Genomic DNA, 57,671 nt, shown 5'->3' on the forward strand with positions numbered 1-57,671 from the left:
GGAGTGGGCCGACCGTTTTGTGAAATGAGAACAGAGCAAAGACAAACAACACAATACATGAACACGACCAACTATCGTATTTTTGTCGAGAAACTGCCGCGCTTCCGGGTGGAGGCGGAGAGTCTTCGACGCGAGTTGAACACGAATCTCAACCTTTCGCTGCGCGAACTGCGGCTGCTGAACATCTACGATCTGTTCGGCTTCACGCCCGAGCTACTCGAAAAGAGCCGCTATCGCGTCTTCGGCGAGGTGGTGACCGATGAGGTGAGCGATGCATGCGACCTCTCGGGCCACAAGTACATCGCCGTGGAGTGCCTGCCGGGACAGTTCGACCAGCGGGCCGCATCGGCCGTCGACTGCGTGCGGCTGATCGACCCCGAGGCGCAGGTCAATATCCGTTCGGCCAAGCTGCTGCTCTTCGACCCGAGCGTCTCGGAGGAGGAGCTGGCCCGCATCCGCCACTACTACATCAATGCCGTGGAGTCGCGCGAGAAGGATCTCTCGGTGCTGAGCGACATGGAGCAGGCCGAGGTGAAACCCGTTCAGGTGCTGGAGGGTTTTCGGGAGATGAAGGATGACGAACTCGAACCCTATTGTCAGCGGATGGGTCTGGCGATGAATGCCGACGACCTCTACGAGGTGGTGAAGTACTTCCGCGCGGAGGGTCGCGACCCCTTCGAGACGGAGCTGCGCATCCTGGATACCTACTGGAGCGACCACTGCCGCCATACGACCTTCACGACCGAACTGGAGGGCATCACCGTTGAGGAGTCCTTCGTGAAGGACGAAATCGAGGATTCGCTGGCCCTCTACCTGCGCATCCGCCGTGAGTTGGGACGTGAGCACAAGAGCCTCTGCCTGATGGATATCGCCACGATCGGCGCCCGCTACCTGAAGAAGAAGGGGCTGTTGGACGATCTGGAGGTTTCGGAGGAGAACAACGCCTGCTCGATCTACGTCGATGTCGACGTCGACGGCAAGACCGAAAAGTGGCTGCTGCAGTTCAAGAACGAGACGCACAACCACCCGACGGAGATCGAACCCTTCGGCGGAGCGTCGACCTGTCTGGGCGGAGCGATCCGCGACCCGCTGTCGGGCCGCAGCTATGTCTACCAGGCGATGCGCGTGACGGGTGCCGGGAACATCTACCAGCCTGTATCGGAGACGCTGCCGGGCAAACTGCCGCAGAGCGTCATCTCGAAGAAGGCCGCCGCCGGCTACTCGAGCTACGGCAACCAGATCGGTCTGGCCACGACCCACGTGCGCGAGATCTACCACGACGACTACGTGGCCAAGCGCCTGGAGGTGGGTGCCGTGGTGGGTGCCGTGAAGGCCGAGAACGTACGCCGCGAACGCCCCGCGCCGGGCGACCGGATCATCATGTTCGGCGGACGCACGGGCCGCGACGGCATCGGCGGTGCGACGGGTTCGTCGAAGGAGCACAACGCCAAGTCGCTCGAGACGTGCGGCAGCGAGGTGCAGAAGGGTAACGCCCCCGAGGAGCGCAAGCTGGAGCGGCTGTTCCGCCGTCCGGAGGTGACGCGCCTGATCAAGAAATCGAACGACTTCGGTGCGGGCGGTGTCAGCGTGGCCATCGGCGAGCTGGCCGACGGTCTGGACATCTACCTCGACCGGGTGAAGACGAAATACAGCGGTCTGAACTCCACGGAACTGGCCATCAGCGAGTCGCAGGAGCGCATGTCGGTGGTCGTCGAGGCCAGGGACATGGAGGAGTTCATGCGCTACTGCCGCGAGGAGAACATCGAGGCGGTGCATGTGGCCGACGTGACCGACACGGCGCGGATGCGGATGTTCAAGGGCGACCGCATGGTGGTCGACCTGAGCCGGGCGTTCATCGACAGCGCCGGCGCGAAGCACTATGCCGAGGCGAAGGTCGGTGCCGTCGAGAACCGCAACCCCTTCGAACGGCGGGTTGAGGGCGCCGCGGTGGCTGAACGCTTCGAGAACAATCTGAAGGACAACAACGTTGTTTCGCAGCGGGGTCTGATCGAGATGTTCGACTCGACAATCGGCCGCTCGACGGTGCTGATGCCCTTCGGCGGACGCACGCAGCGCAGCGAGACGCAGGTCTCGGTGCAGAAGCTCCCGACCGACGGTTATACCGATACGGCCAGTGTGATGGCCTTCGGCTACAACCCCTTCATGGCCAAGTGGAGCCCCTACCACGGGGCGGCCTACGCCGTGGTGGAGGCTGCGGCGAAGGTAGTGGCTGCAGGCGGCCGCTACGAGCGGATGCGCTACTCTTATCAGGAGTATTTCGAGCGCATGACCAGGGATGCCGAGTCGTGGGGCAAACCCCTCAGTGCCCTGCTCGGTGCGCTGCGGATGCAGGTCGAACTGGGGCTTCCGTCGATCGGCGGCAAGGACTCGATGTCGGGAACGTTCCAGCACATCAACGTGCCGCCGATGCTGATGGCCTTCGGCATCACGACGGTCGATGCACGGACCATCATCTCGACCGACCTGAAGGGGGCCGGACACCGTCTCTACCTCGTGCGCCACACGCCGCGTGAGAACTGGATGCCCGATACGGAGCAGCTGAAGCGCAACTTCTCGTTCGTGAGCGATGAGATTGCCTCGGGCAAGATCCTCGCGGCCTGGTCGGTGGGCTTCGGCGGCGTGGCCGAGGGCCTGGCGAAGATGGCCTTCGGAAACGGCATCGGCGTCGAGGTTGAGATGGCGGAGTCGAAGCTCTACGACTACGCCTACGGCTCGATTCTGGTCGAGTGTGAGGGTACGCTGGAGTATCCGGCCGCCGAGCTGGTGGGCTTCACCGTGGCCGATGCGGCCGTGACGGTCGGCGGCGTGCGCATGCCCCTCGAGGAGCTCTACCGCGCCAATACCGAGAAGTTCGCAACGGTCTATCCTGACAAGGGACACAATACGGCCGAGGTGATGACCTCGGAGCCCGCCCCGCGGCACTTCACCTATCCGGGCGAGGCGGTCGAACATCCGCTGGTCTACATTCCGGTCTTCCCCGGCACGAACTGCGATTACGATACGGCCAAGGCTTTCCGCAAGGCCGGAGCCCGGGTGGAGATGAGCGTGCTGTGCAACATCGCCGGCGACGACATCCTGCGCTCGATTGCCGGGATGAAGGAGCATATCCGCCGGGCGCAGATCTTCGTGCTGAGCGGCGGCTTCTCGTCGGGTGACGAACCCGACGGCAGCGCCAAGTTCATCGTCAACGTGTTGAACAACAAGGATATCATGGAGGAGATCCACGCGCTGCTGGATCGCGGCGGTCTGATTCTGGGTATCTGCAACGGTTTCCAGGCGCTGGTGAAGTCGGGCCTGCTTCCCTACGGACGGCTGGGTCTGGTGACCAAGGATTCGCCGACGCTGTTCCGCAACGACATCAACCGCCACATCTCGCAGATCGTCACCACGCGCGTGGCTTCGACCAATTCGCCGTGGCTCTCGTCGTTCCGCGTCGGCGAGCTGCACTCGATCGCCGTCAGCCACGGTGAGGGCAAGTTCGTCGTCAGCGAGCAGCTGGCCCGCGAACTGTTCGACGCCGGGCAGGTGGCCTTCCAGTATGCCGACGCCGAGGGTCGTCCGACGGCCGAGGCGCCGTTCAACCCCAACGGTTCGTCGTATGCCATCGAGGGCCTCGTCTCGAAGGACGGGCAGATCCTCGGCAAGATGGGCCACACGGAGCGTTACGAGGAGAACCTCTACAAGAACATTGCAGGCAACAAGCGGCAGTCGCTCTTCGAAAATGCCGTAGCCTATTTCCGTAAAAAACAAGTATCAAGATAGATGAAACAACTCGAAATGCTCTACGAGGGCAAGGCGAAGCAGATCTTCCGCACGGACGATCCCGAGCGGATCATCATCCGCTACAAGGATGCCGCGACGGCCTTCAACAACATCAAGAAGGCGACGATCGAGAACAAGGGGGTGGTCAACAACGCCATCTCGTCGATCATCTTCCGCGAGCTGGAGCGGGCCGGCGTGAAGACCCACTTCCTCGAGAAACTCAATGACCGTGACCAGTTGTGCCGTCGGGTGACGATCATTCCGCTGGAGGTGGTCGTACGCAACGTCATTGCCGGCTCGATGGCCCAGCGGCTGGGCATCGAGGAGGGCGTGCAGCCTTCGAACACGATCTACGACCTCTGCTACAAGCGCGAGGAGCTGGGCGACCCGCTGATCAACGACCACCACGCCGTGGCGCTGGGGCTTGTGACCTACGAGGAGTTGAAGACCATTTATGCGATGACGGCGCGCATCAACGAGGTGCTCAAGGCGCTGTTCGCCCGGATCAACGTCAAACTGGTGGATTTCAAGATCGAGTTCGGGCGTACGTCGGACGGCGAGATCGTGCTGGCCGACGAGTTTTCGCCCGACACGTGCCGTCTGTGGGACATGACGACCCACGAACGGCTCGACAAGGACCGTTTCCGCCGCGATCTGGGTCGTGTGCGCGAGTCGTATGAGGAGATATTGTCACGCCTGAAGAAAATTACCGAATAAGATGAGGATGAATGAGATTTGCGACCGCGAGTTGCACGAGGAGTGCGGTGTGTTCGGCATCTACGGGGTGCCCGAAGCCGCATCACTGACCTATTACGGGCTGCACGCCCTGCAACACCGCGGGCAGGAGGGGGCCGGTATCGTTTCGGTCGACGACAAGGGACAGTTCCGCCGCATCAAGGGGTGCGGACTGGTGACCGAGGTCTTCAACGAGGAGAAACTCGCCTCGCTTCACGGTTCGATGGCTATCGGTCACGTACGCTATACGACGGCCGGAGGCGGTGGTCTGGAGAATGTCCAGCCCTTTCTTTTCCGCCACAATACGGGCGACTTCGCCCTGGCGCACAACGGCAACATCGTCAACTCGGATCTGCTGCACACCTACCTCGAGAACCGGGGCAGCCTCTTCCAGTCGACCTCCGACAGCGAGATCCTGGCCCACCTGATCAAGAAGGAGACGCGCTATCACGACCGTCCGAGAATCTACTCGATCATCGACGCGCTGAACATGTTGGAGGGAGCTTTTGCCTTCCTGATCATGACGGCCAACCGCATCTACGCCTGCCGCGACAAGTACGGACTGCGTCCGCTGTCGATCGGGCGTCTGGGTGAGGGCTGGGTCGTGGCCAGCGAGACGTGCGCGCTGGATGTGCTGGGTGCGGAGTTCGTGCGCGACGTGGAGCCGGGCGAGATCGTCACGATCGACCACCAGGGGCTGCGCAGCAGCGACTACTCGAAGTTCAAGCGTCACGAGATGTGCGCGATGGAGTACATCTACTTCGCCCGTCCGGACAGCGATATCGAGGGGTGCAACGTCCACGCCTACCGCAAGGAGTCGGGACGGCTGCTCTTCCGGGAGGCGCCGGCCGAGGCGGACATCGTGGTCGGCGTGCCGGATTCGAGCCTGAGCGCCGCGATGGGTTATTCGGAGGCGAGCGGCCTTCCCTACGAGATGGGTCTGATCAAGAACAAGTACATCGGCCGTACGTTCATCCAGCCGAGGCAGGAGCTGCGCGAGAAGGGCGTTCGGATGAAGCTGTCGGCCGTGCGGTCGATCGTGCGGGGCAAGCGCGTGGTGCTGGTCGATGACTCGATCGTGCGCGGCACCACCTCGCGGCGCATCGTGGCGATGCTCAAGGAGGCCGGGGCGCTCGAGGTGCACGTGCGCATCGCCAGCCCTCCGATGATCGGGCCGTGCTTCTACGGCGTCGATACGTCGACCTACGACGAGCTGATCTCGGCACGCAAGAACGTCGAGGAGGTCTGTCGTACGATCGGGGCCGATTCGCTGGCCTTCCTGTCGCCCGAATCGCTCTATAAGGCCGGCAACCGCCGGGAGCTGTGCATGGCCTGCTTCACGGGACACTATCCCACGGCCCTCTACCAGTCGATGGAGGATGCCAACAAGGGGAACAAATAAATAATTGCAGGACGAAAATTTTAAAACCACAATAGCTATGGCTCAAAGTTATGAAAAGGCCGGAGTGAACCTCGAAGCCGGTTACGAAGTGGTGCGGCGCATCAAGAAACATGTGGCCTCGACGGCCCGTATGGGTGTGATGGGCAACATCGGCGCCTTCGGCGGGATGTTCGACCTCTCGGCCCTGCAGGTCAAGGAACCGGTGCTGGTAAGCGGCACCGACGGCGTGGGCACGAAGCTCAAGCTGGCCTTCCAGATGGACAAACACGACACGATCGGCATCGATGCCGTGGCCATGTGCGTCAACGACGTGCTGGCCCAGGGCGCCGAGCCGCTGCTGTTCCTCGACTACGTGGCCGTGGGACACAACATCCCCCAGAAGATCGAGGCCATCGTGGCCGGTGTGGCCGAGGGGTGCCGTCAGGCGGGCTGCGCGCTCGTCGGGGGCGAGACGGCCGAGATGCCGGGCATGTATGCCGACGGCGAATACGACATCGCCGGATTTACGGTGGGCGTGGTTGAGAAGTCGAAGCTCATCGACGGCTCGAAGGTCCGTACGGGCGACGTGCTGGTCGGTGTAGCCTCGAGCGGTGTCCACTCGAACGGCTTCAGCCTGGTGCGCAAGATTCTGGCGGACAACTACCTGGATCTGCACAAGTGCTATCCCGAACTGTCGAACAAACTGCTGGGTGAGGTGCTGCTCACGCCGACTAAGATCTACGTCAAGCAGGTTCTGGAGGTGATCCGTCAGTGCGACGTCCACGGAATCAGCCACATCACGGGCGGCGGTTTCGACGAGAACATCCCGCGCATCCTTCACGAAGGCCAGGGTCTGGAGATCGAAGAGGGTACGTGGGAGATCCTGCCGGTCTTCCGCTTCCTGGAGAAGTACGGACAGGTGGCTCACCGCGAGATGTTCAACATCTTCAACATGGGTATCGGCATGGTCATCGCCCTGAATGCCTCCGAGGCGCAGAAGGCCATCGACATCCTCACGGCGCAAGGCGAACGCGCCTCGGTCATCGGCCGGGTTACCGATTCGGGAAAGGTTGTTATCCGGTAGGGGCATGCATCGTCTAGCAGTCTTTGCCAGCGGCAACGGAACGAATTTCGAGGCCATCGTGACGGCCTGCGAGCAGGGGAAGCTGCCTGCCGAGGTGGTGCTGATGGTCTGTGACAAGCCGGGTGCGACGGTCGTCGAACGGGCCGCGCGCCACGGTGTGGAGTCGTTTGTCTTTTCGCCGAAGCAGTACGCCTCGAAGTCCGACTACGAGCGTGAGATCGTCGCACGGCTGGATGCCGCCGGGGTCGAACTGGTCTGTCTGGCCGGTTACATGCGCATCGTGGGCGACGTGCTGCTGGGGGCCTATGGCGGGCGGATCATCAACATCCATCCGTCGCTGCTGCCGGCCTTCCGCGGGGCGCATGCCATCGAGCAGGCGCTGGAGTACGGTGTGAAGGTCTACGGCGTGACGATCCATTATGTCGACGGCGAACTGGACGGCGGACGGATCATCGCCCAGCGGGCCTTCCCCTACGAGGGCGACAATATCGAGGAGTTGGAACCGATGATTCATGCGGTGGAATACCCGCTTTATATCGAAACGATTGGAAAATTATTGAACGCAAAAAAAGAATAGGAATATGCGAGCATTGATCAGTGTAAGTGACAAAACCGGTGTCGTGGAGTTTGCCAAGGGGCTCCGTGCACTCGGTTGGGAGGTGATCGCCACGGGCGGCACGATGAAACTGCTGCGGGAGAGCGGCGTCGAGGTAATCAACATCAGCGACGTGACGGGCTTTCCGGAGATCTGCGACGGACGCGTGAAGACGCTCCACCCGAAGGTTCACGGCGGCCTGCTGGCGCGCCGCGACAACCCCGAGCACCTGAAGGCGCTGAAGGAGAACGGCATCGAGTTTATCGATCTGGTCTGCGTGAACCTCTATCCGTTCCGCCAGACGATCTCGAAACCCGACGTACGCATGGAGGACGCCATCGAGAATATCGACATCGGCGGTCCGTCGATGCTGCGTTCGGCGGCCAAGAACTGGGCCGACGTGACGGTGGTGTGCGATCCGGCGGACTATGAGCAGATCCTCGGGGAGATCCGCGCCACGGGCAACACGCAGCGCGATACGCGTCTGAAGCTCTCGGCCAAGGCCTATACCCACACGGCCGAGTACGACGCCATGATCGCCGCCTACATGCGCAAGCAGGCCGGTCTGAACGAGAAGCTCTTCCTGGAGTTCGATCTGGTACAGTCGCTGCGCTACGGCGAGAACCCGCACCAGAGCGCCAAGTTCTACCGCGAGGAGCACGAGGTGCCCTATTCGCTGGCCTTTGCCCGTCAGCTGCACGGCAAGGAGCTCTCGTATAACAACATTCAGGATGCCAACGCCGCCCTGTGCATCGTGCGGGAGTTCGACCGTCCGTTCTGCGTCGGTCTGAAGCACATGAACCCCTGCGGCGCAGCCGTGGGCAAGGATGTCGTCGAGGCCTGGACGAAGGCCTACGAGGCCGACAAGGTTTCGATCTTCGGCGGTATCGTCGCCACGAACTGCACCGTGACGCGCGAGGTGGCCGAGCTGATGAAGCCCATCTTCCTGGAGATCATCATGGCGCCGAAATTCGACGAGGGGGCCCTCGAGGTGCTCTGCACGAAGAAGAACCTCCGCCTGCTGGAGGTCAACATGGAGAAGGGCACCGTGGATCAGAAGCAGTACGTGAGCGTCAACGGCGGTCTGCTGGTGCAGGACCTCGACGTCGCGACGAAGAGCGTCACGGCCGACATGTGCGTGACGAAGGCCAAACCGGCTCCCGAGCAGATGGACGACCTGAACTTCGGCTGGCATATTGTCAAGCATGTGAAGTCGAACGCCATCGTGGCCGTGAAGAACGGTCGCACGCTGGGTGTCGGGGCCGGTCAGATGAACCGCATCGGCTCGGCCGAACTGGCGCTGAACCAGGCCCGTGCCGCCGGCGAGACGGAGGGCATCGTGCTGGCTTCGGACGGCTTCTTCCCCTTCGACGACTGCGTGACGCTGGCCGCCGAATACGGCGTGACGGCCATCGTGCAGCCGGGCGGATCGGTGCGCGACGGCGATTCGATCGCCAAGGCCGACGAGAAGGGTATCGCCATGCTCTTCACCGGCGAGCGTCACTTCAAACACTGATCCCTCAAAGACGACGACTATGAATGTGCTGGTGATCGGCGGCGGAGGCCGCGAACATGCCATCGTCGATGCGCTGTCGCGTTCGGCGAAGGTCGGCAAGATCTACTGCGCTCCGGGCAATGCGGGCATTGCCCGGCAGGCGGAGTGCGTCTCGATCCGCGAGACTGCGGTGGAGGAGTTGCGTGATTTTGCGCTGGAGAAGGGGATCGGTCTGACGGTCGTAGGTCCCGAAGTGGCTCTGGCGGCGGGGGTTGTCGACTGCTTCCGCAAGGCGGGGCTGCGGATCTTCGGCCCCACGAAGGCCGCCGCGCGGATCGAATCCTCGAAGGAGTTTGCCAAGGAGTTGATGGCCAAATACGGCATTCCGACGGCCGGTTTCCGGGCCTTCACGGAGTACGGTGCGGCGCGTGACTACGTGGCTGGCCGTTCGTTCCCGGCGGTGCTGAAGTACGACGGTCTGGCCGCCGGCAAGGGGGTGGTGATCGCCCGGACGATGGAGGAGGCCGACGCCGCGCTGAAGGATATGCTGCTCGATGACAAGTTCGGCGAGGGCAAGGTCGTCATTGAGGATTACCTCGAAGGTCCGGAGTTCTCGTTCATGTGCTTCGTTTCGGGCCGCCGCGTGTGGCCGATGGCGCTGGCGCAGGACCACAAGCGGGCCTACGACGGCGACAAGGGCCCCAATACGGGCGGCATGGGGGCCTACTCCCCGCTGCCGTTCATCACGCCGGAGGACGAGCGTTTCGCGCTGGAGCGGATCCTGCAGCCGGTGGCCGATGCGATGGTGGACGAAGGGTGCCCGTTCGAAGGGGTTCTGTACGGCGGTCTGATGAAGACGGCGCAGGGAATCAAGGTCATCGAGTTCAACGCCCGCTTCGGCGACCCCGAGACGGAGGTGGTGCTGCCGCGTCTGAAGAGCGACATCGTCGATATCTTCTGCGCCGTGGCCGAGGGGCTCGATACGCAGTTGGAGTGGCACGACTTCGCGACGCTGGGCATCGTCCTGGCCTCGAAGGGCTACCCCGGAAGCTATGAAAAGGGCCACGAGATCAAGGGGCTGGATCGCGTCGAGGGAACGGTCTACCACATGGGAACGAAGGCCGACGGCGGACGGATTCTGACCAACGGCGGACGGATTCTGACCAACGGCGGACGGGTGCTGTTCGTCGTCGGACGCGGGGCCACGCTGGCCGAGGCCCGCGTGGCGGCGCTGCGCGACGTGGCGCGCATCGAGTGCGACAACCTCTTCCACCGGACTGATATCGGCCATTGGGCATTTGACAAATAGAAACGGTAAAATAAAAGTATGATAATTAGCGGAAAGGAACTGTCGGCCAAACTGAAGGCCGAAATGGCCGAGCAGGTGAAGAGTTTCCCGGCCAAATACGGGCGCGTGCCCCATCTGGTGGTGATTCTCGTGGGGGATAACCCGGCGAGTGTGAGTTATGTGACGGGCAAGGCGAAGGCGTCGGAGGCGGTGGGAATCCGCAACACGACGATCCGCAAGCCCGAGTCGATTACGGAGGCCGAGTTGCTGGACATCATCTCGGCGCTGAACCTCGACGACGGGGTGGACGGCATTCTGGTGCAGCTGCCCCTGCCCAAGCACATCGACGAGAGCAAGGTGATCGAGGCGATCGACAAGTCGAAGGATGTGGATGGCTTCCATCCGCTGAATGTGGCGGCGCTGTGGCAGAAACAGCCTTGTACGCTGCCCTGCACGCCGAAGGGAATCATCAAGATGCTGAAGGTTGCCGGGGTGGAGATCGCCGGCAAACGGGCCGTCGTCATCGGCCGTAGCAACATCGTCGGACTGCCCGTCTCGAAGCTGCTGCTGGACGAGAACGCCACGGTAACCATTGCCCACAGCCGTACGCGCAATCTCGGCGAGGTGACGCGCGAGGCGGAGATTCTTGTAGTGGCCATCGGACGCCCGAAGTTCGTGACGGCCGATATGGTGGCCGACGGGGCGGTGGTGATCGACGTGGGTGTGAACCGCGACCCGGAGACGGGCAAGCTGTGCGGCGACGTCGACTTTGCCGCCATCGAGCCCAAGGCCTCGGTCATCACGCCGGTGCCGGGTGGTGTCGGTCCGATGACGATCTGCTGTCTGATGGAGAACACGATCGAGTGTTTCCTCAAGCGCCGCAAATAGCCCGGGGCGAATAAGGGGGGGGAGAGAACAAGTAACCCAGGGAGGTGAGAGAGTCCGGAGTGAAAGAGAACCTGGGGTGAGCGAGCCCGGAGAGGAGGTGAGCTCCGTTGGGAAAGAGCGGCCCCGTGTGCCTTGCTTCGTCCCGAAGAGGATCTCTTGTGAAGAGGAGAAAGAGAGGGCGAATGTGTCTTGCTCCGCCCCGGATCAGGCATGGAGAGGGTGCACTCCCCGAACCGTATATGGAAAAGTCCGGAACCGGTAAGGTTCCGGACTTTTTTGTGCCGGTGTGGCGCTCTGCTATTTGCGATAGGTGGCTGTGAGGGTCTCGGGCAGCGGAGCCGACGCATCGCGCCGCCAGATCATGGCCCGGTCGGTGGCCGCATCACCCGTTCCGAAGTCGAATCCGTCCTCCGAGACGAACGTCACGAGCGTCTCTTCGGCAAGTCCGAACCCTGCGTAGAAGTCGCGGAGCCACTCCTTGCCGGGGGTTGGGATCAGGAAGGCCGCCGCATTGCCGCGCTCCTCGATGAGCGCCATGGCCTGCCGCATGAGCTGCGAGGCCAGACCGCGGTGACGGTGGCTCCCGGCCGTGGCAACGCCATAGATGTAGGTCGTGGGCCCGAACTCCGTGTCGAAGGGGAGCAGATGGAGCATGGCCACCGTGCGCCCCTCCTCCTCGATGGTCAGGGTCCGGTGCCGCGAGTAGTAACGGATCAGGAACGAGTCGACGAAATCGTCGTCGTCGCCGAAGGCCTCCTGCCACAACTGCTTGCAGGCCAGTTCGTCGGGATGGAGGTGGATGGCCATGAACTTGTGCTGCAGGAAGGCCGGATGGTAGGAGAGTTTGGCGCGCCGGAGCCCTTCGAGACCGAGGTCCTCCTCGCGGTTGATGAGCGTGAATCGCTCGGGAAGGTGCTCGGCGAAAAGCTTGTTGATGATCGTGAAGGCGCCGTCGTACTCCGTGTCGGCCTTCTCCATGTGGGTGTCGAAGGTGTGGTCGTTGACCGCCGAACCGAAGGTGAAGGCCACCAGCCGGTCGCCGACATAGATACAGCCGCCGATAAGCCCCAGTTCGTCGAAGTGTTCGAATCCCCGTTGCATGGCCCGCTGTTCGGCACTCAGCTCCGAGGTGTGGCCCGTGTGCTCCTTCCGCCAGACGCGTTCGAGCGTCATGCACTCGGCCGACCGTTCGGGTGTCAGTACTTCGTAGCGGTAGTTGGGGTATTCGGCCATGAAGCGGTTGATGTGGTTGCGCTTGGGCTGGTAGCGGCGGCCCGGGAGGTCGCGCAGATCCGAGGCGTTGTAGACATAGTCTTCGAGGGCGCGATCCGACTCGAAGGCGAACTCGCCGGGGTGCATGCGGCGGATCATCTCACGCCCCTCGTCCGTCAGGCCGATAATGCGCAGCCGCTGCCCGTGGGCGTGGGCATCCTCGCGCAGCAGCGGGATGATCGGCCCGAAATCGCCCTCGCCGACCGGCTGCATGTAGCCGATGCGGGGTCCGCCGTCGATCTGGAAACGGATGACCAGAAAGCCCTCGATCTCGGCCCACGCGCTGTGATAGACCTCCTGCCAGCAGTACATGTTGGCAAAGGCCAGGTCGCAGTTGCAGATGCCCGACGGCATCGTGTGGCGCTCGATGACGCTGCGGTCCTCGAGACGCACGGGGTGGAATTCAATCATGAACCGTGTAATTCTTGTTTTCGATATGCTGGTAGTACTGCTGCAGCAGGGCCTGAAATCCCCGGCGCAGCGAATCGACCGTAGGCGCCGCCGCCGGATCGTTTGCCGCCGGATCGTTTGCCGCCGGATCGTTTGCCGCCGCCGGGACGGACGGGTTCTCCGCGTCCGCCGTGTCAGCCGGAGCGGTGACTGCCGTCGTGTCAGCACCTGCCGGGGCCAGCTCGACGGGTCGCACTCCGGCCGGGACTCCCGCATCGTTGAGCAGCAGGGCGCCGCGGTCGGTCAGGGCGCGGAACTCGCCGTCGTAGCTCACCGACCAGCGCGGACGCCGGGGTTCGTTGAGCACGTCTCGACCGAATGCGAAGTAGGGCTTGCGGTTGCCGATCAGCCCCAGCAGGGTCGGCATCAGGTCGAGCTGTTGGGTGATCTCCCCGACCTCGCCGCGCAGGACGCCGTCGGGCGTATGGATGAAGGCCAGGATGTGCATGTTGCCGGGGTAGGAGCGGGTCCGGTCGGCAAATTTCTCCGAAGAGACGTGGTCGGCCACGAAGACAAAGATCGTGCGGCGGAACCACTCCTCGTTCTGGAAGCGTTCGTAGAAGTGACGGAAGGCCAGATCGTCGTACGCCACGCCCGGGTGGATCTTCGTGTAACCCTGCGGCAGCATTGCGGCATACTGCTCTGGGACGACGAACGGATGGTGCGACGAGAGGGTGAAGAGCGTGGCGAAGAAGGGTTCGGGCATTGCCGCGAGCTCCTCGCCCATGAATTGCAGGAATGGCTCGTCCCAGATGCCCCAGTAGCCGTCGAAATCGCCGGTTCCGTGTCGCTCCTCGTAATCCTCGCGGCTGACGAGGCGCTCGACCCCGGCCGAACGGGCGTAGGCCCCGAATCCCATCGAGCCGCGCTCCGAACCGCAGAAGAAGGCGGTCGAGTAGCCCTCATCGGCCAGCATGGCCGGCAGCTGGCGGCTCTCGCCGAGCGATTGCGGCATCAGTACGAAGGGGGTGCGGAACGAGGGAATGCTTCCCAGCACGGAGGGCATGGCCTGAATCGAGCGCGTGCCGTTGGCATACATCCGGCGGAAGGTCAGCCCCTGACGCATCAGCGAGTCGAGGAACGGCGTGAAGCCCTTCTGCGGCAGATTGGCGTAGATTTCGGGGCAGAGGTGGGCCGAGTGTTCGGCCGACATGCTTTCGAGAATGAAGACGACGATGTTCCGGCGTCCCAGATCGACGGCCGTAGAGTCGGCCGGCTGGTGGACGGGGGTGAAGCGCTGTGGCAGCTCCTCGTCCGAGAAGTAGCGGGGAAACTGGACGCTGGATGAACTTCCGGCCGTGCGCAGGATGCAGAACGGATTGCTCAGAATGAGGTTGGCCTTGGCGCTCTCCGAGGTGTAGAGCGTGGCGTTCGAGAGGGTGATGGGCCGCGTCATGCGGGTCATGCCGCCGCGCATGCCGGCGATGCTCAACCCGGCGGCCACGGCCAGCAGCACCACTCCGCCGGTGTAGTAGGGCCAGCCGCGGCGCAGCAGACTCTCCTCGTGTACCCGGCGGCGGTAGCCCCAGGCCAGCAGGGCCGTGAGCGCGGCCCAAAGGAGGACGAGGTGCCAGTTTTCGGCCATGAACTTCCCGACGAGCTGCAGCGAGTTGTCGTTGTCGGCGAAGAAGATCTCGTCGGCCGTGAAGCGTTTCTGCGTATAGCGGAAGTAGACCGTATCGGCGAGGTTCGCGGCCACGACGAACAGCGAATTGACCGCGACGTAGTAGCCGAACATCACGCCCCGGTACCAGCGGCGTTCACGCACATGGAGGGGCAGCAGCGACAGCAGGATGAACAGTCCGTCGGCGTAGACCACCGACGAGGTGTCGAACTTCAGCGCTCCGGCCAGCAGCTGGCCGATCTCTCCGCCCGTCAGAGGGCCGATCAGCGCGGCGTTGTAGAGGTAGAAGACCGTGCGGCAGACGAACAGCACGATATAAAGCAGGAGAATCCGCCACACCAGCATACCCGGCGGTGTGCGGATCAGTCGGGGAACCCGTGTCGGACGGTCAGTCGTTCGCTCCATCGTATTCTGTTCTCAGTCCGGATGAGGGCGGGCCCTCTTTCCGGCAGTTCAATCGCTCGTTTCTCTCCTCTTCTTTTCCTTCTCTTCGCTCACTCGCAATCCTCTCCTCCTTCTCCTCGTTTCCTGCCCTCTCTTGTGCCTCTCTTGTGCTTCTCTTCTCCTCTTCCTCTCTCCTGTGTGCCTTTCCGTGGCGTCTCTCTTCAGCAGGCTTTTTTTTCTTTTCTTTTTTTTTCTCCCCCCCCCTCTCTTGGGGCCCCGGGCTATTCGCAGGCCTTGAGCGACATGTCGAGCGAGCGGATCTGGTGGGTCAGCGCTCCGACGGAGATGAAGTCCACGCCGCATTCGGCGTACTGGCGCAATGTCTCGAGGGTGATGCCGCCGCTGGATTCGGTTTCGCATCGTCCGGCGACCTTTTCGACAGCGCGGCGCGTCATCTCGGGCGTGAAGTTGTCGAACATGATGCGGTCGACGCCTCCCGCGGCGAAGACCTCGTCGATGTCCTCCAGCGTGCGGACCTCGCATTCGATCGGGAGATTCTTGTCGTGGGCCTTGAGGTACTCGCGGGCGCCGGTGATGGCCTTGCGGATACCGCCGGCGAAGTCGATGTGGTTGTCCTTCAGCAGGATCATGTCGAAGAGCCCCATGCGGTGGTTTTCGCCGCCTCCGAACTTGACGGCCATCTTGTCCAGCACGCGCATGCCGGGTGTCGTCTTGCGCGTGTCGAGGACTTTGGTGTGGAGCCCTTCGAGCCGCTTGACATAGACGGCCGTCTGGGTGGCCACGCCGCTCATGCGCTGCATGATGTTCAGAACGATGCGCTCGGCCTGCAGCAGCGAGCGCAGGCGTCCCGAGACGTAGAAGGCCACGTCGCCGGGCTTCACGCGGTCGCCGTCCTGCAGCACCTGTTCGAAGTGCATCTCGGGGTCGAGGCGGTGGAGGACGATCTGCGCGATCTCGATACCGGCGATCACCCCCTCCTGCTTGCACAAGAGGCGCATGCGTCCGTGTTCGTCGGCGGGGATGCAGCAGAGCGACGTGTGGTCGCCGTCGCCGATATCCTCCTTGATGCAGAGTTCGATCAGTTCGTCCACAAAGGGTCTGTATTCGGGTTTCATCTTTCGTGCTTGTTTAATGGTTTTGCCTGCAAAGTTAACACTTCGCAGGCAAACTCCATCCCCGTGAGGACTATTTTTTTACCAGCAGGAGCCCTTCGTACTCCATGCGGTAGCTTCCGAGCTTGGGCACGCTGCAGGTGAAGGCCATGCGGCAGACGATGTCGTTGACCGATCCCTCGACGCCGGTAAGCGTGTAGGCGGGCATGTCCTGGTAGCTGTAACCGCCGCCCACCTGATTCGGGAGCCGGACCTGCGGTATGAGGCTCTCCGACGAGAAGGAGAGCGAAGCTCCCTCGCCTCCGGTGTAGGGGATGCGGAAGATGCGCATATCCAGTTGAGGCATCTTTTCGGCAAAACGCGTCTGGTGCATGTAGATGACCAGCGTCTCGCCGCCGCCGGCGAATTCGAACCAGGCTTCCGGGTCTGTGAAGACGTTGCCCTCCGAATCGGTCACCTTGGCTGTTCCGTAGAAGTGCATGTTCCGTCCGGAGTAGATGCCATTCACAATCTCGGGGTTGCTCGAGGCGTACTGGATTCCTTCGTCGGCATCGTCGTTGCAGGCAGCCAGCGCAAGGGCCGCCAGGCTCATCATCAGCAGTTTTTTCAGCATGTCATTGAAAGTTTAGGGTGAATGTGACGCCGAAGGTCCGGGGTCGTCCGCGCTGGACGAACTCGTGCCCTATCGACTTGAAATAGAATACGTTGTAGGCTGATCCCGTGAGGTTGCGGCCCCACACGCCGATCGACCAGCGGCGGTGTTCGAGCCGTACGGAGGCATTCATCAGTGCGTAGAAGGGCTCCGTGAGCGAATTCTGCTCGTTCCACGCAATGGGGCCCGCCCCCTGGACGCCGGCCTCGACGACCACGTCGCCCAGCCACTCGACGCCCGTCGGACGGCTCCACGTGGCGCGGGCCGCGAAGGTGTGCTCCGGGGCATAGGGGACGCGCCGCCCGGCGTAGTCCTCCACACCGCTGCGGTAGCGCACGAAGCGGGCGTCGGTGTATCCGTAGTTGAGGTTCAGGTCGAAATCCTTGCAGGGCGAGACCTGCAGCGAGAGCTCGGCACCGCGGCTGCGCGAACGTCCGGCGTTGGCCATCATGCGGCCCGTGGCCTGCCCTTCGGGGAAGACGGTCAGCTGCTGGTCGCTCACCTCGATCCAGAAGAGGGCGAAGTCGCCCCGCACGGCGCCGTCCAGACACGAGAAGTGGCCGCCCAGTTCGAAGTTCCAGCTGTACTCCGGACGGTAGGACATCCGCTCCGGATCCACCTCGGGGATGCCCGAGACCATCGCCCCCTGGAGCTTCTCCTGCAGAATGTCGGAGAACATCTGCGTGTTGAAGCCTCCGGCCTTGTAGCCGCGTGCGATCGAGAGGTAGAGGTTGCGCATCGGGTCGAAGGCGTACAGCGCCGTCACCTTCGGAAGCACCTCGAGGTAGGAGTGGGCCAGCCGGTCGCGGTCGTCGATTGCGATCCGTTGCGGGGAGAGCTCCCCGCCGTTGATGCTAAGCCGGTAGTCCAGATCGGCGCGGCTGCGGTAGCTCATCCGCGTGCGTTCGAAGTCGGCCCGCACTCCGGCCGTCAGTAGCCACCGCCCCAGTTGGAGTCGCGATTCGTGATAGAGGGCCGCGCCCCACGTCGGCGTGCGGAACTCCGACGAGAGCAGCAGTTCGTCGGCGTCGATCGTGTAGTAGAGGACCTCGGGCGACGTGTTGGCATTGTCGAGGATCAGCCGCTCGATGCCCGTGCGCTTGAAGGTCACCGGGGCGTCCATCCGTTGGTTGCGGTAGAATCCGAAGGCGCCGAAGAGCCATCCGTAACGCTCCGTGCCGCGCGAACGGATGACGAGATCCTCCGTCAGGGCGTGTTCGCGGATGGCCTGCCGCAGCGTGAAGTAGGAGAGCGGCGTGAAGTCCTGATCGAGCGTCATGGCGTCGTCGAGGTACTGGTAGCTGGTGATCGACGAGAGGCTGTAGCGCGGGGCGTCGTAGCGCAGCGTCAGCCCGTCGCTCAGCGACGTGCGCAGGTAGCCGCTCGGGTCGTTGTAGGCGATCTGTCCCGGGCGAAGCAGCGTCTCTCCCCCCTCGACGATCGGTTCGCCGGCGTAGGCATAGGGGTAGCCGCCTTGTTCGAGCCGGGCCGCGGAGAAGGTGTTGTCCAGCCGCAGTCCGCGGCCGTTGTCCCACTGCACGCGCCAGCGTCCGCCGGTCTGCCACTCCCAGTCGCACTTGCGGCCGCTCCAGTCGTTGGTGAAGAAGCCGTCCGAACGCGTGTAGAAGCCCGTCACGGAGAATCCTACGTCCTGCCGCGGCCGCCAGTAGGCCGAGGCCCGCAGTCGTAGCGTGTTGCCGCTGCCGTACTCGGCCAGGGTGCGCACCCCTTCGTACGTCAGGGGCGAGAGGGTGTAGACGTTCACGACGCCGCCCATCGTGTTGCGACCGTAGAGGGTCGACTGCGGGCCGCGCAGCACCTCGATGCGTTCGATGTCGGCCAACTCCGCATCGAATCCGTTCTTGTTGAGTACCGGCACGTTGTCGACGTTCATGCCGATGACCGGCTGGTCGATCCGCGCGCCGAGTCCCCGCACATAGACCGACGAGGTCATGCGCGAGCCGTAGTCCGGGACGTAGAAGTTGGGGGCTAGCGAGGAGATCTCCTTCAGCGCGGAGATGCCGCGGCGTTCGACGACGCGGCTGCCGAGGATCGACGACGCTACGGCCGTCGAGCGCAGCACGGGACCCTGCTTGATGGCCGTCACTTGCACGCGGTCGACGACGATCGTCGTGTCGGCCATCTCCGCATCGGGGCCCTCCGCCGCCACGGCGCGGTGCCCCGCCCCGAGAAGGATCGGGAGGATCAGCAGCGGAATGAGGTGTCTGTGGATCGGCATCGGGCAGTCGGATACTTTTTCAGCGGTTTTGCGATGCAAAGTAACGCTTTTCCGGCGAAAGCTGCAATCCTAATTTATGAGGAGCGGGTTGTTTCAGGATGCGGTGGTGCGCTGCCGGTGCGCTGTCAGCTCTCTGCCTGTCGGCCAAGGGCCCGGTCGTGGGTTTTGTTGCAGCGGTCAGTCGTGAGGACGGTTGCGGCGGTCGGTTGTGGGGTTCCTGTCGTGACGGTCGGTTGCGTCGTCGGTTGTCGTCGGCCGCGGCCCCCCCCCTTGTCAGATCTCGTCGGCGTCGACCAGCCCGGAGGTCAGCGCATAGACGGCCAGCCCGGCCACCGAGCGGATGCCGAGTTTCTCCATGATGTTGCGGCGGTGGGAGATGACCGTCGTCAGCCCGATACCCAGCCGGTCGGCGATCTCCTTGTTGATCAGCCCGCGGGCGATGAGCGTCAGCACCTCGGTTTCGCGTTCGGAGAGGGGCTGTGCGGCGGGTTCGCGGTCGCTGAGCGTGTGCTCGGGGCGCCGCACGTGCTGCTGCATGCGGACCAGCGCGTGGACGAACTCCTCCTCGTCGGTGTCGACGTCGAGTGCGTGCATCCCCGGACACGGGCTCCCGTGGGTCAGCACGATCGTGCGGTGGCAGCGTTCGCGGAAGAAGGCACTGTGGGCCCGGAAGACCGGAGCCGCGACAAAACAGTGAACATAGCGGTCGGGTCCCGCCTCGAGGTAGGCCTCGAAGGTGCGCAGCAGCTCGACCGAGGCCTGCGGAACCATCTTTTCGAGCATCGAACGCAGCCCCGCACCCACGAGGATGTTGGAGGTCAGGACGGCTATTGCGGGGGTCGGCTGCATGGCGTTATTCGTGGTGATAGGGTTCGTTGTTGAGGATCGTGAAGGCGCGGTAGATCTGTTCGGCGAAGATCGCCCGCACGATCTGGTGCGAAAAGGTCATGCGCGAGAGCGACAGCTTTGCATCGGCCCTCTCGTAGACCTCGTCGGAGAAGCCGTAGGGGCCCCCGATGACCAGTACGAGACGTTTGACGCCGCTGTTCAGCCGCTTCTGCAGCCACAGCGCAAACTCCACCGAGCGGTATTCGGTGCCCCGTTCGTCGAGCAGCGTGACATAGTCCCCGTCCGAGAGCTGGCGCAGGATGGCTTCACCCTCGGCCGTGCGCTGCTGCTTGATGCTCAGACTCTTCGTGTTGCGCACGTCGGGCAGTGTCGTTACGGCGAAACGGCAGTAGTGGTTCACCCGCCGGGCGTAGAGCTCGACCAGCGCGGCGACCTCCTTCGAGTCGGTCTTGCCGATCAGGATCAGTTCGATGTTCATGAAGCGTCAGAGGTCGCTGTTCCACTCGCCGTCGGCGTCGGAGTAGATCACCGGCCGCGACTTCTCCACCGACTTGAGCCACTCGTAGGCCTTGTACATGTTGTAGCCGTTTCCCGAGGGGCAGCCCAGGTCGTAGGCCACCACGCAGGTGAAGTTGCGCGAGCGGTAGTACATCGACTTGACGCGTTCGATGTACTCGTCGACCAGACGCGGATCGTTCGACGGCGTGCCGCCCACGCGGCGGTCATCGCGCTTCTCGGGGGCGTCGATCGCCGCACGGTCGATGACGTAGAGCCCCAGCTGGTCGCACAGTTCGTAGAACCACACGGGCTGCGGATAGCTCGGGCAGATCGTATTGTTTCCCTTGGCCTTCAGTGCCTTGAGCTCCGAAAGGGTCGTCTTGCGGTCGGCGGCGGCGTTGTATTGGGCCTTGACCAGCCGCAGCTCCTTGCCCAGCCGCATGAGTCGTCCGTCGACGAGTTCCGTCTTGCCGAATCCGATCTTCAGGGGCATGTACTCCTTGTAGACGCCGTTGCGGCGCGTGAAGAGCATCACGCTGTAGAGGGGCGGATTCTTGCTTCCGGCCTCCCACCTGTGCTCATAGGTGTGGTAGATCAGCGGCGTGTAGCGCACCGTATCGGTCGAACGGCCCGGGATGGTGATCTCGGTCATGTTGAACTCCTGCAGTTTGCCGTCCGGCGAGTAGATGTCGTACCCCACGGTGACGGGTTCGTCGTAATTGTAGGCGTTGCAGGCGATGATCTTCAGATCGAGCATGCCGAATTCGCGCCCCAGCGTGTCGGGGACCAGGGCGATCTCGAAGTCGGCGATCGAACGCCGGTTCTGGTAATAGAGGTAGCTGTTTTCGAAGAGCGGACGCTGCACTCCCTGGCCGTCGATCGCCAGGCGCCGGGCGTGCATCAGCACGCGGAACGAGTTGACCCCCTGTCGGACGTAGGGCGTCAGGTCGAACTCCGCGGGGGTCAGCGGATCGTTGACCTCGGCCACGGGCCGGTCGTTGAGCCACAGCGAGTAGCCGGCGCCCGTATTTTCGAGGTGGAGGAAGACGCGACCGTCGGTCCATTCGAACGGGATGTCGATTTTCGCGCCGTAGAAGGCGCTGATCTCGCCCTCGGAGCGGGTGATCAGTTCGGGACGGAACTCCATCCAGTAGCCTCCGGCCTGGCGGTTGCGGGCATCGGCGTCGTGGCGGGCGTTGTAGGGGACCACCTCGGTGCGGAAGATGCGGCCACCCTCGGCCAGGGGGCGGGCTGCGGATTCCTCCTGGGCAGCAGCCGTCAGCGTGCAGGCTGCCAGCGCAGCCGTCCATAACGTTCGTTTCATCGTATGCTGAGATAGATAAGCACGACAAAGGTACTTTTTTTTTGTCAAATCGCAAATAATGGCTAACTTTGGCAATTCGGAAAAACGTGTGAACTGAATATCCTATCTATATCCTATGAAAACGCAGAGAATCGCAGAAATCCTCAAGTCGGGAGTCGTGGACAGCGACATCGTCGTCAAAGGTTGGGTGCGCACCAAGCGCGGCAACAAGAACGTGGCCTTTATCGCCATGAACGACGGGTCGTGCGTGAACAACATACAGGTGGTGGTCGATCTGTCGAAGATCAGCGAGGAGCAGCTCAAGCCCATTACGACGGGAGCCTGCATCCGTGTCGACGGCCGGCTGGTTGCCTCGCCCGGGGCCGGTCAGGGCGTCGAGGTGCAGGCCGAGCGGATCGAGATCTACGGTACGGCCGACCCCGATACCTATCCCCTGCAGAAGAAGGGCCACTCGCTGGAGTTCCTGCGTGACATCGCCTACCTGCGTCCGAGGACCAATACCTTCGGCGCCGTGCTGCGTATCCGCCACGCCATGGCCTACGCCATCCACGAGTATTTCAACAGGAACGGATTCTACTACTTCCATACGCCGATCATCACCGCTTCGGACTGCGAAGGGGCCGGCGCCATGTTCCAGGTCACGACGCTCGACCTGAACAATCTGCCCAAGACCGAGGAGGGAAAGGTCGACTATACGAAGGACTTCTTCGGCAAGTCGTGCAATCTGACCGTTTCGGGACAGCTCGAAGGTGAGCTGGGCGCCCTGTCGCTGGGCCGCATCTATACGTTCGGCCCGACGTTCCGCGCCGAAAACTCCAACACGCCGCGCCACGCCTCGGAGTTCTGGATGATCGAACCCGAAGCGGCGTTCTACGACCTGGAGGACGATATGGAGCTGGCCGAGGATTTCCTCAAGTACTTGATCCAGTATGCGCTGGACAACTGCAAGGAGGACCTCGAGTTCATGAACAAGATGTGGGACAAGGGGCTGATCGACCGGCTGAAGTTCGTGCTGCACAACGATTTCAAACGCCTCGACTACACCGAGGGTATCGAGATCCTGAAGGCTTCGGGCCGCAAGTTTGAATTCCCGTGCGACTGGGGCTGCGACCTGCAGTCGGAGCACGAGCGCTACCTGGTCGAGGAGCATTTCAAGCGTCCGGTGATCCTGATCAACTATCCGAAGGATATCAAGGCCTTCTACATGAAACAGAACGACGACGGAAAGACCGTGCGCGCCATGGATGTCCTCTTCCCGGGCATCGGCGAGATCATCGGCGGCTCGGAGCGTGAGGCCGACTACGAGAAGCTGAACCGCCGCGTCAAGGAGCTCGGCATGAACGAGCGCGAACTGTGGTGGTATCTTGATACGCGCCGCTGGGGATCGGCTCCCCACTCGGGCTTCGGTCTGGGCTTCGACCGTCTGCTGTTGTTCGTCACCGGTCTGACCAACATCCGCGACGTACAGCCCTTCCCGCGTACACCGATGCACGCCGATTTCTGATCGGTCGGCTGCCGTACTTGCGGCCGGTACGCCTTGGACGGCGACCGGCCGGCAACAAACCCTCCCCGGTCAGGGCCGGAGGCTGCGGTGACGCGGCTTCGGACACCGATCGCGGGAGACGGGCTGGCCCGGTATTGAGCGCCCCGAAGGGTGTGTGGGTATTGGCCTTTGTGAGTCTGGAGCAGGGACGGTCATCGGAACCCGGCAGTGGGAGAAGTTGGCCTTAGCGAGCCTGTAGCAGGGGCATCGGGACTTTGGGGCGAGGAAGTTTATCCCCCGGAGTCCGCTGCTCGAGCGGCGATCGACCACCCCTAAATGTGGAAAACCCGAACAAACCCGAAATGAAGAAACCAAATTGGAAGGAGATTCTTATTCTTAATTTGGATTCGATATGGCAATCAATCAGAAACAGGTACTTTCGCTTCAGCAGAAGCTCTCTCCGCAACAGATTCAGATGATCAAGCTGCTGGAGTTGCCTACCGTGCAGCTCGAACAGCGCATCAAGCAGGAGATCGAAGACAACATCGTCCTCGAGGAGGAGGAACGTCCCGCCGAGGACGAAGACCAGCAGCCGCAGGAGATCTCCGTTGACGAATACCTGCGCGAAGACGATACCCCCTCCTACAAGAGCCACATCAACAACTACTCGAAGGACGACAAGCAGCGTCCGGTCTACCTGACCGAAGGACGCTCGCTGCAGGAGTATCTCATCGAGCAGTTGAATTTCCGCAACCTCTCGGAGCGCGACATGCGTCTGGCGACCTATCTGGTCGGAAGTCTCGACGAGGACGGCTACCTGCGCCGCGACCTGGAGTCGGTGGCCGACGACATCGCCTTTACGGTGGGTATCGAGACCTCGGCCGAGGAGCTGGCGCGTATCCTGGGGATCATCCACGAACTGGAACCGGCCGGGATCGGGGCCCGCGACCTGCGCGAGTGCCTGCTGCTGCAGATCGACCAGCTGCCGCTCAATACGCGTCCGCGCCGGTTGGCCCGCCGGATTCTGGCCGACTACTTCGACGAGTTTGTCAAGAAGCACTACGAGAAGCTGATGGCGCGGCTGCAGGTCTCGGAGGATGAGTTCCGCGAGGCCATTGCCGAGATCAAGCACCTTTCGCCCAAACCCGGCAACCTCTATGCCGAGGGGGGAACGGATACGACACCCTACATCATTCCGGATTTCATCCTCGACTATCAGGACGGTCATTTCAACCTCTCGATGAATTCGTACAACGTCCCCGAGGTGCGGATCAACCGCCGCTACGTCGACATGATCCGCGACATGGTGGGTCCCGACGGCAAGGTCAAGGAGCAGGACCGGGAGGCGCTGCAGTTCGTCAAGAACAAGATCGACTCGGCCAAGTGGTTCATCTCGGCCATCAAGCAGCGCCACGACACGCTGATGCGCACGATGCAGACCATTCTCGACTACCAGCAGGAGTACTTCAAGGACGGCGACCGTTCGAAACTCCGCCCGATGATCCTCAAGGACATTGCCGACCGCACGGGGCTCGATGTCTCGACCATCTCGCGCGTGGTCAACAGCAAGTACGTGCAGACGCAGTTCGGGATCATCCTGCTCAAGTCGCTCTTCTCGGAGGCGATGCAGACCGAATCGGGTGAGGAGGTCTCGAGCTATGAGATCAAACACATCCTCCAGCAGTGTATCGACGGCGAGGACAAGCGCCACCCGCTGACCGACGAGACGCTGATGGACATCCTCAATTCGAAGGGATACCGCATTGCGCGGCGTACGGTGGCCAAGTACCGCGAGATGCTGGGCATCCCGGTGGCGCGGCTGCGCAAGCAGATCTGACCCCGGCGGAGGGGGGGGGACTAAAGAACGGGGCTGAGTGATGCTCGGTCGCGTCGGGGCGGCCTTAAAAAGCATGAATGCAATGAATTATCGGAAAATAGCCAATACGCTCTCGTGGGTGCTGCACCCCTTTCTGCTGCCGGTCTACCTGATGGCGGTGCTGCTCACGATGACCACCTTCGCCCACTACTCCACGCAGGTGAAGTTCTACCTCATGTGGGTGGTGGCGCTCTATGCGATCGTCATTCCGTTCCTGGTGCTCGGCGTGCTGCATTCGTTGGGGCGGATCTCCAGTTTCAAGGTGGACAACCGTCGCGAACGGTGGCTGCCCCTGGCGGTCGGAATCGTCTGCTACGTCCTTTGTGCCATCACCTTTGCGAAGATCCCCTCGGCCATCTTTCTGCGCAAGTTCATGGTGGCGGCCGCCTGTTGTGAGGCGATGTGTCTCGTGGTGTCGTTGTGGTGGAAGATCAGTCTGCACCTGACCGGCATGGGGGCCGTGGTGGCTCTGCTCGTGGTGATGAACATCGTCGGAGTGGGCAATATGCTCATCCCGCTCATGGTCGCCATCCTTGCCGCCGGAGCACTGGCCTCGGCACGTCTCTACCTCGGCTGTCACAACGGCGCGCAGGTGCTGGCCGGATTCTGCGGCGGTTTCGTGGTGGCCATGCTGGCCGTACTCTTCCTGTAAATCCGGAACCCGATCTATTTCAGCTTCGGCAGTCTGCGGTCGGCCGGAGCGGCCTCCCGCAGCGAGATGGCAAATCCTCCGCCGCGGGCCATCCACACCGACAACCGGCTGCGGGCTGTGACCCGTCCGCTGCGGATGCGGTAAGCCTCCGGATTCTCGGCATAGTCGGCATCCGGCGCATCGGCCGTAGAGCGTTGCCACGTACTCCGGCCTGGTTTCAGAAAATCGAATCCGATCTCCATCGTCCGGGCCTCTTCGTTGTTTTTTTTTTTTTCCCCCCCCCACGAACCATTCGTTGCGGCCTTTGGTCTTGCGGGCCGCCACGATATAGGCCCCGGGTTCGGCCGCCATCTGCAGCGGTGAATACATCGTGACGCAGAGGGCCAGCTGGTTGCAGGTCGTAGCGTTGGCTTTCGAGGTGTTGCCCGGGGCAAAGGTCGAGAGGTCCATGCCGAAGATTCCCGGCGTGTAGTCCATCGGTCCGCTCTTCGCGGAGGATTGTGTGAGCCTCTTTTGTTCGGGGAATTCGTAGCGGAATCCGAGTCCGTCGTCATAGGAGCGGAAGCAGACGATCATGATGCGGTCCTGCTGTTCGAGGGTGACGGCCAGTTCGTTGTAGTGGTTTCGGATGGTGGCCGTTTCGTCCCAGACGGGTTCCCTGGTCTCGTCGAAGCTGCTGCGCCCGGCCGACTGCAGGGTGAAGTCATCCAGCAGCGCGGGGCGTTCTTGAGTTCGAAGCCGAGCCGGCCGGGGAGCACCGCGGCCCGACCCTTGTAGCTGAGCGTGTAACGTGGTATGCCGTCCGCGACGTCGAACGTGAGGGTCAGTACGTTTCCGGGCGAGGTGAGTTTTTCCCGGGCGGCGAGCGGTTGCAGCAGGAGCAGGGTGGTGAGCAGGAGGAGCAGTCTCTTTATGGATCGTTTTTTTGCGGGTGATTCTTTCAGACAATGATAGCGAAAAACCGCTCCTGAGGAGGATAAAAAAGCCGGTTTTTGGATAAAACCGGCTTTCGGGAGAGAAACTGATGATGGGTTGGAGGGAAGGTTCGTGGGTTATACGCATCCCTGGGCCAGCATGGCGTTGGCCACCTTCATGAAGCCGCCGATGTTGGCTCCGACGACATAGTTGATGTAGCCGTCGGGTTCGGTGCCGTACTGGACGCAGACCGAGTGGATGTTTTTCATGATGGCCTTGAGGCGTGCGTCGACCTCCTCGGGGGTCCAGGTCAGGCGCATTGAGTTCTGAACCATCTCGAGGCCCGAGGTGGCTACACCTCCCGCATTGGCCGCCTTGCCCGGGGCATAGAGCAGCTTGTGGAGCTGGAAGACGCGGATGGCTTCGGGTGTCGAGGGCATGTTGGCCCCTTCGGCCACGCAGATGCAGCCGTTGTCGACGAGCATCTGGGCCTCATCGCCGTTGAGTTCGTTCTGCGTGGCGCACGGCATGGCGATGTCGCACTTCACGCCCCACGGACGCTCGCCCGGATAGTACGTCGCCGAGGGATAGCGCTCGGCATACTCCTTGATGCGGCCGCGGAAGATGTTCTTGAGCTCCATGACGTAGTCGAGCTTTTCGGGGCTGATACCTTCGGGGTCGTAGATGTAACCCGACGAATCGGAGAGCGTCACGACCTTGGCTCCCAGCTCCGTAGCCTTCATGCAGGCATACTGGGCCACGTTGCCCGAACCGGAGATGCAGACGGTTTTGCCCTGGAACGAGTCGCCGCGCGTGGCGAGCATCTCCTGGGCGAAGTAGCAGGTGCCGTATCCCGTAGCCTCGGGGCGCAGCGGGCTGCCGCCCCAGTCGCGGCCCTTACCGGTGAGCGTCCCGGTGAACTCGTCGCGCAAACGCTTGTACTGGCCGAACATGTATCCGATTTCGCGGCCTCCGACGCCGATATCGCCGGCTGGCACGTCGGTATCCTGACCGATATGGCGTTGCAGTTCGGTCATGAACGACTGGCAGAACTTCATTACTTCGTTGTCCGACTTGCCTTTGGGGTTGAAGTCCGAACCACCCTTGGCGCCGCCCATCGGGAGGGTCGTGAGGCTGTTCTTGAAGGTCTGCTCGAAGGCCAGGAACTTCAGGATCGAGAGGTTCACCGACGGGTGGAAGCGGATACCGCCCTTGTAGGGGCCGATGGCGCTGTTCATCTGGATGCGGTAACCGCGGTTGATTTCGATTTCGCCCTTGTCGTTGAGCCACGCCACACGGAACATGATGACCCGTTCGGGTTCGGCGATGCGTTCGAGAATCTTCATCTTCTGCAGGATCGGGCTGGCGACGATGTGCGGAGCCAGCGACTCGGCCACCTCACGGACGGCCTGATGGAACTCCGGCTCTCCCGGATTGCGGGCGATGAGCCGGGCCATGAAATCTTCGACGTATTGTCGGGCTTGTTCGTTCATAGCGTTTCGGATTTACGGGGTTTTCAGGTTTGATTGTGGCTATAAAATTAACAAATTCGCCGCTATTTTGCAAGTTCTTTAAGAATTTCGTAAAATATTTTAGATAAGCCCCCCGCTCATTTGCTTACGGTCCGGGGCCGATGAACGGGCCAGGCTGAGGATCCGTAATAAAAAAAGACGGATTCGCCGTGAATCCGTCAGGGAAAAAATTTCAAAAATTTTGCACTCCCGGGGTTGGAAGTTGCCGTTTAGCGGGAGAAGGCGAATCCGAGGTAGACGTCTTCGTACTTCTTGAGCAGGGTGACGAGGGTCGAAAGCGAAGAGACCTTGCTGCCGAGCGACGTGACCAGATTCACCAGTTTCGTCACCGGGAAGACCAGCTGCAGATCGGAGCCGCTGACGTAGGCATGTCCCTCGACGGTTCCCAGATTGAGTTTGCCTTTGGCAAAGTACAGGGCCACGGTGTGCTTTTCGGCGTCGTAGGAATAGGTTCCCGAGAGCTGGTGCTTGCCCAGTACGGCGGTGAAGGTGCTGTCGGCGCGTTCGAAGGTGAACGAACTGGTTCCGGCCTTGATGCCGACCAGGGAGTAGGCCTTCTCGAGTTTCTCGACGACGGTTGATTCGAGGGCTGCGGCTCCGAGGTCCGAGAGCATGTCTTCGCCTTCGAACTTGACGCCCGGGCCCGTGTAGTTCCACGTTCCGTCAAGGGCATACTGGGTGAGTTTTCCGTCGGTGACTTCGTCGACCGCCGTGGTGGCGATCTTCTTCAGGGCATCTTTCCAGTCCTGAGCTGCGGCCGAGGCTGCCGCGAGCAGGACGACCGTCGTAAAAAGAATCTTTTTCATGCGTTATGTCGTATTTGTCCGACGCCGCTCTCCTCGGGAACAGGTGATTGGTCCCGTGGGGGCGTCGGTGGAGTTCCGGTTATTCGGCGCGGGGCGTTGCCGCACCTTCGCGTACGGGATGATTACAGCCGGTCGAGCTCGCGGAGCCAGACGTCGGCCGAGGCATCCGACGGCATGCGCCAGTCGCCGCGCGGCGAGAGGGTCACCGAACCGACCTTCGGGCCGTCGGGCATGGCCGAGCGCTTGAACTGCTGCGCGAAGAAGCGGCGGAAGAAGATCCGCAGCCACTTGAGGATCGTTTCGCTGTCGTAGCTCCCTTCGAAGGCCACCTCGGCCAGCCGAAGGATCTTCTCCGGGCCGAAGCCCAGCCGCAGGAAGTTGTAGAGGAAGAAGTCGTGGAGTTCGTAGGGGCCCACCAGATCTTCGGTTTTCTGGGCGATGTGTCCGTCGGCATCGGCCGGCAGCAGTTCGGGGCTCACGGGGGTGTCGATGATGTCGAGCAGCGTGGCGCGCGTCGAGGGATCGCGCTCCGTGTCGGCGACCCACTTGACCAGGTGGCGCACCAGCGTCTTGGGTACCGAGGCATTGACGCCGTACATCGACATCTGGTCGCCGTTGTAGGTGGCCCATCCGAGTGCCAGCTCCGAGAGGTCGCCCGTTCCGATGACCAGACCGCCCTCCATGTTGGCCACATCCATCAGGATCTGGGTCCGTTCGCGGGCCTGGGCATTCTCGTAGGCGGCCGAGCGGTCCGCCGGATCGAGACCGATGTCGCGCATGTGCTGCAGACAGGCGTCGCGGATCGGAATCTCGCGTACGGTGACCCCCAGTTCGCGCATCAGCTCCAGGGCGTTGTGATAGGTGCGGTCGGTGGTTCCGAAGCCGGGCATCGTGATGCCGATGATTCCCGTGCGGTCGAGCTTCAGCAGGTCGAACGTGCGGACCGTCACCAGCAGGGCCAGCGTCGAATCCAGTCCGCCCGAGATGCCGACCACGGCCCGTTCGCAGCGCGTGTGGCGCAGCCGCTGGGCCAGTCCGTGCGACTGGATGCGGAAGATCTCCTCGCAGCGTTCGCTGCGGTGCTCCTCGTCCTTCGGCACGAAGGGCATCGGGTCGACGTCACGCTCCGGAACGGCGGCACGCAGCCCTTCGGGGATCTCCATCTCGATGACGGTATTCTCCGAGGCGGCCTCCCTCTGGCGGAACGAGGTGTTGCGGCGGCGTTCGAACTCGAGCCGCTGCAGGTCGACATCGGCCACGACCAGCTGCTCGTCGATCGAGAAGCGCTCGGCCTCGCGCAGCAGCGTGCCGTTTTCGGCGATCAGACCGTTTCCGGCGAAGACCAGGTCGGTCGACGACTCGCCGAATCCGGCCGAGACGTAGACGTAGGCTGCCAGACAACGGGCCGACTGCTGGGCCACCAGCGTGCGCAGGTAGAGGTGCTTGCCGGCCAGTTCGGGCGAAGCCGAGAGGTTGAAGATCACCTTGGCGCCGTTCAGCGCCAGCTGCGACGAGGGCGGAATCGGAGCCCAGAGGTCCTCGCAGATCTCCACGCCGAACTCCGCGCCGTTGACCTCAAAGGTCAGATCGGCCCCGAAGTCGGCCGTTTGTCCGCCGACGGCGATCTGTTCGTCGGTGATTCCGGCCCCGGAGGCGAACCAGCGATCCTCGTAGAACTCCGCATAGTTGGGGATGTAGCTCTTCGGGACGACGCCGAGCAGCTTGCCCTGGGTCATCACTACGGCGCAGTTGTAGAGCGCGGAACCGTGGCGCAGCGGCGCCCCGACGATCACGACCAGCGGCAGTTTGCGCGTGGTCTTCGCCAGCCGCACGAGGGCCTCCTCGGCGGCATCGAGCAGCGTGGGCTGCAGCAGCAGGTCGGCACACGTGTAGGCGGTGATTCCCAGTTCGGGGAATGCCGCGATCTCCACGCCGCGGCGCGCAGCCTCTTCGGCCAGCGCTGCCGTGCGCTCCATGTTGTAGGTACAGTCGCCGACCCGCAGGGAGGGGATCGCCGCCGCCACCTTCAGAAATCCGAAATTGTCCATTTTGTTTCCAGTTTCCGCCTTCGGGGGCTCCGTGCCGGAATCCGTCCGGCGCCATGCCCCGTCCGCCATGCAACTCCTATTCGGCCCAGAGCTGTGCCAGGTTCAGAATCACCTGCTGGGCCTTGCGCATCGTGGTGAGCGAGCAGTATTCGAACTTGCCGTGGAAGTTCATGCCTCCGGTGAAGAGGTTCGGGCAGGGCAGCCCCATGAACGAGAGACGAGCGCCGTCCGTACCGCCGCGGATGGGCCGTACCAGCGGCTTCACGCCGGCCATCTCCATGGCCTTCAGCGCCCGCTCGATCAGCTGCGGATGGGGCTCGACCATCTTGCGCATGTTGAAATACTGGTCCTTCATCGTGAGGGTGAGCACCTCGTCGCCGTATTTTTTCTTCAGCAGGTCGACGCACGCCCACAGGAAGACCTTCTTCTGCTCGAAGCGGTCGGCATCGTGGTCGCGGATGATGTAGCTCAGCGAGGCCTTCTCGACCGTGCCGTTCACGCCGACGCAGTGGTAGAAGCCCTCGTAGCCCTCGGTGAACTGCGGACGCTCGGCCGCCGGGAGCAGCGTCTGCAGCTCGCAGGCCACGTCGATGGCGTTGATCATCTTCGCCTTGGCGTAGCCCGGGTGGACGTTGCGGCCCTGAATTTCGATCTTGGCGCTCGCGGCGTTGAAGTTTTCATACTCGAGTTCGCCCTCCATGCCGCCGTCGACCGTGTAGGCGAAGTCGGCGCCGAAGGCCCGTACGTCGAAGAAGTCGACGCCGCGTCCCACCTCCTCGTCGGGGGTGAAGCCGATGCGGATCTTTCCGTGCCGGACTTCGGGGTGGGTCATCAGATACTCGGCGGCGGTCATGATCTCGGCCACGCCGGCCTTGTCGTCGGCCCCCAGCAGGGTTGTGCCGTCGGTGTGGATCAGCGTGTGGCCCTTGAAGAAGGACAGCTCGGGGAAATCCTCGACGCGCATCGTCAGGTGGCCGTTCAGCACCAGGTCACCGCCGTCGTAATCCTCCACCACGCGCGGTTTGACATCCTTGCCGCTCATGTCGGGCGACGTGTCGACGTGGGCGATGAAGCCGATGACGGGGGCATTCTCACACCCTGCCGAGGCGGGGACGGTGCCCATCACGTAGCCGTACTGGTCCATCGTGACATCGGTCATGCCGAGCGTCAGCATCTCGTCGCGCAGGGCTTCGAGCAGCACCTTCTGCTTCTCGGTCGAGGGGAAGGTTGTGCTCTCCTCCGACGACTGGGTGTCGTAGGAGACATATTTCAGAAATCGTTCCTTGAGATCCATAAATATTCGGTTTTGTTGTTAGTTCGTTTTCCGTTTCCGGAGGTCTGAATCCCGGTTTCAGGGTGTTGCGCCGAGTTTCCGGGCCCTCTCCCGACCTGTGTTACTCCTCTTTTTTGGCGCGCAGCGTGTGCCACGTGAAGTAGCCGATCAGCACCAGATACATCACCAGACCGGTCCACTCGGCTGCATTCGACGAAGCCCATCCCGCGAGGAACCAGTCGACGTTGGCGAACTTCAGGATGGCGCTTACCACGCCCATCAGCGCACCGCCGGCGATGAATCCCGAGGCAATCAGCGTGCCGCGGTCCATGCGGGCCCTGTTCAGCGCCGTATCCTTCGAGCGGTTCGAGACGAACCAGGCGATCAGACCGCCCACCACCAGCGGGGCGTTCAGATCCATCGGGATGAACATACCCAGCGCGAAGGCCAGGGCCGGCACGCCGATGGCCGTCAGCACCAGGGCCAGCGCCGCACCGCAGAAGTAGAGCATCCAGGGGGTCTGGCCGCCGGTCATCAGCGGCTGGATCACCGCGGCCATGGCGTTGGCCTGCGGAGCGACCAGGGCCCCTTCACCCACGAAGCCGTAGGATTTGTTCAGTACGATCATCACGCCGGCCACCGTCGCTGCCGAGACGAACGTGCCGAGGAATTTCCACGCCTCCTGCTTGCGGGGAGTCGTGCCGAGCCAGTAGCCGATCTTGAGGTCGGTGATGAATCCGCCGGCCATCGAGAGGGCCGTGCAGACCACGCCGCCGATGATCAGCGCGGCGGTCATGCCCGTCGTGCCACTCAGACCCACCGAGACGAGCACCAGCGACGAGAGGATCAGCGTCATGAGCGTCATGCCCGAGACGGGGTTCGAACCCACGATGGCGATGGCGTTGGCGGCTACGGTCGTGAAGAGGAACGCGATGATGAAGACGATCAGAATCGCGGTGACCGACTGCACCCAGTTGTCGAGCAGTCCGAAGTGGAAGAAGACGAAGACGCAGACGAGCGTGGCGATCAGGATCGAGAGGATGCGCTTCATCGGGATGTCGCGCTGTGTGCGCTCCGTCGAGGCTGCGGCCGTCTTGCCGCCGCCGAACTCCGAGACGGCCAGACCCACGGCCTGACGGATGATCTTCGACTGGCGCACGATGCCGATGATGCCGGCCATGGCGATACCGCCGATGCCGATCGGCTTGCCGATGAAGGTGTAGAGGTTCTCGGCCGAGAGCAGCGCCGAGGGGTCGGCCAGCAGCTTCTCGTTCGTCACGCCCAGCAGCGAGGCCAGTGCTGCGGGATCCAGCGCTTCGGCCAGCGAGCCGACCACCGGCACGATGACGAACCACACAAGGCACGAACCGGCGGTGATGATCAGCGCATATTTCAGACCGATGATGTATCCCAGCCCCAGCAAGGCGGCCGAGGTGTTCAGTCCGAAGACGACCTTGAACTTGTCGGCGGCGACCTGTCCCCAGGCGCAGATGCGCGTCGAGACGGCGTCGGTCCACAGCCCGAACGTGCCGACCACGAAGTCGTAGAGACCGCCGATCAGACCCGCCACGGCGAGCAGTTTGGCCTGATTGCCGCCCTTTTCGCCCGAGACGAGCACCTCGGTGGTGGCCGTAGCCTCGGGGAAGGGATACTTGCCGTGCATCTCCTTGACGAAGTATTTGCGGAAGGGGATCAGCAGCACGATGCCCAGCAGACCGCCGAAGAGCGACGAGAGGAAGACTTGCCAGAAGGCGGCATCCAGCCCGAGGATGTAGAGGGCCGGGAGGGTGAAGATCGCACCGGCGACGATGACGCCCGACGAGGCGCCGATCGACTGGATGATGACATTCTCTCCGAGCATGTTCTTCTTGCCCAGGACGGTGCCCATGCCGACGGCGATGATGGCGATCGGGATGGCGGCCTCGAAGACCTGGCCGACGCGCAGACCCAGATAGGCTGCGGCGGCCGAGAAGATGATGGCCATCACGATGCCCATTCCTACGGAGTAGGGGGTGACCTCGCGGGGCGAGGAGGAGGCCGGCATGACCGGTGTATAGTTTTCCTCGGGTTTGAGTTCGCGGTAGGCGTTTTCGGGGAGCGACGTGCGGGGTGTTTCTTCCTGTTTCATGAGTCGGGCGCTTTGTGTGGGTGAACGTTTCACGGGGGCGGTTATCGGTTGTCGCCGCTGCCCGAGATGCGGTGGCGCTCCATGCGCGAGCGGAGCTTCTCGACATTCATGCGGGCCACTTCGTCGAGGTCGTAGCCCAGGTCGTGCGACAACGTGGCGCAGTACCACAGCACGTCGCCGATCTCCTTGACGATTTCGAGGCGCTTCTCGGGGGAGAACTCCCGGTTCGAGTCGCGGATTACCTTCTTGACCTTGTCGGCCACTTCGCCGGCTTCGCCCGTCAGCCCGAGCGTGGGGTAGACGATACGGCTCTCTTCGGGGTAGATGGCCGTTTCGAGGGCATGTTGCTGGTATTCGTTCAGTGTCATTAGGAAAATGTTGTTACGTTTGGTCTTTTTATTATTGATGGCAAAAATAGCAAAATAATCGGAAAAACCCACGAAAAAGCCCCGGCACTTGCGGTGCGGGGTCTCTCTTTCCGGGTCGGATGGCCGGATTCCGGTCAATGGATTTCGTACGGGCCGTTTTCGCGGTTTGAGGCGTTCGGCTGCTATAGAAGATCGAGGATCTTCTCCAGACCGATGCCGTGCGAGCCCTTGACGAGCACCAGCGCATCGTCGACGGGCGCCGTCTGCAGCAGGTGGCGCAACTCTTCGCACGAAGGGCAGAGCGTCACGCGGGCCGGTTTTTCCGGCAGAGCCGCATAGGCCCGGGCAAACTCCCCGCCGACGAGGATCAGTTCGGCCTCGGAGTCCCGGGCCGCCTGCCGGATGATGGTGCCGTGTTCGGAGAGCGACCATTCGCCCAGCTCGAGCATGTCGCCCAGAATCAACACGCGGTGTTTGCGTTCGCCGAGCTCCTCCGCAAGGAGATTCTCGATGCCGGCGCGCATGCTGCCCGGGTTGGCGTTGTAGCAGTCGGCGATGACCGTATTGCGACGGGTTTCGATGCGTTGCGAGCGGTGGTTGTCCGGCACGTAGTCGGCCACGGCGCGGTGGATCTTCTGATCGGAGACCCCGAACCAGCGTCCCACGGCCACGGCTGCTGCCACGTTGAAGCGGTTGTAGTTACCCTCCAGACGGGTCTCGAAGCCGTCGGCCAGCGATGCCGGATAGTACTCCACGGCCAACGATTCGCGTTCGGCGGCCATCGAGTTGAGCGTTTCGTCGTCCGAGAGGACGAAGGCGCGGCCGCCGTGTGCGGCCAGATAGTCGAACAGTTCGCCCTTGCCGCGCCGCACCCCTTCCGGGCCGCCGAAACCGCCGAGATGGGCCCGTCCGATGTTGGTCAGCAGGCCGTAGTCCGGTTCGGCGATCGAAGCCAGCTGTGCGATTTCACCTTGGGCGCTGGCCCCCATCTCGACGATGCCGAATTCCGTTTCGGGGGGCATTGCGAGCAGCGTCAGCGGCACGCCGATGTGGTTGTTCAGATTGCCCTGCGTGGCGTAGACCCTGTAACGGGCGGCCAGCACGCGGGCAATGAGCTCCTTGGTGGTGGTTTTGCCGCTGCTGCCCGAGATGGCCAGAATCGGAATGCCGAGCGTGCGGCGGTGCTGTCGGGCCAGCTCCTGAAGGGCCGTCAGTGTGTTGTCGACCAGCCTCATGCGCGGGTCGGCGAGCGCCGCCGGATCGTCGATGACGGCTGCTGCGGCCCCCTTTTCGAGCGCCTCGGCGGCAAAGCGGTTGCCGTCGAAGTTGGCCCCCCTGAGGGCGAAGAAGATCGAATCGGGCTCGATGCGCCGCGTGTCGGTCGAGACGTGCGGATGCGAACGGAAGAGTTCGTAGAGATCAGATATGCTTGTCACCATTGTGGAACTTCACTTCGTCGATGAATTTCTTGATATTCTGCTCCTCGGAGCGGGGGCAGATCATCAGTACGTCGTCCGTGTCGACGACGATGTACTCCTTCAGGCCGCTGATGACGGCGATCTTCCCCTTGGGCAGCGAGACGATCGACGAGCGCGTGTCGTAGAGGTAGCACCCCTCCTCGGGGACGGCATTGGCATAGCGGTCCTTGCGCGAGTGCTGGTAGACGGAGCCCCAGGTGCCGACGTCGCTCCAGCCGAACTCGCCGCAGCGTACGTAGACGTTGTCGGCCTTCTCCATGATGCCGTAGTCGATCGAGATGGCGCGGCACTCCGAGAAGGCGATCTCCACGACGCGGCGTTCGTCGGGCGTGCCGACGGCCTGCGTCACGCTGCTGAAGAGGGCGTGGTGTTCGGGGAGGTACTTCTCGAAGGCTTCGATGATCGAGCGCACTTTCCAGATGAAGATGCCCGAGTTCCAGAAGAACTCGCCGCACTGGACGAAGGTCTGGGCCAGTTCGAGGTTGGGTTTTTCGGTGAAGCACTTCACCTTGCTGATGGGCTTCGAGTCCGAGACCTGAATGTACCCGTAGCCCGTATCGGGGCGGGTGGGCTTGATGCCGACGGTCATCAGGGCGTCGTGCTCCGAGGCGAAGGTGATACACTCCTGAATGATGGCGCGGAAGTCGTCCTCGTTGAAGATCAGGTGGTCCGACGGGGTGACGATCATCTCGGCCTCGGGGTTGAGCTTCATGAGCGTATAGGCGGCATAGGCGATGCAGGGGGCCGTATTGCGCCCGACGGGTTCGCAGAGCACCTGCCGCTCGTCGATCTCGGGGATGTGCTCCAGCACGAGGTGTTTGTATTTGTCGTTGGTCACCACGAGGAAGTTCTCCGGCGGGACGATTTTTGCAAAGCGTTCGTAGGTGTGGCGGATGAAGGACTTGCCCGTTCCGAGGATGTCGAGGAACTGTTTGGGCATCGACTGGCGGCTTTTGGGCCAGAAACGGGTTCCGATACCTCCCGCCATGATGACACAATATTTATTGCTTGCCATAAGTTATTATATGGAGTTAACATCGACAAAGATAAAAATATTTTAGTAACTTTGCCGCCTATTGGAGTGATTAATTTCTGTCCGGAAATGAAGATCAGACTGTTCACGATACCCAATCTGCTCACGCTGGCCAACCTGCTCTGCGGTGCTGTGGCGACCGTTTCGGCCCTGGCATGGGGCTCTCTGACGCTGGCCTTTGCACTCATCGTGCTGGCCGCCGTATTCGACTTTTTCGATGGCTTCGTCGCACGACTGCTGCATCAGGATTCGCCCATCGGGCTGCAGCTCGATTCCCTGGCCGACGACATCTCCTTCGGACTGGCTCCCGCGGCGGTGATGTACGCCCTCTATGGCGCAATGCCCGGATACTGGCTGCCCGACGGTGCCGTGGCGCTGGTGGTCTTCCTCTACGCCGCCTTCGGGGCGCTGCGCCTGGCACGCTTCAATATCGACGACACGCAGCGTTCGGAGTTCCTCGGACTGCCGATCCCGGCCGCCGCGATGCTCTGCGCTTCGCTTGGGTTGCTGGTCGAGCGCTACGGCATGGTCTTTTCGCGCGAGAGCCTCGTGCTGGTGGCACTCGGGGCCGCCTGGCTGATGGTCTCCAACCTGCGGATGTTCGCCCTGAAGTTCCACGGCTTCGGCTGGGCCGGGAACGAACTGCGTTATACGTTCCTGGCCGTGAGCGCCGTACTGCTCGTCGCGCTGGGCGGGCGGGCCATTCCGCTCATCGTCGTGATCTACATCCTGATCTCGGCCGTGAAACACTTCGCGAGCCCCGCAACGGACTGTAGGAAAGAGAAATAGTTGCGAAATTAAAAATTTTTAATTATCTTTGCCGCGGTTTTCCGCTCTTTGGTAGTGATGTCGGGACTTACGAAGCGCATATTGCCCTTGCTGCTGCTCGGTCTGCTGATGGCCGTCCCCGCGGCGCTGCACGCCCAGGGCTTCGATGCCAGCACCCTGCGGCGGGCCATGCAGAACGGACAGAGCGGTGCGCTCTACGGCTCGAACCCCTACGAACAGACCGAGGGCGACGAAGAGGGCCGGCAACAGCAGGACACCACCAAAAAGGAACGGAAAATCCGCAAGCCGTTGGAGTCCTATTTCTTCAACGACTCGATCCGCGCGCTGAACAACTTCATGTGGCACGTGAAGCGCGATTTCAACCGCGTGGAGATCGGCCCGTTGGATACCACCCTGACCGATTACCGGATCGACTATCCGTTCTATCGCGAGGATGTGGGCGACATCGCCCAGGGCGCGCTGGGACAAACGTCACTGCCGCTCAACTACTTCCGACGGCCGCAGTTCTTTGACTTCAGTTTTGCGAGTCCCTACTACGCGTACACCTACGACATGGAGAACGTCCCCTTCTACAACACGAAGCGGCCGATGATCCGGATGAGTTACGCGGAGTCGGGCCAGAAGCGTTACCGCGAGGAGAATTTCGGCATCATGGTGGCCCAGAACATCTCGCCGACGACGGGCTTCAACGTCGACTACAAGTCGCGCGGCACCCGCGGACTCTACCTCTGGTCGCGGACCAAGAACCACAACCTCTCGCTGGCCTTCAGCCATACGGGACGCCGTTATTCGGTTCATGCGGCTTACTACAACAACCACATCGAACAGCAGGAAAACGGCGGCGTGGTGGGCAAATGGGCCATCGCCGACACGACGTTCAGCATGCCCTCGGGCGTACCGATGCGTCTGGCCGATGCCGAGGCGAAGAATGTCTACCGCAACAACGGCTTCTTCCTGACGCAGTCCTACGGTATTCCGCTGCAGCGTCTGACCGAGAGCGACTTTTCGATGGCCGGTCTGTCGGCCGTCTACATCGGCCACTCGTTCGAGTACAGTTCGTGGAGCAAGATCTATACGGATCTGAACAAGCCCTACACCAACGAGCGCGACCATCGCGACGAGAACGGACAGTTCGTCTCCGCGGAACACAACTACTACGACCACTGGTACATCAATCCGGTGGAGACGCGCGACTCGATCTACGAACGGGTCATCTCCAACCGGGTCTTCGTCCAGGCGCAGCCCTGGGACCGGAACGGCGTGGTCGGAACGATTGACGCGGGTGTGGGCCTCGACCTGCACACCTACTCGCAATTCAAACTGGACGATTACCTGACGGGGCGTTATACGACCGAACGCAAGACCAGCTGGTTTGCCTACGGCTCCGTCAGCGGCAAGATAAAGAAGTATGTCGACTGGGACGGGAACCTGAAGTTCTACCCGTCGGGATACAGAGGCGGAGACCTGAGCGTGGGAGCGCACCTCGCTCTGACGGGTTATCTCCGCGGACACCCCCTGATTCTCGAAGGCCGCTTCACGATGGAGCGCCGCTCGCCAACCTACTGGCAGGAGAATCTATTCTCGAACCATTATATATGGGACACTCCTTTGAACAAGGAGAATGAGACTCGGTTGGAGGTCAAGTTTTCGGTTCCCGACTACGCATTCGAAGTCGGAGCCTGGCAGGGCGTCGTGACGAACAAGATCTACTACGGATCGGACAGCAACGTCGCCCAGGACAATGGAAGCATAAGCCTCACGAGCGTGTATGCCCGCAAGGATTTCCGCCTCGGCGGACTTCATTTGGACCACAGGGTATTGTTGCAGTGGAGCACGAATCAAGAGGTTGTGCCCGTGCCGCTTCTGAGCGCCTTCCTGTCGTATTACTACGAATTCTGGGTGGTGCGCGACGTACTGCGCCTGCAGATCGGACTCGACGGACGCTATAACACGCGTTACTATGCGCCCGGCTACAATCCGGCACTGTCGGTGTACTACAACCAGCGCGAAGAGGAGGTGGGAAACTATCCCTACCTGGACGCCTTCGTGATGGCGAAGTGGAAGAGAATGCGGATCTTCCTGAAATATCAGCATGTGAACAAGGGACTGTTCGGAAACGGAGAGTATTTCTCGGCAGCCCGTTACCCGCTCAATCCGGGTATGTTCAAGATCGGCATCTCCTGGGGATTCTATGATTAGCGTGCTGTTCTGCGCGGTATAAGCTGCCCGCAAAACAACATTTTATGCTGAAAAAGACGGTTTTAACGTTTGCGTTCTTAACCATTTTTACGACATTTTACGGCTTTAATGCCCACTTCAGCGCTCCCGTGACGGATCAGTCGCTGAACGATGAGGCCGAAATCGGCTATGTACCCCTTGCCGAGGGCAAGTATGTGATTTCGGCCTATGACAACCTGATTCGCCGTATCAGCGAGGAGGAGGGTCATGACTGGCGTTTGATGAGCGCCATTGCCTACCACGAATCGCGCTTCATGCCCGACCTTACGTCGCGCAGCGGGGCGTGCGGACTGATGCAGATCATGCCCTCGGTGGCCCGCCATTTCGAGATCCCGACCGAACGGATCGCCGATCCCGCAACCAATATCTGGCTGGCCAACAAACTGATGACGGAGATTCAGTCGACCCTCCGACTCCCGGAGGGGACCCCTGAGAAGGACCGTATGAGCATCGTGCTGGCCTCCTACAACGGAGGAATCGGCCATGTGAGCGATGCGCGGCGCCTGGCCCGCGTGCACGGCGAGGACCCCAACTCGTGGGAGGTGGTGGCTCGCTATCTGACGCTGAAGGCCGAGCCCGAATACTATGAGAACGAGGTGGTCAAGTGCGGCCGGTTTACCGGCAGCCGTCAGACCCTGGCTTATGTGGATGATGTGTTAGGACGCTACGACAAGTACTGTCGCATTGCCGGGAGGTAATCCCCGACAGATAATCGAAAAGGCAGCGCTTCGGATTTCCGAAGCGCTGCCTTTTTTTGTACTCGGCCGGGTGTCGTCGGGGACATCCCGGTCGCCGGGCCTCGGGACGGTTTACTCGAGGCTCTCGACGGGGGTGTAGATCAGTTCGATGTCGTCGACCCAGAGGGTGCTTTCGCTGCTGCCGGTGAAGTAATCGCCCCAGCGCGAAGCCGAGCAGACGACCATGATGTGCGTCGGGACCTCGTTGGTCGACCGATAGTCGATCGGGATGGTGATCTGTGTCCAGTCGGCGACACTCTCGGAGAAGAATCGTGCCCCGTAGCCGATCACATCCTCGCCCTGCGGGTTGAAGAAGGTCTTCACGTCGCGGGTGTCGATGCTCACCGGGCAGGCGTCCGTTCCGAAGGGTTTGCCGCCGTTCTTATCGTCGCCGGCCCCGTTCTTGCCCATGCCGTATTTCTCCTTGGTCCAGGTTCCGAGGGCGATGTAGATGGCGGCATTGTCGGGATCGCCCGTCTGGATCGTCTCGCCGGCAGGCATGTTCGACCCCACGAAATCGATCTTTCCACTGTTGTATTTCATCCATACGCGCAGGGCCGTGGGGCGCAGCGTGAAGGGCCGGCCGAAGTTGACAATGCCGTCCGTACCTCTGGTGGCGGCATATTCTCCTGTGAAGAGGTTGCCGGCGGCCAGTTTGATGAGGACCTTTCTGCTGGAAAGTTTGGCCGATTTCGTGCCCGTGGATCCGGGCCGTACGGTGCTCTCGTCGGGGGTGGTGACGTTGTCCTTTTCGCTCAGGGCGGTCGAGCCGTTGTTGCCCGTGTCCCAGAAGGGTGAGATCGGTTTGCCGGTCTGGTCGGAGAGGAACGGCAGCCACGGTTTGGCGGGCTGAGACCACTCCTCCAGACCGCTGTTGGGGAGTTGTTCGGCCCGTTCGGTGGTGACGGTCGTGGGGTCGCTCTCGTCGTCGCCGCAGTAGGACTTGAACTGATAGGTCGTCAGCGGTTCGGCGGCGAAGGCGGCCGAGAAGGTTCCGCCCTCGATCTTCACGCCGGGGACTTCGGCCCATTCGCCCTCCTCACCGACGCGGTAGCGGAAGCCCATCGGCTGTCCCGAGACGCCCGAACCGCGCAGCCATACGACACCCGACCAGGCATCGACGGCTTCGGTCTGCACCGTCTTGTCGGTCGGCAGTACGTAGAGCACCCAGCGTTCCGTGCGGCCGTGGCAGGTGACGTCGACGAAGTGGGGTGTCCCGGCCGTCGGATCGTCGGCCTCGGGCGAGCTGTAGTCCAGCGTGGAGAGCTCCTCCAGGGTGGGGGAGTAGGTCGTGGTGACGGCGTCGGTCGAGGCGGGTCCGAGCTTGAGTTCGGTGATGGTCACGCGGCTGCGGTCGGCATCCTTGGCGACGTAGGCCGTGGCGATGCGGTTCTGAAGGTCGAACTCCGAGGCTCCGACCTGCCCCTCGACGCGGAAGCTCCGCGTGATCTCCTGCTGGGCGACGATCTGCCACTCATAGTCCTGATAGAGGTGCAGGGTGACGTAGATCGGCATGCGCAGATCGAACGTCCCCGTGAGCGGGCGCGACGGGCGGATGTTGTCCATGAAGAACTGACGGTCGATGTTGGTGTTGTGGGGGGTGACGGCGTAGGTCACCTCGTCGATGCGGACCTGCTGGATGTCGGTGGCCTCCTCGAGCGAGAGGGTCACCGTGCGGGTTGCCAGATCGATGCTCGCGACCGTAAAACCTTCCCCCGAGAGGCTGTTGATGGCCACCTCGACCGTCGGATAGGGAATATCGTTGGAGATGCACGACGTACCGGCGAACATCGCTCCGGCGAGCAGATAACTGATGAGTCGTTTCATGCGTTATTTCTTTTTCTTGTCCCACATGTGGAAGGTCATACCGATGTTGATGGCCAGGATGTTGAGTTTGAACTTCATCTTCGAGGCCTCGCGGGTTCCGATCTTGTTGCCCAGTTCGTCGTGCTGGTTGACGGTGGTGTACTGGATGCCGCCGAGTCCGAACGAGAGCGTGGCGCAGACATTCGGGAAGATGTAGACCGCGGCTCCGGGGTTGAAGGCCAATTTGAGCTGCGTGTTGTCGCTGTAGGTCTGTTTGACCTTGCCTTCGGATTCGTAGGAGAAGCGCGACGTACCGGTCGAGACCGAGAGTTCGAGTTCGGCGAAGAGGCCGAAGCGCCCCTTCGGGTCGAGCCCCGCATAGGAGCGGTGGAAGATGCCGAACGAGTAGTTGCTGCTCTTGAAATCCAGATAGGGGATGTTGAGCGAGACGTTGTTGTTCTCCCCCAGGTCGAAGAGTCCGCCCTGGTCGAGTGTACCGCTCATGAAGTTGTATCCGAATCGGGCGCCCAGACAGCGGTTGTCGCGGTAGAAGTATCCGACGAAGGGCTTGATGGTGGTCACCGATCCGTCGGCATTGATGTTGTCCAGAATGAGCAGAACATCGGTGTCGTCGCTCGACAGCGTGCCGTAGGAGGCTGTCAGACCCATGATCACCTCGCCCTTGTAGGCGAACTTGATCTTGTTGATTTCACGGTCGATGCGCCGGCGTGTGGGCAGGAAGTGCTGTTTCTGCGTGATGACCGACGCGTCGGTGAGGGTTTCGCCCGACAGCGGGTTGGCCGTCGGGGTTTCGGCTGCGGTGAAGGAGTCTTCGGCGCGGCTCTGGCCCAGGGCTGGGAGTGCGATGCAGAGAGCGGCAAGTATGTGGAAGATACGTTTCATGGCATTCCGGATTTAGAGGTAGAAGGCCACACCGAGGCCGATCGAGAAGATGTTGATCTTGAAGTTCATCTGGCTGATGTTGCGTTCGCCGACGGTGACCTGGTTGTGGACCTGTTCGGTGTGGTCGTAGGTGATACCCATCACGCCGACGTTCACCTCGACGGCCATGTTGTTGGTGGCGAAGGCGATGATGCCGGGTGAGATACCCAGCGAGAAGGAGTATCCCTTTTGATAGGTGCCCTTCACGGGGGAGTCGTTGGCGAAGCGGGCTTGGCTGCCGCCGCCGGCCAGCGACATTTCGTTGTAGAGGGCGAAACGCTTGTTGCTGCCCAGGGGAATGTACTGCCGCCAGATGGCCGCTATCTGGTAGTTGTGCTGCAGGGCATAGTAGTCGCGGACGTTGAGTTCGACGCCCGAACCTTCGTCGCCGAAGTTGATCGAGGCCTTGTCCAGCTTGAGCAGCGTGCGCGAATAGATGAATCGTCCGCCGAGGGCCATGTTGTTGCGGAAGGCGTAGGCGATCATCGGGCTGACCTTGAAGGTATAGCCCGTCGAGTTGATTCCCTCGATGACCAGAAACTGGTAGCTCTGATTGGTATGGGTCGAGTAGGAGGCCGTACCGCCGAAGATCCACTGACCTTTGGGGATGAAGAGGTTGTGGGTGTCGGTCAGGCCGCGCTGGCTGCGCATTTCGTTGACCGTGAGGGTACGGTGCGGCTGTTCCGACGTCCGGGTATGGGCGAGCGGGTCCGTTGCGGGAGTTTCCCGGAAGCGGATCGTCTGGCCCGACGCCTGCAGACCCACGGCCGCAAGAAACAGAATGCTGAGTATATGGCGCATCGTGAAGCGTTTAATCGTTAGTAAACCCATTGGAAGTCATCGACGTAGAGGACATTCGACGTGCAGCCGTTCATGAAGTCGCCGTAGGCGCTCGTGGCACACGAGATGACCAGCGTGTAGCTGCCCGACGGTTTGGCCGAGGTGTCGTAGAAGTGGAACGGCAGGTCGATCGTGATCATCTTGCCGCCCGACGACTGCTCGGTGATCAGCAGCGAGGCGTAGCCGATGATCCGTCCGGAGGCTTCGGTGGTGTTGTCACCTCCGTAGATGCCCTTGGCGGGATCCCAAACCCCCTTCGGGGAGCTTGATCCCGAGGTGACGCTGTGTTGAGCGTTCCAGTCGACGATGGCGGCGAAGATGCGGGCCTGGTCCTGCGATCCGATGGCCAGCGGACCGCTGTGCTGGTTCTGGTTGACCGTGCCGAGCGTTTCGGCGTAGTAGCGCAGGCGCATCATACGCGGGCGGGCCTGCCAGTCGTAGGGTTGTCCGAAGGAGACTGTACCGCTGGTCCCCGACTGGTTGAAACTGCCCGTGAAGAGGTTGCCGGCCGCCAGATTGACCAGCAGAATCGGTTTGTTGGCCTGCAGACGGGCACAGTGGTTGCCCTCCATGCCGTTGCAGGTGCTCGGCACGCAGAGCGGGCTGCTCATCGAATTGTTGCCGCTGTCCCAGAACGAGCCGTGGTTGTTGTTGAAGCAGCTCATCGAGCCGTCCTCCATGTCGCCGCCCGGAATGGTCTGCCCGGCGGTTGTGGTCAGCGAGGCGAGGCTTTCGCTGCCGTCGATCACGGCACGGCATTCGTATTCGCTGCCGGCCCAGATGCCCGTGCCGGCTTTCGGGGTATAGATCGTCTGTCCGTTTTCGTTGACCGATTCCTCCCATTCGGCGCCGAACGTGGCGCTCCAGGTTCCGTCGCCGGTGTTCGAACCGGCCGTCTCCTGCCACTGGCCCCCTTTCGAGCGCAAGCCGAACGTGACGGACGATACGGCCGGATCGAATACCAGGGCCCGCAGCGTGACGGTATTGTTCCACAGATTGCAATCCGCGGCGGAAGGAGTCAGAACGCCCTGCAGCGTGAAGATGCACTCCGCATCACCCTGTCCGCCGCCGTTGTCGGTCACCTCCAGACGCAGCGGATGGTCGCCGCCCGGACATCCGGCGAAGAAGGCCTCCGAAAGGGTCACCGTAAGGGCGTTTTCGGCGTTCTTCACCACGGACAGCCCGGCCGTTGCGAGCGTCGAAGCCTCGGAGAGCAGGTCGTACTGCTTGCCGTTGAAGTTCATCCGGGCCGAGGTCGTCGGCTTGACGGTTGTGATCTGGAATCGTTTTTCGCCTCCCGTGTACTGTTGTTTCTCCGAGAGTTCGAACCCGTCGCCCTTGATCGTGGGATCGGGGCTCCAGATGATCGTATCGTCGAAATCGTCGGTCGTATCGTCGACGCGGATGGCCACCGCATCGATGAATCCCGGCAGATCGGGCGAGTACCGGAACGTCAGCGTATAGCGGCCCGGGGCCTTCACGTCGGTGATTGTGCCGCTCTTTTCGATCGTGCCGCGCGAGGGGTGCTCGCCGCGGAACCGCCACGAGAGGCTGCTGACCCCCTCGCCGAGGGTGAAGTAACCGGTCGCATCGCCCGTGTAGCGGAGCGTCGAGGCGGCGTCGATGCGGTCGGCGTCAAAGGTGTCGCCCGCCATCACCCGCACCTCGAACTCCGAGCCGAAGTTCTCGGTGACACTCTCCTCGAAGAGCGTGGCCACGGCCGTATTCTGCAGAGTGCACTTCACCTCGACGGGCGTATTCTCGCCGGCCGTCACGGTGAAGGGCTCCTCGCCTTTGTAGAGGCGCTGCGTGAACGAGGCCTCGACCGCCTCACCGGCCTCGACCGCCACGCGGTACTGCCCGGCGATAAGCTCGAGCCGCTCCGGGAGATCCTCCTTCGACGTGTATTTGCGGATCAGTTCGCCGTTGCCGTTGTAGATCCGCACGACGAGGTGCGCCATCGGGTCATACGAACCGTCGCCGGCGGCCTCCGCACGGGTGGAGATCCGCATCGTGAGGGTTCCGGCCGAAGTCTCCGGGGCGAGTTCGTCGCCCTGCTTCGAGCAGGCGCCCAACATCAGCGCCATGGCCGGAATCAGGTATGTCAATAATCGTTTCATGCTACACTATTTGGCAGGTTGAACGAGCGTCAGCGTGGCCTCGGTCGAGGCACCCGCGTTGTCCGTTACGCGCAGATGGAACTTGTAGGTGTTCGGCTCGCCCTCGACATCCGACGGAATTTCGTTCCCGGCGAGGATCCCGACGAACGTGGCGCCCACCTTGAAGAGGATCGAGTTCTGGTTGAGCACCTCGTCGCCGACGGGGAATCCGACGACCGAACCCAGTACCTCTTCGGCCGTCTTGTCGGGGTGGCAGAGGTCGACGCCTGGTGAGATGAGCGACGAGAGCCCGATCTGCTCGAGCAGCGTGCCCAGCGCCTGCGACTCGGCCGTGACGAGCAGTTCGCGGATGCCGCCGTTCGGGGCCGCGATCGTGATCTCGATATCCTTGATTTCGTTCATCACGTAGGGCTCGGCCAGATTGTGGCTGTCGGTCAACATGACGATCGAGGGGGCATTGCCTGCACCGCCCTCTTCGTGGGCCTTGTCGACCAGCAGGGTCAGCGTGGCCGAGGCCTTCTGTCCCTCCTCGTCGGTCACCGTGAAGGCGAAGGTGTGGGTTCCCTCGAAGGCGTAGAGCATCGAGGGCAGCTGTCCGCCGATGTTGAGGGTCTTGGAGGTCAGCCCCTTGATCTGGTCGCCGACCGGAAATCCAAATCCCTGAAGCATGGTGGCCTCCATTCCGCTGATCGAGCAGAGGTCAAACTGCTCGATCTTCAGTTCGCGGAGCGAGGCCATGAACTGCTCGTTGGTCGACGAGATGGCAATATCGAAGCGGGCCACCTTGCCGGGGACCGTGGCGACGATCTCGAAGGGTTCCGAGCAGAGCCCCTCCTCGTCGAACATCGAGGCCTTCAGTTGGAACGTCTCCCCGAAGTCGTGGCCTGTCCACACCATCGAGGGGGCTTCGACAAGCGGTTTCTCGACGTAGAGCGGCTCCCAGAGCCCTTCGGTGCCGTTGATGGTGATCGTCTGGTCGAGGACGAAACTGTCGACCTGAATGTCGAACTTCACGTTGCCCTGATCGGCATAGGCGATTACCAGTTCGATCTTGCGCCACTGACCGGCCTTGACGCCCGGGATCGTGCGGGTGAAACCGGCCTCCCCGCCGTCGGTGAAGGTTCCGGTGAGGACGAAGTCGAGCGTATTCTCTTCGCCGGAGGGCAGGAAGAAGGCGGCCTGGCTGCCGTCCCAGTGTGCTTTGTCGAACTCCAGCGCGGCATCGCCCAGCGAGATGACGACTTTCGTGTCATCGGCCAGCTGCTCGGCCAGATCCGCCGAGCAGAGCAGCGTCACCTTGATGTTCTGCAGCGTGCAGACGATCTCTTCGAGAGAGGTCGTGGCATCCTTCGTGATCGTGAAGGAGCGGGAGGTGCCGTATACCGGCATGTTCCAGGCTGCGGCCTGGAGCTCTTCGTCGCGGTGCGAACGGACCGTCAGATCGTAGCTTCCGATCGGCAGCTCCATGGGGCCTTCGGCGAGTCGGCTCTTCAACTCGGCATAGGTGCCGTCGAAGGCCGGGCTTTGGTCGCCCGAGTTGACGATCGTCACGTGGTAGTTGTCCGTCGCGACATCGGCCCGGGTGGCGGCGTTTGCCTGCGGCGGAGTCTGGGTTGCATCCTCCGTGTCATCGGGGCGGACGTCGGTCTGGCTGTCGGCAATGACGCGCAGCGAGAGCGTCTCGCCGCTCAGATAACCCGTTGTTCCGGCCTCCGCGGAGCCGTTGTCCGTGCTTTTGTAGGGCGGTTCTTCGTTGACGCAGCCCGTCAGCAGAAGGGCGCTCAGGGCCAGGGCCGAGCATAATCCGGTAAAGAATTTCATATTTCGAGTCGTTTTCATGCGTTGGAATCTTTTTGGGAATCGTCGTTCAGTTCGACCTCGAAGGTGCGTTCGTCGAGGTATTCGTCGTAGAGGTTGATCGTCACCGTGGCACTGCCGTTGTCGCGGGCGTCGAAACAGAAGGTGTGACGCGTGCGGGCGACGGTCTGCTCGAGGGTCTGCTCGGGAAAGGTGTACGGACGGTCGAAGGCCGTGCCGGTCTGGCTCTGGAGCATGGCCTCACCGGTGAGGGTGAGCCGTGTGCCGGCCGCCACGAAGACCGCCTCGTCCTGTGTCCCGGCCCCCGGCTTGAAGGTGAAGCGGTTGCCGGCCGACGTGGTGACGGTGAAGACGGCGTCGTGGAAGTAGGTGCGGAACGCCTCGGTCGAGGTGACCGTCACCTGTGAATTGACGATGCGGGCCTCGATCTGTTCCGAGATGCTTTTGCGCGGGAGAATCTGGAAGGTTTTTGTTCCGTGGTAGCAGGGTTTGCCGGCCCCTTCGGCCGCAGGGTCGCCGAAGGAGACCTCGGCGGTGTATTCGCCGGTCGGCAGAAGCGGCTGCGCCTCGTTGAACTCCGTAACGCTCGTCCACGAGTGGTCGTAGTCCGTTCCGGTGATGCGCAGGGCGAACGCTCCGGCCTCGGGTACGGGCGAGGTGGCGATTTCGGCGCGGGTCGTGATGGCGGCATCGGGCGTGCAGAGGATCCGGAGGGTTCCGTATCCGTCGGCCGATGCCGGAGATTCGTTTTTCGAGCATCCTCCGGCCATCAGGACTGCCGATGCCAACAGTGTGAACAGGAAGTTTTTCATGGCGGTGTCGTTATTGGGCGATGGATACGCGGATGTTGTCGATATAGACCCAGTTGTTGGAGTAGTAGTAGGTCAGGGCTTCGCGGGGTTCGCCGCTCTTCATGTAGACCTCCCAGACCAGATGGTGGTTGGCTGTAGCCGTGGCCTGGAATTCGCCGTGCTGCCGGATTTGGTCGAACGAGCCGTCCAGCGCTCCGTTGTCGTTCAGATCGTAGACGTTTGCCGGAATGTTGTATTGCAGAATCGTGCCGGGGTTGCCTTCGCCCGAGATGAATGACCCCCAGCGGTTTGAGGAGGCATTGCGCTCTCCGGAATCGGTGACGCCGACCGCGAGATAGGGTTGCAGGACGTTGCCCTGGTTCGAGGAGCGAGAGATGGCATAGTCAAAGCGTACGACCACCGGGCAGGAGCCCTTCAGAATGCCGAAGCTCGGGCCGTCGATCCGGCCGTGATAGCTGCCTCGGGTCAGAGCGGCGCATTCGTTGCGGCTGCAGATGCGGACAGCCTTTCCGGCGGCGCCGCCACAGCGGGCTCCGGTCCACTCCTGCAGACCGTACCCGCTCAGGTCGTGGGCCGAGTTGTCTCCGCTGGAGGTGTTGGCCAGCGTGTTGTTGTCGCCGTTGCTGAAGTTCGTGACCGTGCTGAAGTCCTCCTCGAAGAGGTACGGCACGCGGAATGCGGCGGCCAGGTTCAGCGTCTCGGGGGTGACTGCCGGCAGCGTGAAAGTCTCGGTCAGAAGGGCGTGCTCCGAATCGTACGTCACCTGGAATCCGGACGTTTCGGCCGTCTGGTTGGGGTATTCGCGGAAGCGGATCAGGTAGTCGCCCGTGCCGGTGACGTCGAACGTCCGGCTGCGGGTGCCGTCCTCGAAGACCCACCCTTCGGGAGCCGTGACCGTGAAGGAGTCGATCTCTTCGCCCAGCGTGTTGGCTCCCGCCTCGTCCAGCCGGAAGTTCAGACGGGTGAACATGCGCCCGAGCCCCGGAACATTGTAGTTGATCGGGGTGGTATGGCCGGCGGCAAAGGTGCGGTCGGCGCTGGCGGGTGCGAAGGTCCGCGACTCCGATTCGCAGCTCTCACCGATGGCCAAAATCGAAATCTGTTGTCCCTCGTCGAGTGTCACGGGGGCGATCATGGCATAGACTACATCGCCGGCATCCTTTGGCTCGGCAAAACGCAGCGTGAGCGTCTTGCTTCCGCCGCTCAACGTGGCGTCGGCCTCCGGATTCGAGGCATCGACCGTCAGACGGCCCGTAACGGCCGTCGGGAAGGTCAGCTCGATCTCCGTGATCGGCTCGCCCAGATCGTTCTTCGGCAGTGTGATTTTCAGCACGTGGATCTTGTGGGCGAATTGCAGGTTGACGATGTCCGAATTGTCGCTGATGCCGTTTGCATCCTTGCGGTCGTGTTCGCGCAGTGCCTCTCCCGTGACGGGCTTGGCCACCATCACGTCCCACTCGCCGTGGAACGTTCCGTCCTGTACGGCCGGAATGTCGTACGAGGCCTGCAGACCGTCGGTTGCGGCCGGGACGGGCGAAACGGCATAATAGGAATAGGTATCCTCGGCCAGGGCGGGAATCGAGCCCCGGAAGCTGGCCGAATTGTAGGAGGCGTTGTAGTGGTAGAGACTGAAGGTGGCGGCTTCGATCACGCGCTGCGAGGCGGAGTTCACGGCCCAGAGTGCGAGTTGGTCACCTGTTTGCCATTTCACCTGCGTGCCCTCCTCGTCCAGCGTGGTGCGGGTGGCGGACTGAGTGGTGATGTCGAGCCGCGGGCCCGAACCGATGGCGACCTCGATGGTTTGTGCTGCCGGATCCGTCGCGACCTCCGGGGCCTTCGAACAGGCGGCCAGAAGCGGCAGGAGCAGCAGGGTTGTCCAACGTTTCATCATGTACGAATTCTTTTATCTGAACATTTGCAAAAATAGGCGCGGGAGGCCGTTTTTGGAAATAAATTCAACGAACGCCCGGTTTTTCATCATGAAACCCTCCCTTTTTCGGGGTTTCCCGGCGACATTTCGAACAGAAAAGGCTCTCCGATCCGGCGGTCGGAGAGCCTTTTACGGGGAAGATTATCAGCCTATTCGGCCTTTTTGACGTAGCGGTCGAGCCAGCCGAAGAATTCGCGGTTCCAGACCATCGAGTTCTGGGGTTTGAAGACCTGGTGCGCCTCGTCGCGGAACTCCACCAGCCGGGCCGGAATGCCCCGTACGCGGGCTGCCGTGAAGGCTTCGAGCGACTGCGTATAGGGGATGCGGAAGTCCTTTTCGCCGGTGAAGATCAGGATCGGCGTATCCCACTTCTCGACGAACTTGTGGGGCGAATTGGCATACGAACGCTGGGCCGTGGCGTTGTCTCGGTCCCAGTACGGGCCGCCGTAGTCGTTGTTGACGAACCACAGCTCCTCGGTTTCGCCGTACATCGAGTCGAAGTCGAAGATGCCGCAGTGGGCGATGAAGGCCTTGAAGCGCTTCTTGTGGCAGCCGGCCAGGAAGTAGACCGAGTAGCCGCCGTACGAGGCGCCGACGCAACCCATGCGCTCCTCGTCGGCCCACGGTTCACGGGCCACGTCGTCGATGGCCGAGAGGTAGTCGCGGATGTTCTGCCCCGAGTAGTCTCCCGAGATCTGGTCGAGCCACTCCTGGCCGAACGACGGTACGCCGCGGCGGTTCGGGGCCACCACCACATAGCCTTGGGCGGCCATCAGCTGGAAGTTCCAGCGATAGCTCCAGCCGTTGGCCACGACACTCTGCGGGCCGCCCTCGCAGTAGAGCAGCGTCGGGTACTTTTGGGCCGGATCGAAGTCGGGCGGCAGGATCACCCACGTGAGCATCTGCTTGCCGTCGGTGGTGCGCACCCAGCGCTTCTGCACCTCACCCATGCGGATGTTTTTGTAGATGGCGTCGTTGATGGCCGAGATCTGGGTCAGCGAGCCGTCCGAGGTGTTGACCTCGAAGAACTCCGTGGCCGACGAGATGGTCGAACGCTCGGCCACCATGCGGCCGCCGCCCGTCGTGAAGGCCGTCAGGCTGTGGTCGCCCTTGGTGAGGACCTCCACCTCGCCGTCGGTCGCGGCCACGCGGCAGATCTGGTACGTGCCCTCGATCGGGGCGATGAACCATACGCGGTCGTTGCCCTCCCAGACGACGTTCTGCGCGTTGTAGTCGAACGCCTCCGTGAGGTCGCACATCTCGGCCGTCGAGCAGTCGTAGAGGAACAGCCGCGACTTGTCCGACTCGTTGCCGGCGCGGCGCTGCGAGAGGAAGGCGATCATCCGGTCGTCGGGCGACCAGACGGGGTATTTGTCATAACCCGGGAGGTTGTCCCGGGACGATTCGATCAACTCTCCGGTGTTGAAGTTCGTGGGTTTGCAGATGTTCTGCGTCTGTCCCGAAGCGACGTCGTAGACGAAGATGTCCGAATCGGTCGAGACGGCGTAGGCCGTGCCGGTGAGCGGTTTGCAGGTGTAGGCCAGCATCGTGCCGGCGTTGTTCCAGGCGATCTCGGCCATGTCGAAGTAGGGGGCCAGCGGAGTGTCCCACGCCGCCTCGGCGCCGATGATGTCCGTGCCCGGCTTCAGCCCCTCGGTTCCGAAATCACCGACAAAGAGGTGCAGATACTCGCCTTCGTCCCAATAGTCCCAGTGGCGGGCCATCAGATCGTCGTAGATGCGGGCCTGAGACTTGTCCATGTCCTTGTGGATGTCGGCCGAACGGCGGTCGGCGGCCTGCACGCGCTGTACGTACCACGCCTTGTCGCCGCGGGGCGAGATACCGAATCCCTCGATGCCGCCCTTCAGATCCGAAAGCTGGCGCACGTTGCCGCCCGTGGGCGACATCTCCCACACCTGCATCGAACCGCTGCGGTCCGAGAGGAAGTAGATCTTCCCGCCGTCGGCGCTCCAGCGCGGCGCGAGGCTGTTTGACGTGAAGTCGGTCAGGCGCGTGACGGCCTTCGAGGCGAGATCCTCGACCCAGAGGGTCGTTACGCCGCGGTTTTCGGCCACGTTGTAATCCGTTTGCTGATAGAGGAGCGTGCGCCCGTCGGGCGAGAGCGACGAAGCGGCCGCACGGCTCATTTTCCACATCACTTCGGGAGTGAACCGCCCGGCGGCGATCTCCTCCGCCGTCAGTGCATTGTCGATCTTCAGGGCTTCGGGACGCTGCCGGTCGCAGGCGCCCAGCCCCACAGCTGCAAGGGCCATCATCAGGATGATTTTTTTCATTTTCGTTGAGGTTGTCCTATTTATTCGTAATTTTGGATTCCGAAAAAATCGTTCACACCATGAATCGTACGGTCTATTTTGCCGACAAGGCGGTGATTTTCACCGCTTCGGCCCCCGACGCGGGGTGGTATGCCGTGGCGGCCGAAGCCGACGGCGGCATATCGCGCACCAAGATACTGAATTTTCTCGAATCGCACAACTCCGTGGCGGTGGTTTCATCCTCGCCCGAGATGACTTTCAAGGCCTTTGCCGGGCAGTTCGCGTGGGTCGAGGCGGCCGGCGGAGTGGTGGTCGATGACGTGGGACGGTGGCTGCTGATTCATCGCAACGGCCGCTGGGACCTGCCCAAAGGGCACCTTGAGGCGGGCGAAAGCCTCGAGCAGTGTGCCGCCCGCGAGGTGGAGGAGGAGACGGGTGTGGCGTGCCGGGCGGTGCGGCCGTTGTGCGCGACGCTGCACGCCTATTGGTTTCCGAAGACCGCACGCTGGGAGTTGAAGCAGACCCACTGGTTCGAGCTCCGCCCGACGGCTCCTGCGGCGCTGCAGCCGCAGACCGAAGAGGGAATCGAACGCGTGGTGTGGTGTACGCCGGCCGAGGCGGCCGAACATCTTCGCACGGCCTTTCCGACCGTTCGCCGCGTGGCCGAGGCGATGCGCGGCTGATTCCGGCCGCCCCTTCCATCCGCCCGCCGGCTGCCCGGACCGATGCCCTGCTCCTGGGTCCGTCCCGATTCCGTCGACGGTTCGCTGCCCAGCCGGCGGCGGGCCTCCTCCTTGTATCTCCGCGAGATTTCGATCAGTCGCTCGGAGACGAAGCGGAGCGCACGGCCGTAGGGCCGACGGTTTTCGAGGTGGTGTTCGATCAGCATCTCCGGGAGGCGGAACCGTCGCTTCTGTATCCGATCCCGGACGGGATCAGTACTGCGGGGCGGCGTTCATCGCCCGGGCAATCCCCTCGGCAATCTGGTCGATGGCCCTCTGAAGTTTCGAGCCCAGCATCATCTTCATCATCATGTTGAGTTCGATGTGCAGCACCAGCCGCATGCGGGTGTCCGTCTCCGATACCGGGTGCAGCTGGATCCAGAAGGCGAAGTCCATCGGCACACCCCCCTCGTCTCCGACGATCTTGACGTGCTTGGGCTCGACGCGCTCCTCCATGCGCAGCTTCACCGTGAAGCCCTTGGCCTTGAACGAGCAGCGGTCTTCCGTGGCCTGCCACTCCTCGACGCGGTCGGCCAGGGCCGGCGTGAGATTGTCGAAGCGGCTGATCACCGCATAGATCTGTTCTGCGGGGCGCAGAATCTGGTGTTGTTTCGAGATGTATTCCTGCATTTTCATGGGTGTTTTGACGGGTTATGTGTGTTTGTCGCCCGCACACGGCCCTTCGGCCTCCTCCTGCGGGCGGATGTTGCCTTTCTTCCCGGACGGGCGGGTTGTGCGGCAACGGCCGCTCAGTCGATTTCGAAGGTGCGGGCCGTTTCGCTGTCGACGGTGATGCGTACCGTCATGACGTTGTCGGGCAGCAGCTGTTCGATCTTCTCGGGCCACTCCACCAGGCACAGGTCGCCCGAGTAGAAGTACTCCTCGTATCCGAAGTCGAAGGCTTCGCGCACGTCGTTGATGCGGTAGAAGTCGAAGTGGTAGATGAGGCGGTTGCCCTGTCCCTTGTACTGGTTGACGATGGCGAACGTGGGGCTGGTGACCGTGTCCGTGGCGCCGAGCTGGGCGGCGATTTCGCGGATGAGCGTTGTCTTTCCGGCACCCATCTCGCCGCGGAAGGCCACCACCGTGCGGCGTCCCAGCGATTCGATGACCGCGCGGGCCACGTGCGGAAGCTCCTCCTGCGAGGTGATATGGATGGTTCTCATGGCGTGTTATTGTTTCGGTTTCAGAACGATGTACGGCACGATCATCTCCTCCATCGAGATGCCGCCGTGCTGGAACGTATTGCGGTAATAGCGGATGTGGCGGTTGGCGTCGTTGTTGTAGACCAGGAAGTCCGAATTGTAGGCGAAGATGTAGCTCGAGGTGAGGTTGCTCGACGGCAGCTGGATGTCCTCGGGGCGCAACACCTCGTAGACTTCGCGCGAGTTGTAGGCCAGGTTGCGGCCCGTTTTGTAGCGCAGGTTCGACGAGGTTTCGCGGTCTCCGGTCACCTTCACCGGGTTGTCCACGCGGATGGTGCCGTGGTCGGAGGTGATGACCACCGTATGGCCGCGTTCGGCCAGCAGCCGCAGGATGGTGTAGAGATCCGAGTGTTCGAACCACGAGCGGGTCAGTGAACGGAACGCCGCTTCGTCCTCGGTCAGTTCGCGGATGATGTCCGTCTCGGTGCGGGCGTGCGAAAGGATGTCGAGGAAGTTGTAGACGATCACCGAGAAGTCGGCGTCGTAGACCTTCTGGATATTGTCGACCAGTTTGCGGCCCTGCTCCGGGCGGACGAGCTTGTCGAAGGAGAATTTCCATGTCTTGCCGTTCTGGCTCATGAGCCGCCGCAGGAACTCCTCCTCGTACTGGTTTTTGCCGCCCTCCTCGTTGTCGTTGAGCCACTTGTGGGGCATCAGCTTGTCGATGGCCAGCGGCATCAGTCCGGCGAAGATGGCGTTGCGGGCGTACTGGGTGGCGGTGGGCAGGATGGCGCAGTAGAAGTCGTCCTGCTGCACGTCGTAGTAGCCCCGCAGCAGCGACGAGATGGCCCGCCACTGGTCGTAGCGGAAGTTGTCGATCAGCAGCAACGTGGTCTTCGGGTTTTCGTCCACCACGGGGAAGATCTTCGTGCGCATGAGCGTATGCGACATCACGGGTGTATCGTCCGAGCGGCGGTTGATCCAGTTGTAGTAGTTGCGGCGCACGAACTTGCAGAACTCCTGATTGGCTTCGGATTTCTGATAGGTGAGCACCTCCTTGATGCTTTCGTCGGTGGATTCGCCCAGTTCGATCTCCCAGGCGGTGAGCTTGCGGTAGAGCGAGCACCAGTCCGAGAAGTTCTCGGCCATCTGCAGCGAGGCCGAGATGCGTCCGAATTCGGAGCGGTAGTCGGCCGTGGTCTGTTCGGTGACGAGCTGCTGCTGGTGGACGTTCTTCTTGATCGACAGCAGCACCTGGTTCGGGTTGACGGGCTTGATCAGGTAGTCGGCGATTTTCGAGCCGATGGCCTTGTCCATGATGTTCTCCTCCTCGCTCTTGGTGACCATGATGACGGGAGTTGTCGGGCGTACCTCCTTGATTTTGGGGAGGGTTTCGAGGCCCGTCATGCCGGGCATCATCTCGTCAAGGATGATCAGATCGTAGGCATTTTCGGTCGCCATGTCGATGGCGTCGTAGCCGTTGTTGCAGGTGTCGACCTCATAGCCCTTCTGCTTGAGGAAGAAGACATGCGGTTTGAGCAGTTCGATTTCGTCGTCGACCCAGAGTATTTTGACCATGCCAGTGTCGGTTTAGGGATTACAAAATTAGTGATTTTACCATCAAACGCAAAAATCCTGCGCTTTATTGTCGCGGCTGGGATTTCGGGGTGATGGCAGGCGTGTGGAAGTCCGGGCGGCCGACCGAACCCGGGCCGGCGGCGACGCCGCACGGCGTGGACGGGATTCCCGAAGGAGCTGTTCCGCGGAATGCGGGCGCGGTTTTTCAGCGTGCCGGCCGGATTATTGGTCATGTGGCTGCATGCCAGCGTCTTGCCGGGTGTGCTTCCGGTTTTTCGGCCGCCGTTTTCCCGAAGAGGCGGCGGCGTGTTCGGATTTTGGCCCGGGATTTGCTTTTGTCGGGTTATCGTGCTGGCTTCGTGAGCGCTACGGGGTCGAGAAAAAATTGAAAAAAAATGGCCGTTTGTTGGCGGAATTTCAAATAAAGCGTATATTTGCACTCCGAATCAATCGGATGAACTTAATATTTTAATTTATTAACAGATATGACAAAGGCTGATATCGTAAGCGAAATCGCTAAGAGCACCGGCGTGGAGAAAGTGCAGGTGCAGGCTATCGTCGAGGCTTTCATGGAGAGTATCAAGACGTCGCTCACCCAGAAGAATAATGTGTATCTTCGCGGCTTCGGAAGCTTCATCGTGAAGAAACGTGCCAA

45 protein-coding genes and 1 pseudogene (2 of these 46 only partly in view) are annotated in these 57,671 nt (G+C 62.0%); 17 read left to right on the plus strand and 29 right to left on the minus strand.

What is annotated here, in order from left to right; all coding sequences use genetic code 11:
• The 9 genes in view from purK to folD are tightly spaced (at most 37 nt apart) and all read left to right on the plus strand, a layout consistent with a single transcriptional unit that may run on beyond the window.
• Positions 1-28, plus strand: partial view of a 5-(carboxyamino)imidazole ribonucleotide synthase gene (purK, locus tag B5E60_RS03180; RefSeq protein ID WP_087309437.1) — the final stretch only. Its footprint begins 1,064 nt before the window's first position; the window shows 28 of its 1,092 coding nt (coding positions 1,065-1,092); the start codon falls outside the window, past its left edge; it ends in the stop codon at positions 26-28.
• A 29-nt stretch (positions 29-57) separates the two neighbouring features.
• On the plus strand, positions 58-3,783 hold the full coding sequence (locus B5E60_RS03185) for a phosphoribosylformylglycinamidine synthase (RefSeq protein WP_087309438.1): 3,726 nt from the start codon (positions 58-60) through the stop codon (positions 3,781-3,783).
• Positions 3,784-4,500 carry a phosphoribosylaminoimidazolesuccinocarboxamide synthase gene (gene purC, locus B5E60_RS03190; protein ID WP_087309439.1) on the plus strand — a complete coding sequence of 239 codons (717 nt, stop codon included), beginning with the start codon at positions 3,784-3,786 and terminating at the stop codon, positions 4,498-4,500. It abuts the gene before it with no gap.
• A gap of 1 nt (position 4,501) precedes the next feature.
• Positions 4,502-5,920, plus strand: a complete 1,419-nt coding sequence (gene purF / locus B5E60_RS03195; protein WP_087309440.1) for an amidophosphoribosyltransferase — start codon at positions 4,502-4,504, stop codon at positions 5,918-5,920.
• Positions 5,921-5,957: 37 nt separating this feature from the next.
• The gene (gene purM, locus B5E60_RS03200; RefSeq protein WP_087309441.1) at positions 5,958-6,983 is read left to right on the plus strand and encodes a phosphoribosylformylglycinamidine cyclo-ligase; all 1,026 of its coding nucleotides are present in this window, start codon (positions 5,958-5,960) and stop codon (positions 6,981-6,983) included.
• A gap of 4 nt (positions 6,984-6,987) precedes the next feature.
• Positions 6,988-7,560, plus strand: a complete 573-nt coding sequence (gene purN, locus B5E60_RS03205) for a phosphoribosylglycinamide formyltransferase (RefSeq protein ID WP_087309442.1) — start codon at positions 6,988-6,990, stop codon at positions 7,558-7,560.
• Between the two features lie 4 nt (positions 7,561-7,564).
• Positions 7,565-9,094: a bifunctional phosphoribosylaminoimidazolecarboxamide formyltransferase/IMP cyclohydrolase gene (gene purH / locus B5E60_RS03210; RefSeq protein WP_087309443.1), complete on the plus strand. Its 1,530-nt coding sequence runs from the start codon at positions 7,565-7,567 to the stop codon at positions 9,092-9,094.
• 19 nt (positions 9,095-9,113) lie between these two features.
• Complete coding sequence (gene purD / locus B5E60_RS03215) at positions 9,114-10,382, plus strand: phosphoribosylamine--glycine ligase (protein WP_087309444.1); 1,269 nt, start codon at positions 9,114-9,116, stop codon at positions 10,380-10,382.
• An 18-nt stretch (positions 10,383-10,400) separates the two neighbouring features.
• Entirely contained in the window at positions 10,401-11,249 is an 849-nt protein-coding gene (gene folD, locus B5E60_RS03220; RefSeq protein WP_087309445.1) for a bifunctional methylenetetrahydrofolate dehydrogenase/methenyltetrahydrofolate cyclohydrolase FolD, read from the plus strand.
• 297 nt (positions 11,250-11,546) lie between these two features.
• Here the strand turns inward: folD and B5E60_RS03225 are convergent, their stop codons facing one another.
• From B5E60_RS03225 to B5E60_RS03260, 8 genes are all read right to left on the minus strand, one after another.
• Positions 11,547-12,932 (minus strand): GNAT family N-acetyltransferase, encoded by a 1,386-nt coding sequence (locus B5E60_RS03225; protein WP_087309446.1) that lies wholly within the window; start codon positions 12,930-12,932, stop codon positions 11,547-11,549.
• Positions 12,925-15,000 carry an LTA synthase family protein gene (locus tag B5E60_RS03230; RefSeq protein WP_239403198.1) on the minus strand — a complete coding sequence of 692 codons (2,076 nt, stop codon included), beginning with the start codon at positions 14,998-15,000 and terminating at the stop codon, positions 12,925-12,927. Before B5E60_RS03230 ends, B5E60_RS03225 begins: the two co-directional genes overlap by 8 nt.
• Positions 15,001-15,260: 260 nt before the next feature.
• Complete coding sequence (nadC, locus tag B5E60_RS03235; protein ID WP_087309447.1) at positions 15,261-16,115, minus strand: carboxylating nicotinate-nucleotide diphosphorylase; 855 nt, start codon at positions 16,113-16,115, stop codon at positions 15,261-15,263.
• Positions 16,116-16,185: 70 nt separating this feature from the next.
• A complete protein-coding gene (locus tag B5E60_RS03240; protein ID WP_239403200.1) occupies positions 16,186-16,725 on the minus strand; it encodes a hypothetical protein in 540 nt (179 codons plus the stop codon).
• Between the two features lies 1 nt (position 16,726).
• A complete protein-coding gene (locus B5E60_RS03245) occupies positions 16,727-19,003 on the minus strand; it encodes a TonB-dependent receptor (protein ID WP_087309448.1) in 2,277 nt (758 codons plus the stop codon).
• A gap of 273 nt (positions 19,004-19,276) precedes the next feature.
• On the minus strand, positions 19,277-19,852 hold the full coding sequence (locus B5E60_RS03250) for a helix-turn-helix transcriptional regulator (protein ID WP_087309449.1): 576 nt from the start codon (positions 19,850-19,852) through the stop codon (positions 19,277-19,279).
• Positions 19,853-19,856: 4 nt separating this feature from the next.
• Positions 19,857-20,330 (minus strand): 23S rRNA (pseudouridine(1915)-N(3))-methyltransferase RlmH, encoded by a 474-nt coding sequence (gene rlmH, locus B5E60_RS03255; RefSeq protein WP_087309450.1) that lies wholly within the window; start codon positions 20,328-20,330, stop codon positions 19,857-19,859.
• Between the two features lie 6 nt (positions 20,331-20,336).
• Positions 20,337-21,674, minus strand: coding sequence for a glycoside hydrolase family 2 TIM barrel-domain containing protein (locus B5E60_RS03260; protein ID WP_087309451.1), 1,338 nt, complete (start codon positions 21,672-21,674; stop codon positions 20,337-20,339).
• A gap of 115 nt (positions 21,675-21,789) precedes the next feature.
• Between B5E60_RS03260 and asnS the strand changes: the two genes are divergently transcribed.
• The 3 genes from asnS (at position 21,790) to B5E60_RS03275 (ending at position 25,685) form a co-directional block, all read left to right on the plus strand.
• Positions 21,790-23,178, plus strand: a complete 1,389-nt coding sequence (gene asnS / locus B5E60_RS03265) for an asparagine--tRNA ligase (RefSeq protein WP_087309452.1) — start codon at positions 21,790-21,792, stop codon at positions 23,176-23,178.
• A gap of 391 nt (positions 23,179-23,569) precedes the next feature.
• Entirely contained in the window at positions 23,570-24,994 is a 1,425-nt protein-coding gene (rpoN, locus tag B5E60_RS03270; protein WP_087309453.1) for an RNA polymerase factor sigma-54, read from the plus strand.
• An 82-nt stretch (positions 24,995-25,076) separates the two neighbouring features.
• Positions 25,077-25,685, plus strand: a complete 609-nt coding sequence (locus B5E60_RS03275; RefSeq protein ID WP_087309454.1) for a hypothetical protein — start codon at positions 25,077-25,079, stop codon at positions 25,683-25,685.
• Positions 25,686-25,699: 14 nt separating this feature from the next.
• Here the strand turns inward: B5E60_RS03275 and B5E60_RS14145 are convergent, their stop codons facing one another.
• From B5E60_RS14145 to B5E60_RS03320, 10 genes and pseudogenes are all read right to left on the minus strand, one after another.
• On the minus strand, positions 25,700-25,927 hold the full coding sequence (locus B5E60_RS14145; RefSeq protein WP_239403202.1) for a glycoside hydrolase family 97 C-terminal domain-containing protein: 228 nt from the start codon (positions 25,925-25,927) through the stop codon (positions 25,700-25,702).
• Positions 25,928-26,084: 157 nt separating this feature from the next.
• Positions 26,085-26,747, minus strand: a pseudogene (locus B5E60_RS14150) (glycoside hydrolase family 97 N-terminal domain-containing protein); the annotation flags it as partial.
• Complete coding sequence (gene gdhA / locus B5E60_RS03285) at positions 26,738-28,093, minus strand: NADP-specific glutamate dehydrogenase (RefSeq protein WP_087309455.1); 1,356 nt, start codon at positions 28,091-28,093, stop codon at positions 26,738-26,740. The pseudogene B5E60_RS14150 and the gene gdhA, both read right to left, overlap by 10 nt.
• A gap of 248 nt (positions 28,094-28,341) precedes the next feature.
• Entirely contained in the window at positions 28,342-28,938 is a 597-nt protein-coding gene (locus B5E60_RS03290; RefSeq protein ID WP_087309456.1) for a DUF4923 family protein, read from the minus strand.
• 122 nt (positions 28,939-29,060) lie between these two features.
• Positions 29,061-30,986, minus strand: coding sequence for an NAD(+) synthase (locus tag B5E60_RS03295; protein WP_087309519.1), 1,926 nt, complete (start codon positions 30,984-30,986; stop codon positions 29,061-29,063).
• A gap of 76 nt (positions 30,987-31,062) precedes the next feature.
• On the minus strand, positions 31,063-32,280 hold the full coding sequence (pepT, locus tag B5E60_RS03300; RefSeq protein ID WP_087309457.1) for a peptidase T: 1,218 nt from the start codon (positions 32,278-32,280) through the stop codon (positions 31,063-31,065).
• 100 nt (positions 32,281-32,380) lie between these two features.
• Positions 32,381-34,387, minus strand: coding sequence for an OPT family oligopeptide transporter (locus B5E60_RS03305; protein ID WP_087309458.1), 2,007 nt, complete (start codon positions 34,385-34,387; stop codon positions 32,381-32,383).
• 41 nt (positions 34,388-34,428) lie between these two features.
• Positions 34,429-34,755, minus strand: a complete 327-nt coding sequence (locus B5E60_RS03310) for a nucleoside triphosphate pyrophosphohydrolase family protein (RefSeq protein WP_087309459.1) — start codon at positions 34,753-34,755, stop codon at positions 34,429-34,431.
• Between the two features lie 182 nt (positions 34,756-34,937).
• Positions 34,938-36,182 carry a UDP-N-acetylmuramoyl-tripeptide--D-alanyl-D-alanine ligase gene (locus B5E60_RS03315; protein ID WP_087309520.1) on the minus strand — a complete coding sequence of 415 codons (1,245 nt, stop codon included), beginning with the start codon at positions 36,180-36,182 and terminating at the stop codon, positions 34,938-34,940.
• Positions 36,175-37,248, minus strand: coding sequence for a mannose-1-phosphate guanylyltransferase (locus B5E60_RS03320; RefSeq protein WP_204246435.1), 1,074 nt, complete (start codon positions 37,246-37,248; stop codon positions 36,175-36,177). Before B5E60_RS03320 ends, B5E60_RS03315 begins: the two co-directional genes overlap by 8 nt.
• A gap of 87 nt (positions 37,249-37,335) precedes the next feature.
• On the opposite strand from B5E60_RS03320, the gene pssA reads away from it, so the two are divergent.
• From pssA to B5E60_RS03335, 3 genes are read left to right on the plus strand one after another with little or no spacing between them, the layout of a single operon-like run.
• Positions 37,336-38,055, plus strand: a complete 720-nt coding sequence (gene pssA / locus B5E60_RS03325; protein WP_087309461.1) for a CDP-diacylglycerol--serine O-phosphatidyltransferase — start codon at positions 37,336-37,338, stop codon at positions 38,053-38,055.
• A gap of 57 nt (positions 38,056-38,112) precedes the next feature.
• Positions 38,113-40,254: a putative porin gene (locus B5E60_RS03330; protein WP_087309462.1), complete on the plus strand. Its 2,142-nt coding sequence runs from the start codon at positions 38,113-38,115 to the stop codon at positions 40,252-40,254.
• A gap of 44 nt (positions 40,255-40,298) precedes the next feature.
• Complete coding sequence (locus tag B5E60_RS03335) at positions 40,299-40,991, plus strand: transglycosylase SLT domain-containing protein (RefSeq protein WP_087309463.1); 693 nt, start codon at positions 40,299-40,301, stop codon at positions 40,989-40,991.
• Between the two features lie 111 nt (positions 40,992-41,102).
• Here the strand turns inward: B5E60_RS03335 and B5E60_RS03340 are convergent, their stop codons facing one another.
• The 8 genes from B5E60_RS03340 to B5E60_RS03375 all read right to left on the minus strand — a co-directional run bounded on the left by B5E60_RS03340 (position 41,103) and on the right by B5E60_RS03375 (position 53,592).
• Entirely contained in the window at positions 41,103-42,857 is a 1,755-nt protein-coding gene (locus B5E60_RS03340; protein WP_087309464.1) for a PCMD domain-containing protein, read from the minus strand.
• 3 nt (positions 42,858-42,860) lie between these two features.
• A complete protein-coding gene (locus B5E60_RS03345; RefSeq protein WP_087309465.1) occupies positions 42,861-43,739 on the minus strand; it encodes a hypothetical protein in 879 nt (292 codons plus the stop codon).
• 12 nt (positions 43,740-43,751) lie between these two features.
• Positions 43,752-44,579, minus strand: coding sequence for a hypothetical protein (locus tag B5E60_RS03350; protein ID WP_204246436.1), 828 nt, complete (start codon positions 44,577-44,579; stop codon positions 43,752-43,754).
• A 17-nt stretch (positions 44,580-44,596) separates the two neighbouring features.
• Positions 44,597-46,738: a DUF4493 domain-containing protein gene (locus B5E60_RS03355; protein WP_087309466.1), complete on the minus strand. Its 2,142-nt coding sequence runs from the start codon at positions 46,736-46,738 to the stop codon at positions 44,597-44,599.
• A 6-nt stretch (positions 46,739-46,744) separates the two neighbouring features.
• The gene (locus tag B5E60_RS03360; protein WP_162611590.1) at positions 46,745-48,559 is read right to left on the minus strand and encodes a DUF4493 domain-containing protein; all 1,815 of its coding nucleotides are present in this window, start codon (positions 48,557-48,559) and stop codon (positions 46,745-46,747) included.
• A gap of 14 nt (positions 48,560-48,573) precedes the next feature.
• Entirely contained in the window at positions 48,574-49,368 is a 795-nt protein-coding gene (locus B5E60_RS03365) for a DUF4493 domain-containing protein (RefSeq protein ID WP_087309468.1), read from the minus strand.
• Positions 49,369-49,378: 10 nt separating this feature from the next.
• Positions 49,379-51,256: a fimbrillin family protein gene (locus B5E60_RS03370; protein ID WP_162611591.1), complete on the minus strand. Its 1,878-nt coding sequence runs from the start codon at positions 51,254-51,256 to the stop codon at positions 49,379-49,381.
• A 191-nt stretch (positions 51,257-51,447) separates the two neighbouring features.
• Positions 51,448-53,592: a S9 family peptidase gene (locus tag B5E60_RS03375; protein ID WP_087309470.1), complete on the minus strand. Its 2,145-nt coding sequence runs from the start codon at positions 53,590-53,592 to the stop codon at positions 51,448-51,450.
• A 59-nt stretch (positions 53,593-53,651) separates the two neighbouring features.
• Between B5E60_RS03375 and B5E60_RS03380 the strand changes: the two genes are divergently transcribed.
• Positions 53,652-54,254 (plus strand): NUDIX hydrolase, encoded by a 603-nt coding sequence (locus B5E60_RS03380; protein WP_087309471.1) that lies wholly within the window; start codon positions 53,652-53,654, stop codon positions 54,252-54,254.
• A gap of 252 nt (positions 54,255-54,506) precedes the next feature.
• Here the strand turns inward: B5E60_RS03380 and B5E60_RS03385 are convergent, their stop codons facing one another.
• The 3 genes from B5E60_RS03385 to porX form a co-directional block, all read right to left on the minus strand.
• Positions 54,507-54,923: an SRPBCC domain-containing protein gene (locus B5E60_RS03385; protein WP_087309522.1), complete on the minus strand. Its 417-nt coding sequence runs from the start codon at positions 54,921-54,923 to the stop codon at positions 54,507-54,509.
• A 119-nt stretch (positions 54,924-55,042) separates the two neighbouring features.
• The gene (gene tsaE / locus B5E60_RS03390) at positions 55,043-55,459 is read right to left on the minus strand and encodes a tRNA (adenosine(37)-N6)-threonylcarbamoyltransferase complex ATPase subunit type 1 TsaE (protein WP_087309472.1); all 417 of its coding nucleotides are present in this window, start codon (positions 55,457-55,459) and stop codon (positions 55,043-55,045) included.
• Between the two features lie 6 nt (positions 55,460-55,465).
• On the minus strand, positions 55,466-57,016 hold the full coding sequence (gene porX, locus B5E60_RS03395) for a T9SS response regulator signal transducer PorX (protein WP_087309473.1): 1,551 nt from the start codon (positions 57,014-57,016) through the stop codon (positions 55,466-55,468).
• Between the two features lie 485 nt (positions 57,017-57,501).
• Here porX and B5E60_RS03400 point away from each other — a divergent pair, with 485 nt between their 5' ends.
• Positions 57,502-57,671, plus strand: the 5' portion of a protein-coding gene (locus B5E60_RS03400; RefSeq protein ID WP_015547910.1) for an HU family DNA-binding protein. Its footprint extends 103 nt past the window's final position; 170 of the gene's 273 nt are visible here — the first part of the coding sequence; the start codon lies at positions 57,502-57,504; its stop codon lies beyond the right edge, outside the window.

The organism is Alistipes sp. An116 (assembly GCF_002161005.1).
GTDB lineage: Bacteria > Bacteroidota > Bacteroidia > Bacteroidales > Rikenellaceae > Alistipes > Alistipes megaguti.

Coding starts and splice junctions, on each gene's coding strand:
- tsaE (WP_087309472.1), bottom strand. CDS start 55,459: ATGAGAACCATCCATATCACCTCGCAGGAGGAGCTTCCGCACGTGGCC.
- pepT (WP_087309457.1), bottom strand. CDS start 32,280: ATGGATCTCAAGGAACGATTTCTGAAATATGTCTCCTACGACACCCAG.
- pssA (WP_087309461.1), top strand. CDS start 37,336: ATGAAGATCAGACTGTTCACGATACCCAATCTGCTCACGCTGGCCAAC.
- purF (WP_087309440.1), top strand. CDS start 4,502: ATGAGGATGAATGAGATTTGCGACCGCGAGTTGCACGAGGAGTGCGGT.
- porX (WP_087309473.1), bottom strand. CDS start 57,016: ATGGTCAAAATACTCTGGGTCGACGACGAAATCGAACTGCTCAAACCG.
- B5E60_RS03310 (WP_087309459.1), bottom strand. CDS start 34,755: ATGACACTGAACGAATACCAGCAACATGCCCTCGAAACGGCCATCTAC.
- B5E60_RS03355 (WP_087309466.1), bottom strand. CDS start 46,738: ATGAAACGATTATTGACATACCTGATTCCGGCCATGGCGCTGATGTTG.
- B5E60_RS03320 (WP_204246435.1), bottom strand. CDS start 37,248: ATGGCAAGCAATAAATATTGTGTCATCATGGCGGGAGGTATCGGAACC.
- purD (WP_087309444.1), top strand. CDS start 9,114: ATGAATGTGCTGGTGATCGGCGGCGGAGGCCGCGAACATGCCATCGTC.
- purC (WP_087309439.1), top strand. CDS start 3,784: ATGAAACAACTCGAAATGCTCTACGAGGGCAAGGCGAAGCAGATCTTC.
- purN (WP_087309442.1), top strand. CDS start 6,988: ATGCATCGTCTAGCAGTCTTTGCCAGCGGCAACGGAACGAATTTCGAG.
- B5E60_RS03365 (WP_087309468.1), bottom strand. CDS start 49,368: ATGAAAAACTTCCTGTTCACACTGTTGGCATCGGCAGTCCTGATGGCC.
- B5E60_RS03305 (WP_087309458.1), bottom strand. CDS start 34,387: ATGAAACAGGAAGAAACACCCCGCACGTCGCTCCCCGAAAACGCCTAC.
- B5E60_RS03330 (WP_087309462.1), top strand. CDS start 38,113: ATGTCGGGACTTACGAAGCGCATATTGCCCTTGCTGCTGCTCGGTCTG.
- B5E60_RS03185 (WP_087309438.1), top strand. CDS start 58: ATGAACACGACCAACTATCGTATTTTTGTCGAGAAACTGCCGCGCTTC.
- purH (WP_087309443.1), top strand. CDS start 7,565: ATGCGAGCATTGATCAGTGTAAGTGACAAAACCGGTGTCGTGGAGTTT.
- rlmH (WP_087309450.1), bottom strand. CDS start 20,330: ATGAACATCGAACTGATCCTGATCGGCAAGACCGACTCGAAGGAGGTC.
- B5E60_RS03230 (WP_239403198.1), bottom strand. CDS start 15,000: ATGGAGCGAACGACTGACCGTCCGACACGGGTTCCCCGACTGATCCGC.
- B5E60_RS14145 (WP_239403202.1), bottom strand. CDS start 25,927: ATGGAGATCGGATTCGATTTTCTGAAACCAGGCCGGAGTACGTGGCAA.
- nadC (WP_087309447.1), bottom strand. CDS start 16,115: ATGAAACCCGAATACAGACCCTTTGTGGACGAACTGATCGAACTCTGC.
- folD (WP_087309445.1), top strand. CDS start 10,401: ATGATAATTAGCGGAAAGGAACTGTCGGCCAAACTGAAGGCCGAAATG.
- B5E60_RS03375 (WP_087309470.1), bottom strand. CDS start 53,592: ATGAAAAAAATCATCCTGATGATGGCCCTTGCAGCTGTGGGGCTGGGC.
- B5E60_RS03340 (WP_087309464.1), bottom strand. CDS start 42,857: ATGAAACGACTCATCAGTTATCTGCTCGCCGGAGCGATGTTCGCCGGT.
- B5E60_RS03370 (WP_162611591.1), bottom strand. CDS start 51,256: ATGAAACGTTGGACAACCCTGCTGCTCCTGCCGCTTCTGGCCGCCTGT.
- rpoN (WP_087309453.1), top strand. CDS start 23,570: ATGGCAATCAATCAGAAACAGGTACTTTCGCTTCAGCAGAAGCTCTCT.
- B5E60_RS03225 (WP_087309446.1), bottom strand. CDS start 12,932: ATGATTGAATTCCACCCCGTGCGTCTCGAGGACCGCAGCGTCATCGAG.
- B5E60_RS03360 (WP_162611590.1), bottom strand. CDS start 48,559: ATGAAATTCTTTACCGGATTATGCTCGGCCCTGGCCCTGAGCGCCCTT.
- B5E60_RS03250 (WP_087309449.1), bottom strand. CDS start 19,852: ATGCAGCCGACCCCCGCAATAGCCGTCCTGACCTCCAACATCCTCGTG.
- B5E60_RS03260 (WP_087309451.1), bottom strand. CDS start 21,674: ATGAAACGAACGTTATGGACGGCTGCGCTGGCAGCCTGCACGCTGACG.
- B5E60_RS03290 (WP_087309456.1), bottom strand. CDS start 28,938: ATGAAAAAGATTCTTTTTACGACGGTCGTCCTGCTCGCGGCAGCCTCG.
- B5E60_RS03345 (WP_087309465.1), bottom strand. CDS start 43,739: ATGAAACGTATCTTCCACATACTTGCCGCTCTCTGCATCGCACTCCCA.
- B5E60_RS03350 (WP_204246436.1), bottom strand. CDS start 44,579: ATGCGCCATATACTCAGCATTCTGTTTCTTGCGGCCGTGGGTCTGCAG.
- B5E60_RS03275 (WP_087309454.1), top strand. CDS start 25,077: ATGAATTATCGGAAAATAGCCAATACGCTCTCGTGGGTGCTGCACCCC.
- asnS (WP_087309452.1), top strand. CDS start 21,790: ATGAAAACGCAGAGAATCGCAGAAATCCTCAAGTCGGGAGTCGTGGAC.
- B5E60_RS03380 (WP_087309471.1), top strand. CDS start 53,652: ATGAATCGTACGGTCTATTTTGCCGACAAGGCGGTGATTTTCACCGCT.
- purM (WP_087309441.1), top strand. CDS start 5,958: ATGGCTCAAAGTTATGAAAAGGCCGGAGTGAACCTCGAAGCCGGTTAC.
- B5E60_RS03245 (WP_087309448.1), bottom strand. CDS start 19,003: ATGCCGATCCACAGACACCTCATTCCGCTGCTGATCCTCCCGATCCTT.
- gdhA (WP_087309455.1), bottom strand. CDS start 28,093: ATGAACGAACAAGCCCGACAATACGTCGAAGATTTCATGGCCCGGCTC.
- B5E60_RS03295 (WP_087309519.1), bottom strand. CDS start 30,986: ATGGACAATTTCGGATTTCTGAAGGTGGCGGCGGCGATCCCCTCCCTG.
- B5E60_RS03335 (WP_087309463.1), top strand. CDS start 40,299: ATGCTGAAAAAGACGGTTTTAACGTTTGCGTTCTTAACCATTTTTACG.
- B5E60_RS03385 (WP_087309522.1), bottom strand. CDS start 54,923: ATGCAGGAATACATCTCGAAACAACACCAGATTCTGCGCCCCGCAGAA.
- B5E60_RS03240 (WP_239403200.1), bottom strand. CDS start 16,725: ATGCTGAAAAAACTGCTGATGATGAGCCTGGCGGCCCTTGCGCTGGCT.